Annotated in this window: 44 protein-coding genes and 5 pseudogenes (1 of these 49 cut by a window edge); 25 read left to right on the top strand and 24 right to left on the bottom strand. The window is 69.1% G+C overall.

Annotated features, from left to right (window positions below):
• Positions 1-542 precede the first annotated feature (542 nt).
• The 3 genes from LCH29_RS14980 (at position 543) to LCH29_RS14970 (ending at position 6,369) form a co-directional block, all read left to right on the top strand.
• Positions 543-1,937: a prolyl oligopeptidase family serine peptidase gene (locus LCH29_RS14980; protein ID WP_446462214.1), complete on the top strand. Its 1,395-nt coding sequence runs from the start codon at positions 543-545 to the stop codon at positions 1,935-1,937.
• 281 nt (positions 1,938-2,218) lie between these two features.
• Positions 2,219-4,633, top strand: a complete 2,415-nt coding sequence (locus LCH29_RS14975; protein ID WP_446462213.1) for a beta-glucosidase H — start codon at positions 2,219-2,221, stop codon at positions 4,631-4,633.
• Between the two features lie 131 nt (positions 4,634-4,764).
• A complete protein-coding gene (locus LCH29_RS14970; protein ID WP_446462212.1) occupies positions 4,765-6,369 on the top strand; it encodes a carboxylesterase/lipase family protein in 1,605 nt (534 codons plus the stop codon).
• A gap of 551 nt (positions 6,370-6,920) precedes the next feature.
• Here the strand turns inward: LCH29_RS14970 and LCH29_RS14965 are convergent.
• Positions 6,921-7,166 (bottom strand): hypothetical protein, encoded by a 246-nt coding sequence (locus tag LCH29_RS14965; protein WP_446462211.1) that lies wholly within the window; start codon positions 7,164-7,166, stop codon positions 6,921-6,923.
• A gap of 21 nt (positions 7,167-7,187) precedes the next feature.
• Entirely contained in the window at positions 7,188-7,844 is a 657-nt protein-coding gene (locus LCH29_RS14960) for a TetR/AcrR family transcriptional regulator (protein WP_446462210.1), read from the bottom strand.
• 230 nt (positions 7,845-8,074) lie between these two features.
• Between LCH29_RS14960 and LCH29_RS14955 the strand changes: the two genes are divergently transcribed.
• Entirely contained in the window at positions 8,075-9,115 is a 1,041-nt protein-coding gene (locus LCH29_RS14955) for an LLM class F420-dependent oxidoreductase (RefSeq protein ID WP_446462229.1), read from the top strand.
• A gap of 87 nt (positions 9,116-9,202) precedes the next feature.
• Here LCH29_RS14955 and LCH29_RS14950 read toward each other — a convergent pair whose 3' ends face one another.
• From LCH29_RS14950 to LCH29_RS14895, 12 genes are all read right to left on the bottom strand, one after another.
• Positions 9,203-9,967: a 2-keto-4-pentenoate hydratase gene (locus tag LCH29_RS14950; RefSeq protein ID WP_446462209.1), complete on the bottom strand. Its 765-nt coding sequence runs from the start codon at positions 9,965-9,967 to the stop codon at positions 9,203-9,205.
• Positions 9,964-10,752 (bottom strand): 2-keto-4-pentenoate hydratase, encoded by a 789-nt coding sequence (locus tag LCH29_RS14945; RefSeq protein ID WP_009719465.1) that lies wholly within the window; start codon positions 10,750-10,752, stop codon positions 9,964-9,966. The genes LCH29_RS14950 and LCH29_RS14945 overlap by 4 nt, the downstream gene beginning before the upstream one ends.
• Positions 10,749-11,780 carry a 4-hydroxy-2-oxovalerate aldolase gene (gene dmpG / locus LCH29_RS14940; RefSeq protein WP_446462208.1) on the bottom strand — a complete coding sequence of 344 codons (1,032 nt, stop codon included), beginning with the start codon at positions 11,778-11,780 and terminating at the stop codon, positions 10,749-10,751. Before dmpG ends, LCH29_RS14945 begins: the two co-directional genes overlap by 4 nt.
• Positions 11,777-12,682 carry an acetaldehyde dehydrogenase (acetylating) gene (locus tag LCH29_RS14935; protein WP_446462207.1) on the bottom strand — a complete coding sequence of 302 codons (906 nt, stop codon included), beginning with the start codon at positions 12,680-12,682 and terminating at the stop codon, positions 11,777-11,779. Before LCH29_RS14935 ends, dmpG begins: the two co-directional genes overlap by 4 nt.
• Before the next feature lie 10 nt (positions 12,683-12,692).
• Positions 12,693-13,592, bottom strand: coding sequence for a shikimate dehydrogenase (locus tag LCH29_RS14930; RefSeq protein ID WP_446462206.1), 900 nt, complete (start codon positions 13,590-13,592; stop codon positions 12,693-12,695).
• Positions 13,589-13,753 (bottom strand): hypothetical protein, encoded by a 165-nt coding sequence (locus LCH29_RS14925; RefSeq protein ID WP_446462205.1) that lies wholly within the window; start codon positions 13,751-13,753, stop codon positions 13,589-13,591. Before LCH29_RS14925 ends, LCH29_RS14930 begins: the two co-directional genes overlap by 4 nt.
• Positions 13,750-14,205, bottom strand: coding sequence for a type II 3-dehydroquinate dehydratase (gene aroQ / locus LCH29_RS14920; RefSeq protein WP_446462204.1), 456 nt, complete (start codon positions 14,203-14,205; stop codon positions 13,750-13,752). The genes LCH29_RS14925 and aroQ overlap by 4 nt, the downstream gene beginning before the upstream one ends.
• A gap of 9 nt (positions 14,206-14,214) precedes the next feature.
• A complete protein-coding gene (locus tag LCH29_RS14915; RefSeq protein WP_446462203.1) occupies positions 14,215-15,561 on the bottom strand; it encodes an MFS transporter in 1,347 nt (448 codons plus the stop codon).
• Positions 15,562-15,635: 74 nt separating this feature from the next.
• Complete coding sequence (locus LCH29_RS14910; protein WP_446462202.1) at positions 15,636-16,460, bottom strand: sugar phosphate isomerase/epimerase family protein; 825 nt, start codon at positions 16,458-16,460, stop codon at positions 15,636-15,638.
• Positions 16,457-17,425: a VOC family protein gene (locus LCH29_RS14905; RefSeq protein ID WP_446462201.1), complete on the bottom strand. Its 969-nt coding sequence runs from the start codon at positions 17,423-17,425 to the stop codon at positions 16,457-16,459. Before LCH29_RS14905 ends, LCH29_RS14910 begins: the two co-directional genes overlap by 4 nt.
• Positions 17,422-17,871: a carboxymuconolactone decarboxylase family protein gene (locus tag LCH29_RS14900; protein ID WP_191065391.1), complete on the bottom strand. Its 450-nt coding sequence runs from the start codon at positions 17,869-17,871 to the stop codon at positions 17,422-17,424. The genes LCH29_RS14905 and LCH29_RS14900 overlap by 4 nt, the downstream gene beginning before the upstream one ends.
• A gap of 100 nt (positions 17,872-17,971) precedes the next feature.
• Entirely contained in the window at positions 17,972-18,739 is a 768-nt protein-coding gene (locus LCH29_RS14895) for an IclR family transcriptional regulator (RefSeq protein WP_446462200.1), read from the bottom strand.
• A 193-nt stretch (positions 18,740-18,932) separates the two neighbouring features.
• Here LCH29_RS14895 and LCH29_RS14890 point away from each other — a divergent pair, with 193 nt between their 5' ends.
• Positions 18,933-19,217: a hypothetical protein gene (locus LCH29_RS14890; protein ID WP_446462199.1), complete on the top strand. Its 285-nt coding sequence runs from the start codon at positions 18,933-18,935 to the stop codon at positions 19,215-19,217.
• 116 nt (positions 19,218-19,333) lie between these two features.
• Here the strand turns inward: LCH29_RS14890 and LCH29_RS14885 are convergent.
• Together LCH29_RS14885 and LCH29_RS14880 are read right to left on the bottom strand one after the other, a co-directional pair.
• Positions 19,334-19,480: pseudogene (locus LCH29_RS14885) on the bottom strand (two-component sensor histidine kinase); the annotation flags it as partial.
• 131 nt (positions 19,481-19,611) lie between these two features.
• Positions 19,612-21,081 carry a non-reducing end alpha-L-arabinofuranosidase family hydrolase gene (locus tag LCH29_RS14880; protein WP_446462198.1) on the bottom strand — a complete coding sequence of 490 codons (1,470 nt, stop codon included), beginning with the start codon at positions 21,079-21,081 and terminating at the stop codon, positions 19,612-19,614.
• 792 nt (positions 21,082-21,873) lie between these two features.
• Here LCH29_RS14880 and LCH29_RS14875 point away from each other — a divergent pair.
• The 3 genes from LCH29_RS14875 (at position 21,874) to LCH29_RS14865 (ending at position 27,547) form a co-directional block, all read left to right on the top strand.
• Positions 21,874-23,304, top strand: a complete 1,431-nt coding sequence (locus tag LCH29_RS14875; protein ID WP_446462197.1) for an endo-1,4-beta-xylanase — start codon at positions 21,874-21,876, stop codon at positions 23,302-23,304.
• A gap of 100 nt (positions 23,305-23,404) precedes the next feature.
• On the top strand, positions 23,405-24,718 hold the full coding sequence (locus tag LCH29_RS14870) for an RICIN domain-containing protein (protein ID WP_446462228.1): 1,314 nt from the start codon (positions 23,405-23,407) through the stop codon (positions 24,716-24,718).
• A 1,434-nt stretch (positions 24,719-26,152) separates the two neighbouring features.
• Positions 26,153-27,547 (top strand): NCS1 family nucleobase:cation symporter-1, encoded by a 1,395-nt coding sequence (locus LCH29_RS14865; RefSeq protein ID WP_446462196.1) that lies wholly within the window; start codon positions 26,153-26,155, stop codon positions 27,545-27,547.
• Positions 27,548-27,603: 56 nt separating this feature from the next.
• Here LCH29_RS14865 and LCH29_RS14860 read toward each other — a convergent pair.
• Positions 27,604-27,944 (bottom strand): annotated as a pseudogene (locus tag LCH29_RS14860) (integrase core domain-containing protein); the annotation flags it as partial.
• 497 nt (positions 27,945-28,441) lie between these two features.
• Between LCH29_RS14860 and LCH29_RS14855 the strand changes: the two are divergent.
• The 3 genes from LCH29_RS14855 to LCH29_RS14845 all read left to right on the top strand — a co-directional run bounded on the left by LCH29_RS14855 (position 28,442) and on the right by LCH29_RS14845 (position 34,139).
• Positions 28,442-29,515 carry a serine/threonine protein kinase gene (locus LCH29_RS14855; RefSeq protein WP_446462195.1) on the top strand — a complete coding sequence of 358 codons (1,074 nt, stop codon included), beginning with the start codon at positions 28,442-28,444 and terminating at the stop codon, positions 29,513-29,515.
• Between the two features lie 55 nt (positions 29,516-29,570).
• On the top strand, positions 29,571-31,985 hold the full coding sequence (locus LCH29_RS14850) for a protein kinase domain-containing protein (RefSeq protein WP_446462194.1): 2,415 nt from the start codon (positions 29,571-29,573) through the stop codon (positions 31,983-31,985).
• A gap of 69 nt (positions 31,986-32,054) precedes the next feature.
• Positions 32,055-34,139 (top strand): protein kinase domain-containing protein, encoded by a 2,085-nt coding sequence (locus LCH29_RS14845; protein WP_446462193.1) that lies wholly within the window; start codon positions 32,055-32,057, stop codon positions 34,137-34,139.
• 381 nt (positions 34,140-34,520) lie between these two features.
• On the opposite strand, the gene LCH29_RS14840 is transcribed toward LCH29_RS14845, so the two are convergent.
• The gene (locus LCH29_RS14840; RefSeq protein WP_446462192.1) at positions 34,521-34,733 is read right to left on the bottom strand and encodes a type A2 lantipeptide; all 213 of its coding nucleotides are present in this window, start codon (positions 34,731-34,733) and stop codon (positions 34,521-34,523) included.
• Between the two features lie 513 nt (positions 34,734-35,246).
• Here LCH29_RS14840 and LCH29_RS14835 point away from each other — a divergent pair.
• The 11 genes from LCH29_RS14835 (at position 35,247) to LCH29_RS14785 (ending at position 48,992) form a co-directional block, all read left to right on the top strand.
• Positions 35,247-36,449 (top strand): PP2C family protein-serine/threonine phosphatase, encoded by a 1,203-nt coding sequence (locus tag LCH29_RS14835; protein WP_446462191.1) that lies wholly within the window; start codon positions 35,247-35,249, stop codon positions 36,447-36,449.
• A 4-nt stretch (positions 36,450-36,453) separates the two neighbouring features.
• Positions 36,454-38,841 (top strand): SpoIIE family protein phosphatase, encoded by a 2,388-nt coding sequence (locus LCH29_RS14830; protein ID WP_446462190.1) that lies wholly within the window; start codon positions 36,454-36,456, stop codon positions 38,839-38,841.
• 301 nt (positions 38,842-39,142) lie between these two features.
• Entirely contained in the window at positions 39,143-41,059 is a 1,917-nt protein-coding gene (dnaK, locus tag LCH29_RS14825; protein WP_446462189.1) for a molecular chaperone DnaK, read from the top strand.
• A gap of 10 nt (positions 41,060-41,069) precedes the next feature.
• The gene (gene grpE / locus LCH29_RS14820; RefSeq protein ID WP_446462188.1) at positions 41,070-41,663 is read left to right on the top strand and encodes a nucleotide exchange factor GrpE; all 594 of its coding nucleotides are present in this window, start codon (positions 41,070-41,072) and stop codon (positions 41,661-41,663) included.
• Between the two features lie 6 nt (positions 41,664-41,669).
• Positions 41,670-42,638 (top strand): DnaJ C-terminal domain-containing protein, encoded by a 969-nt coding sequence (locus LCH29_RS14815; RefSeq protein ID WP_446462187.1) that lies wholly within the window; start codon positions 41,670-41,672, stop codon positions 42,636-42,638.
• A complete protein-coding gene (locus LCH29_RS14810) occupies positions 42,635-43,003 on the top strand; it encodes a chaperone modulator CbpM (RefSeq protein ID WP_446462186.1) in 369 nt (122 codons plus the stop codon). The genes LCH29_RS14815 and LCH29_RS14810 overlap by 4 nt, the downstream gene beginning before the upstream one ends.
• On the top strand, positions 42,994-45,657 hold the full coding sequence (gene clpB / locus LCH29_RS14805) for an ATP-dependent chaperone ClpB (protein WP_446462185.1): 2,664 nt from the start codon (positions 42,994-42,996) through the stop codon (positions 45,655-45,657). The genes LCH29_RS14810 and clpB overlap by 10 nt, the downstream gene beginning before the upstream one ends.
• 6 nt (positions 45,658-45,663) lie before the next feature.
• Entirely contained in the window at positions 45,664-46,128 is a 465-nt protein-coding gene (trxA, locus tag LCH29_RS14800) for a thioredoxin (protein WP_446462184.1), read from the top strand.
• A 34-nt stretch (positions 46,129-46,162) separates the two neighbouring features.
• Positions 46,163-47,992, top strand: coding sequence for an FAD-dependent oxidoreductase (locus tag LCH29_RS14795; RefSeq protein ID WP_446462183.1), 1,830 nt, complete (start codon positions 46,163-46,165; stop codon positions 47,990-47,992).
• On the top strand, positions 47,989-48,483 hold the full coding sequence (locus LCH29_RS14790; RefSeq protein WP_446462182.1) for an Hsp20/alpha crystallin family protein: 495 nt from the start codon (positions 47,989-47,991) through the stop codon (positions 48,481-48,483). The genes LCH29_RS14795 and LCH29_RS14790 overlap by 4 nt, the downstream gene beginning before the upstream one ends.
• Before the next feature lie 77 nt (positions 48,484-48,560).
• Complete coding sequence (locus LCH29_RS14785; protein WP_446462227.1) at positions 48,561-48,992, top strand: DUF2267 domain-containing protein; 432 nt, start codon at positions 48,561-48,563, stop codon at positions 48,990-48,992.
• A gap of 49 nt (positions 48,993-49,041) precedes the next feature.
• Here the strand turns inward: LCH29_RS14785 and LCH29_RS14780 are convergent, their stop codons facing one another.
• Positions 49,042-49,491 carry a DUF1931 family protein gene (locus LCH29_RS14780; protein ID WP_446462181.1) on the bottom strand — a complete coding sequence of 150 codons (450 nt, stop codon included), beginning with the start codon at positions 49,489-49,491 and terminating at the stop codon, positions 49,042-49,044.
• A 917-nt stretch (positions 49,492-50,408) separates the two neighbouring features.
• Here LCH29_RS14780 and LCH29_RS14775 point away from each other — a divergent pair.
• Complete coding sequence (locus LCH29_RS14775; RefSeq protein WP_446462180.1) at positions 50,409-53,381, top strand: GH59 galactosidase; 2,973 nt, start codon at positions 50,409-50,411, stop codon at positions 53,379-53,381.
• Between the two features lie 34 nt (positions 53,382-53,415).
• On the opposite strand, the gene LCH29_RS14770 is transcribed toward LCH29_RS14775, so the two are convergent.
• From LCH29_RS14770 to LCH29_RS14760, 3 genes and pseudogenes are all read right to left on the bottom strand, one after another.
• Positions 53,416-53,706 (bottom strand): SDR family NAD(P)-dependent oxidoreductase, encoded by a 291-nt coding sequence (locus tag LCH29_RS14770; protein WP_446462179.1) that lies wholly within the window; start codon positions 53,704-53,706, stop codon positions 53,416-53,418.
• Positions 53,706-54,431, bottom strand: coding sequence for a class I SAM-dependent methyltransferase (locus LCH29_RS14765; protein WP_446462178.1), 726 nt, complete (start codon positions 54,429-54,431; stop codon positions 53,706-53,708). Before LCH29_RS14765 ends, LCH29_RS14770 begins: the two co-directional genes overlap by 1 nt.
• A gap of 317 nt (positions 54,432-54,748) precedes the next feature.
• A pseudogene (locus LCH29_RS14760) lies at positions 54,749-54,994 on the bottom strand (IS5/IS1182 family transposase); the annotation flags it as partial.
• Here LCH29_RS14760 and LCH29_RS14755 point away from each other — a divergent pair.
• Positions 54,990-55,358 (top strand): annotated as a pseudogene (locus tag LCH29_RS14755) (Tn3 family transposase); the annotation flags it as partial. The pseudogenes LCH29_RS14760 and LCH29_RS14755 overlap by 5 nt on opposite strands.
• 40 nt (positions 55,359-55,398) lie before the next feature.
• Here the strand turns inward: LCH29_RS14755 and LCH29_RS14750 are convergent.
• Complete coding sequence (locus LCH29_RS14750; RefSeq protein ID WP_037954874.1) at positions 55,399-56,307, bottom strand: LysR family transcriptional regulator; 909 nt, start codon at positions 56,305-56,307, stop codon at positions 55,399-55,401.
• A 286-nt stretch (positions 56,308-56,593) separates the two neighbouring features.
• Between LCH29_RS14750 and LCH29_RS14745 the strand changes: the two genes are divergently transcribed.
• Positions 56,594-57,553 carry an SDR family NAD(P)-dependent oxidoreductase gene (locus LCH29_RS14745; protein ID WP_446462177.1) on the top strand — a complete coding sequence of 320 codons (960 nt, stop codon included), beginning with the start codon at positions 56,594-56,596 and terminating at the stop codon, positions 57,551-57,553.
• Here the strand turns inward: LCH29_RS14745 and LCH29_RS14740 are convergent.
• A pseudogene (locus LCH29_RS14740) lies at positions 57,532-57,671 on the bottom strand (IS5 family transposase) (it continues 670 nt past the right edge of the window). The gene LCH29_RS14745 and the pseudogene LCH29_RS14740 sit on opposite strands and share 22 nt — an antisense overlap.

Raw genomic sequence — 57,671 nt, 5'->3', positions numbered from 1 at the left:
CTCACCGCGCGCCGGCTGGCTACGCGGCGCGGGACGGAGACCGGCGGCACGCAGCACACGCCGGACGGTGGCGGAGCTGACCTTGTGCCCGAGGCGGCGCAGATCGCCGTGCACGTGTCGGAAGTCCCATCGGGAATTTCGGTACCGAGCCGGATGATCAGGTTGCGGATCTACTCCGGCAGGGGCGGTCGCCCAGTAGACGGCGGCTACTCGGCCCCCGTCGCGCTGCGTCCCGAACCCCGCTCAGGTCGCCCGACTGCTTGCCGCAGTCGAGGTCGAGGCCCGGGCGACGGCCGTGTACGCCGCCAGTTGACGCAAGGTGGTCCACGGCCCACGAGTACAGGGCGCACCTCTTTGAATTGATGCGCTTATCGCATGAACAGATCTCGGTTCGATGCTGGACACGGATCCGTTGGTGCTTCGACACTCTCGCGTAACACCTCGGTCTGTCCCCCAGCCCCGCCCACCGCCGCCGAGGGCCGTCCGCCGGGACCACACAGAGGCGCCTGGTCCGGGTGCCCCACCGACTGAGACGAGGACCCATGAGAGGGATCACCAGACGCACGGTGCTCACCGTCGCGACAGGTGCGGTCACGGTGCCGGCCGTGAGCACGGCGACCGCCGCGGCCGCCGACACCACGACAGCGACATCCGAAGGACGACAGGCGGCCTCCCGACCCAATCCGGTCCTGCGAGCGGACCTCGTCACGCGGGTGACGCCGAGGAACAATTGGCTGGTGACAGCCGTCGCTGTCCAGTACTCGCATCGCATCGACTTACGCGGCGGGGTGATCCCGCCCACCGCCTTCCAGGTGAAGGCCACGGTGGGCAAGCAGACAGCGGCTCGCACGGTGACCCGGGTCTACCCCAACACCGTCGCCGAAGTGGACGACCGATCCGATCCCGGACGGCCGGGGGACCGCCTGATCGTCGAACTCGACCCGAACGACTCCAACGCGCGGGCCGCCGGCACCGATCCCCTTCCGCTCGACCGCGCATACTCCGTCAGACAGGTCGCAGACGTGCGCACCCCGGGGGGTGAACTGGTGCTCAGGGCTGGTCCGTTCGCGAGCCGGAACAACGAGATCCTCACTCCCGTGGTCGACGACTTCGCCGCCGGTTCCTTCACCGACTCCTCGGGCTTCGAACTGGACTTCCGGCTGTACCTGCCCGAGGGATTCGTACGCAATCCTCAGACGCGCACGCGGTACCCGCTCGTCCTCACCCTGCACGGCGGTGGCGAAGTCGCGGACAACAACATGACGCAGCTCACGTCCAACCGGATCGCGGTGACGTTCGCCAAGCCGGAACGACAGCGCCGCAACCCCGCGTTCGTCCTCGCTCCGCAGATCCCCCTGCCCCGTCCCATGGACGGACCCGACGGCACGGACTGGACCGACGCCAAGGTCCAGGCCGCGCTGATCGAACTCATTGACACCTTCGTGAGCGAGCACTCCCGCAACGTGGACACGGACCGGCTCTACGTCGTCGGCCTGTCCTCAGGCGGGCGTGGCATCTACAGCCTGCTGGCGAAGCGACCCGAGGTGTTCGCGGCTGCCCTGCCCACGGCGGGCTGGGGCGACCCGGCCGCCATGGAGAGGATCACGCACATTCCGATGTGGGCCGACCACTCCGTCGACGACCCGGTCGTCCCCTACCGGGAGGGCCGGTTCGGCAACCCCGGTACCTGGACACTGATGAACGCGCTCGAGGCCGCCGGTGCACCGGTCAGCCGCGGAGAGTGGGCCAACGATCTGCCGAAGGCGCAATTCGAGGCCCGGTCGCGGGAGCTCCTACGGCGGGCCCGGGCAGCGCGCAGTCACGTCCTGTTCACGAGTTACACGTCCGGAACGACACCGGTGAACCCACACTTCGCATGGGCCCAGACGTACGAGAACGACGTGGTCATCGACTGGCTCTTCGAACAGTCCCGGTAGCCGGCCGCACGCGGCGGTCACCCGGTCCACCACCGTGGCGGACACGACCCAGTCCGACCTCACGGCCCCGGCACGTCCGGCAGCGTCGGCGCAGTCTCAGCCCCGGCGAGAAATGTTGCTTGCTGTCGTCTCCAGTCAGCCCGATTCGCCCATCTCAATTCCGTCCATTCCGTCCATCAGAGCCTGAATTGTTCAGACTCAAATCGTCGAGTGCTTTCGGTTGGTGAGGAGTCCGCATGGAGTTCAATCGGACATCGGTACGACGTCGCAGGAAAAGCCGGTTGCGCCGCACGGCCCTGATCGCGGGAGCGAGCGCGATGCTCCTTGCCGCGGGCACGGCCGTGGCCCCTGGCGCCTCGGGCGTGGGCGCGGGTGACGCTCGGGGCACCGTCAGCGTGTCTCCCCGCGTCGCTGCCCTCATCGCCCGGATGTCGCTGGACGAGAAGTTGTCCTTCGTCCATGGAGGCACCGACCCCCGTGCCCTCGGCCAGGCCGGATACATCCCCGGGGTTCCCCGCCTCGGCATCCCCGAACTGCGGCTCACCGACGGTCCGGCGGGCGTACGGGTCAACGCGCACGCCACCGCGATGCCGGCGCCGGTCGCGCTCGCCTCGTCCTTCGACGACCGACTGGCCCGTTCGTTCGGCCAGGTCATCGGACGCGACGGCCGTGCGCTCGGCCAGGACGTCCTCCTCTCACCGATGACGAACATCATCCGGGTGCCGTACGCGGGGCGGAACTTCGAGACCTTCAGCGAGGACCCGCTGCTCAGCTCCCGCATGGTGTCCGGCGAGATCAGGGGCGTTCAGAGCCAGGGCCTGATGGCCACCGTCAAGCACTACGCGGAGAACAACCAGGAAGACAACCGCATGGGGGTGAACGTCAACGTCGACGAGCAGACCCTGCGTCAGATCGAGCTGCCCGCCTTCGAGGCCGCCGTCAAGGCCGGCGCCGGTGCGGTGATGTGCTCGTACAACTCGGTGAACGGCAGTCACGGCTGCGGCAGCGACGAACTGCTCAACTCGATCCTCAAAGAGCAGTGGGGCTTCCAAGGCTGGGTCATGTCGGACTGGAGCGCGGCCCATGCGACGACCGACATCGTGAACGGCCTCGACCAGGAGATGCCGAGCGGCGTCTTTCTGGGCGACAAACTGAAGACCGCGATAACGAACGGCACCATTCCGGTCTCGGAGCTCAACGACTCGGTCGCCCGCATCCTGGGCCAGATGGACACATTCGGTCTCCTCGACGGCACCGCGGGCCGGCGGCCCGCACGCGACCCGAAGGGCGGCGCCAAGGTCGCGCAGAAGGTGGCCGAGTCCGGCTCGGTCCTGCTGAAGAACACCGGCAAGGCGCTTCCGCTGACCGGCGAGGACACCAACATCGGACTCATCGGCCCGACCGCGAAGACACCGAAGGTCACCGGCGGCGGGAGCTCCCACGTCGTACCGGACTCCGCGGCCTCGCCGCTGGCCACCATCACGCAGCGGGCCGGCCGGAATGCCACGGTGCGCTACGCGGCCGGCGTCGACAACACCGGTGCCCCCGTTCCCGCGACGTCCCTCAGCCCCGCCCTGCCGGTCGGCTCGGACGGCACGATCACCGTCACCCCGGCCGCCCCCTTGGACTACAGCGGCACCCTCACGGTGCCGGCCGACGGCGACTACTCCTTCGTCTACGACCTTCCCGCCGCGTACGGCGCGCTGAAGATCGACGGCAAGAGCGTCATCACCGGCTTCCTGGGCTCCAGCAGCGCCACGGTGCACCTCACGGCGGGAACGCACCGTTTCGCGGCCAACGCCCAAGCCATCCAGGGCGCACCGGCCAAGATCCGGCTGAACTGGGTCACCCCGCAGGCCGCGAAGGCCGCCCGGGAGCAGGCCGTGGCCCTGGCCCGCCAGGTGAAGACCCCCATCGTCTTCGCCTACGACGACGGTACCGAGGGCGTCGACCGGAAGAACCTCTCCCTGCCGGCCGACCAGAACGGGCTCATCTCCGCCGTCGCCGACGCCAACCCGAACACGATCGTCGTCCTCAACACGGGATCGTCGATCACCATGCCGTGGCTACCCAAGGTCAAGGCGGTGCTCGACACGTACTACCCCGGGGAAAACGGGGCCGAGGCCACCGCCCGCCTGCTCTACGGCGACGTGAACCCGTCGGGCAAGACCACCCAGACGTTCCCCGCGAGCGAGTCCGCCACACCGGTCGCCGGCGACCCGCTCAGGTACCCGGGAGTGAACAACCAGGAGAACTACTCCGAGGGCATCTACGTGGGCTACCGCTGGTACGACAAGGAGAAGGCCGCCCCGCTGTTCCCCTTCGGCCATGGCCTGTCGTACACCTCCTTCGCCTACCGCGACCTCGCGGTTCGGCAGAGTCACGGCGCGTTGACCGTCTCGTTCACGCTGAAGAACACCGGCACCCGCGACGGTGACGAGGTCGCCCAGGTCTACGTCGGCGCGAGCCCGAAGACCACCGCGCCCCAGGCGGTGCGCTCGCTCGGCGGCTACCAGAAGGTGCATCTGCGCGCCGGTCAGTCGAAGACCGTACGCATCCAGGTCGACGCACAGCAGCTGAAGTACTGGAACGCCTCCTCCCACGCCTGGGAGCTCGGCACCGGGCACCGGGAGGTGTGGGTCGGCTCCTCGTCGCGGACGCTCCCCCTGCACGGCGGCGTCAAGGTCACCCGCTGACCGCCCGGCTCGCGACATCGGCCGGGTGACGAGCGGCGCCCGATGCCGGGCCGGCCCCGGCCCGGCTCCTTCCCCCCCCAGGGTGCCGGCCGCACCATGCGGCCGGCACCCGGCCAGAGAGGTCCCCATCCATGACTGCCAGCAGAATCCGTACTGCCCTGGGCGGCGCGTTGGTCATGTCCCTCGCCGTCGTCGGGCTGCTGCCCGCGACGGCGTCCGCGACGGCGCCGACCGCGGTGGCCACCGACAAGGGCGCCGTGCGCGGCGCCACCTCGAAGGGCGTCGAGAGGTTCCTCGGCATCCCCTACGCGGCGGCGCCCACCGGCTCCCTGCGCTGGAAGCCGCCGCGGCCCGCGGCGCGGTGGACCGGCGTCCGGGAGGCGGCCGACTTCGGCAATCCCTGCCCCGTCCTGCCCAGTGGCAACGGACCACGCAGCGAGACCGAGGACTGCCTCGACATCAACGTGTGGCGGCCGTCGGGCGTGCGGGCCGGCGCCCGTCTTCCGGTGCACGTCTTCATCCACGGCGGTGGCCTGACCAACGGCAGCGGCTCGCAGAACGACGAGTCGAAGCTCGTCAAGGAGACGGGTGTCATCGGCGTCTCGCTCAACTACCGACTCGGCGCCTTCGGCTTCCTCGGCCTGCCCGCCCTCACCGAGGAGGGCGGCGAGTCCGGCAACTACGGGTTCATGGACCAGCAGGCCGCTCTGCGCTGGGTGCAGCGCAACATAGCCGCCTTCGGCGGTAACCCCGGTGCGGTCACCATCGACGGCGAGTCCGCGGGCGGCTGGTCCGTCTGCGGTCACCTCGTGTCGCCCGGCTCGCGCGGGCTGTTCGCCCGCGCCATGATCCAGAGCGGCTCCTGTCGCAGCGGGCCGCAGGCCCGGGCAGAGGCCGCCGGGACGGCGTTCGCCCGGCAGGCGGGCTGCGACGGCACGGCTCAGGCGGCCGTCCTCGGCTGTCTGCGGTCGGCTTCGGCGGCTACGCTCCTCGACGCGAGCCGGACCTTCTCGGCCGGCTTCGTGGACGGAACTCCGACGTTCCCGACCGGACTACGCGAGGCGCTGGACCGCGGAAGATTCACCCGCGTGCCCGTGGTCGTCGGCGCCAACCGTGACGAGGGCCGCACCTTCGCCTCGGGCTACATAGGCGCGGGCAAGGAGGCCTACCTCGCCTACGTCCAGAACCTCGCCGGAGCCCGCGCCGACGAGGTCCTCGCCCGCTATCCCTGGCCCGATACGTCCGACCGGTACACCGCGGCGTACCTCATCGGCGGGATCATGACCGACTCGGGGAGTGTCGCGGGGATCGGCGGGTGCGGGCTCCGCTCGCTCGCCCGGACCCTTGAGCGGTACACCCCCACCTATGCGTACGAGTTCGACCACCGGACCGGCCCTGGCCTGACGCAGATCCCCGGCTACGTCTGGGGGGCCGGCCACGCCGCGGAACTCGCCTACATCTGGCCCAGCTTCAACAACGGCACACCCATCGCCCCGCTGTTCAACGCCGACGAGCGCCGACTCGCCCGCGAGATGACGCGGTACTGGGGCGCCTTCACGAAGACCGGCCGGCCGTCCGTCGCCCAGCAGACGGTCTGGCCCGGCTATCACAGGGGCAAGGGTCTGATGTTGTCGCTGCGGGCGGGGGGCAGGAGTGCCCTGATCGACGACGACCGGTACTCGACGGAACACCAGTGCGCGTTCTGGGACACGATGCCGGGCACACAGCACTCCTGAGGAGGCCGGGGACTGGATTCGGAGCATCAGCCACCGCGCCAGTCCCCGACCCTGCTCACCCCCACTGTCAACTCTGCGATCGGCGTAGGACAAACCGACGCTCGTCAGGCGCGGACTCCCTTCACCGGCCGCGCCGGGCGAGCTGGGTCGCCTTCCACGACGCCTGTGCCGCTCGGGAATACGATTCGGTGCTGTGAGCACGGCGACGTCGTCAGCTCAGGCAGCCTGGCGGTACTCGTCGATCAGTCCGCCGAGGACGGGCCGTCGTTCGCGCCAGGAGTTGCCGGTGCCAGGCCAGCAGTGTCGTGGGGGTGACTGCGAATACGGCCCCACCGCAACTGGACCTACGAGCCCCAGACGACGCCCCGGACATCATCCCCCTACCTGCTGGCACCATCAGGCGCCGCCACGTACTCGGTGGACTGCTCAACGGGTACCACACCACGCCACTCCGATTGACTCACCATCGACAGAGAACGCCCAGCTCAGCAGCCTGATCGAAATTGACACCCTTCAGGTACGAACCAGCACTGGCGCAGCCAACCAGGGCATCAGCGATGGGCGGGGGCCACGGCGCCCTGTGCGCGCAGCGCGCTGATCTCGTCCTCGCGGATGCCGAGTTCGATGAGGACGGATTCGGTGTGCTGCCCGAGCGCGGGGATGGCGCCCATCGGCGGGTCGTAGCCGGAGATGACCGGGGGCGGGAGCAGGGCGGGTACGGGACCGTGAGGTGTGTCGATCCGTCGCCACCGGTCGCGGGCGGTCAGATGCGGGTGGGCTATGACGTCGCTCGGCACCGCGACGAAAAGCGGGACGACCTACCGAGCCGGCGCCTCGTCGTGCCCGACCAGTGCGAACGCCAGACGTACGTACCGGTCGCACAGCTCGGTCGTCCCCAGATCGCCGGATGGGTCGTACCACTGGGCGACGGCGTTGCACATCGCCATGACCGCCCGGCGGGCGTCGTCCGGGTGCGGGGTCCGGAAGACTCCGCCGGCCATGCCGTCGTCGATGGCCTTCTGGAAGAGTCCCGAGACGGCGTGCCGCCTCTCGATGATGGGATTGCGGTACTCGGGTTCGAGGTAACGGAGTTCCTGGAGGGTCAGCAGGCTCTCGACCCGCCGCCGGACCCGGTAGTCGACCGTCACCCTGACCAGGGCGGCCAGCCGCGCGGCGGGGTCGTCACCAGCCCGGGCCAGTTCCTTCTCGCAGTGACGGAAGTAGTCGTCGAGCGAGTCCTCGATCAGGGCGTGGAAGAGCTCTGCCTTGCCCGAGTAGTAGTAATACAGGGCGGACAGGCTCATGTCGGCCCGCTTGGCGATGTCACGGATGGAGGCGCCGAAGTAGCCGCGCTCCGCGAAGACGTCCCGTGCGGCGTCCATGATGGCGCTCCGGCCGTTTCCCCGGGGGCCGGGGGGCCCGCTGTCCGCCGCCTTGACGGTCTTGCCCGAGGCTTTGCCGCTCGTCGCATCCATGGTCCCAGCCTTGCAGAACGAACGAACGATCGGCAAAGTCCGCCATGCCGTCCGGAGCCGGGTCCGGTGCACCGCCACCGCCGGCTGCCGGGCGCGGTCCCCGGTGTCGTCCGGCCGACGGAACCCTACCCCTTCGCCAGGTCCGGTTCCGCCCGGAGGCGAGCGGCGCTACGGTGACTAAACGAGCGTTCGATAAAATCGGAGGCGATCTGAGGGTGAGAGCCATGCGCATGCGTATCGGCATGACACTGGGTTACGGCGACGACTTCATCGAGTCCGTCCGTGCGATGCCGGACTTCGAGGCGGCAGGTGTCGAGGTCGCCTTCGTGCCGGAGGCCTATTCGTTCGACGCCGTCAGCAAGTTGGGATATCTGGCAGCCCGGACCGAACGCCTGGAGATCGCCTCCGGGATCCTCCCGGTCTTCACCCGTACGCCGTCACTCCTGGCGATGACCGCCGCCGGGCTGGACCACCTCTCGGGCGGCCGGTTCACGCTGGGGCTCGGAGCGTCGGGACCACAGGTGATCGAGGGGTTCCACGGGGTGCCGTATGACGCGCCGCTCGGCCGCACACGCGAGGTGGTGGAGATCTGCCGCCGGGTGTGGCGGCGGGAAGAAGTGGTACATCCAGGCCCGAAGTACCCGCTGCCACTTCCTGCCGGGCGGGGCACCGGGCTCGGTAAACCCCTGAAGATCATCGATCGGCCGGTCCGCTCCCGCATTCCCATCGTCCTGGCCGCGATCGGACCGAAGAACGTCGAGCTGACCGCCGAACTCGCCGAGGGCTGGCTGCCGGTGTTCTTCCATCCCGGGAAAGCGGCCGACGTGTGGGGAGCGGCCCTGGCCGCGGGGCAGGCCCGGCGTGATCCGGCACTGGGTTCGCTCGACATCACGGTGACCGCTCCTTTGGCCATCGGCGACGACGTGGCACACCTGCTGGACCGCGCTCGGCCCCAGCTGGCCCTCTACATCGGCGGGATGGGAGCCAGGAACAAGAACTTCTACGCTCAGCTTGCCGGCCGGTACGGATACGAGCGGGAAGCGGCACTCGTCCAGGACCTGTATCTGGCAGGAAAGAAGAAGGAAGCCGAGGCCGCCGTCCCCGAAGACCTGTTGAGGGCCATCTCCCTCGTGGGAACGAAGGAAGAGGTCGCCGGACAGCTCGATGCGTTCGCTGCCGCCGGAGTGACGACACTGTGCGTGAGGCCGCTGGCCGACACCCACGCGGAACGTCTCCACGCCGTCGAACGACTGCGCGCCATGCTGGACTGATGTATACAGCCTCAGCGAGGACGACCACCTGCCGCCTGCCGACGTCGTGCTTTCCGAATACTTCATCCGTGCGGGTCATGCGGCAGGTCACCGGCAGCCCAGCTCTACTGAGCCGAGGCGATCGATGGTCGCGGTGACGACATCCCCGGGCCTGACCGGGACGGCAGCGGTGAGTCCGCCGGAGAGCACGATCTGCCCGGCGGCCAGGCCTTCGTCCTCGGCGGCGAGCTGCCGGACGAGCCAGGCGACCGCGGCTGCCGGGTGGCCCAGCGACGCCGCTCCGGAGGCGGTCGCGACCACCTCACCGTTCTTCTCCAGGAGGACACCCACCAGGCGCAGGTCGATCCCGGACGTCGTGACCGGCACCCCGACGACGAACCGGCTCGCCGAGGTGTTGTCCGCGACAACGTCGGCCATGGTGAAGTCGTAGTCCTTGAATCGGGAGTCGAGGACCTCGATACCGACGGCGACCCCCGACGACGCTGCGACGACATCGGCTGCGGTGACGTGCGGGCCTTCGAGGTCCCGACCCAGAGTGAACACGATCTCCGGCTCGCAGCGCGGCTGGATGAGCGCCGAGGTGTCCAGTGGCTCGCCGAGGTCCACAGCCCCCGCGGTCGGCAGGAAGCCGTAGATCGGGCTGTCCACTCCGACCTGGGCTTGCTTGGCACGTGAGGTGACGCCGAGCTTCCAGCCGGCGATCTGTCCGGTCGCGGACCGTAGCTCGCGCTGCACCCGATAGCCGGTGGGGATGTCGAGTTCGGGGAACTCGTCGGTCAGCTTGGCGATGGCGGTACGATCCGCAACGGCCTTGCTCAGCCGGGCGGCCAACTCGCTTACGTTCACGCTCATGCGATCCTCACTGTCACCGGGCCCAGCCGGTCGAACTCGGCCCGGAACACGTCGCCCGGGTTCATGGGAAGGGCCGCGTGCAGCGCGCCCGTCAGAATCAGGTGCCCAGGCTCCAGGGCAACTCCGTGCTCGCCCAGGGTGTTCGCCAGCCACGCGACGACGGCGACCGGGTCTCCCAGCGCGGCGGCGCCGGCGCCGGTGTCGACCAATTCGCCGTTGCGGGTCAGAACCATCCCGACCAGCCGGGGATCCCAGCCGTTGGGACCATCGTCGAGAGGCACGATGCGGCTCGAGGTGGCCATGGCGCCGTTCGACGCCAGGTCGGCGACGGTGTCGGCGAGTTTGATCCGCCAGTCCGCGATCCTGGAGTCGATGATCTCCATCCCGGCCACGGCACCCGCGATGGCGGCCCGGGCCTGGGTGACGGTGACACCCGGGCCCTCGAGCCGGTCGCCCAGAACGAAGACGATCTCGGCCTCGACCTTGGGCGCCACGAACGCGTCGAGCGGGACCGCGTCCCCGTCGCGGTAGGCGGTGGAGGCCAGAACCGGTCCGTAATCGGGAGTGTCGATGCCGAGCGCCTTCTGCATCGGGGCAGCGGTGAGCCCGACTTTGTGCCCCACGACCCGATCGCCGTCGGCGAGCAGGAGTTGCACGAGCTCCTGCTGGACGGCGTAGCCGTCGTCCATGCCGAGACCGGGTTCGGCGTCGGTGAACGGCGGGATCGCGGTACGCGTGCGCCGGGCCTCGTAGAGAGCGTGGGCCTTGGCCGTCGTATCCGTCATGTGGTCTGCTCCTCGGCCAGCCCGATGGCGATGTCGATGATCATGTCCTCCTGGCCGCCGACGTAGCCGCGCTCGCCGCAGCGGCGCAAGATGGCGTGCGCGGGGACCTTGTACCGCTCGGCTGCGCGCTCGGCGTGCAGCAGGAAGCTTGAGTAGACCCCTGCCCAGCCCTGCACGATCGCGTTGCGGTCCATCTTCGGCCACCGGCTCAGGTACGGCCGGACGACCTCTTCGGCAGCGTCGAGCAGCAGCCCGGCGTCGAGCCCGGTCGCGACGCCGAGCCGGTCGAACACCGCCCCGAGCACCTCGGTGGGGGAGTTCCCCGCGCCGGCACCGAGCGCGCACAGTGAGCCGTCGATGTAGCGGACGCCGGCCTCGTGCGCGATCACGGAGTTCGCGACGCCCAAACTCATGTTCTGGTGACCGTGGTAACCGACCCAGGCCTCGTCACCGACCTCGGCGACCAGGGCCTCGAAGCGAGCGCGCGCGTCGTCCATGAGCAGAGCGCCGGCGGAGTCGGTGACGTACGGTGCCTGGCAGCCGGCGTCGACCATGATCCGGGCCTGCTTCGCCAGATTCTCCGGGTCGGTCTTGTGGGCCATCATCAGGAATCCGGCGGTCTCCATGCCCAGCTCCCGGGCTACGGCGAAATGCTGCGGGGAGACGTCGGCCTCGGTGCAGTGGGTGGCCACGCGGACCATCTCGGCGCCGGCGTCGTGGGCACGTTTGAGGTCGTCGACCGTGCCGATGCCGGGGACCAGCAGGACGGCGATCTTCGCCCGGCGGGCCTCCTCGTGGGCGGCGTTGATCAGGCTCATCTCGTCGGTGCCGGAGAAGCCGTAGTTGAATGAGGAGCCGCCGACGCTGTCGCCGTGGCTGACCTCGATCCACTCCACCCCGGCGGCGTCCAGCGCGCGGACCGTGTCGCGGACTTGGGTTTCGGTGAAGCGGTGCGCCACGGCGTGGCTGCCGTCGCGCAAAGTGGTGTCGATGATGCGGACGTCGTCGCGCAGCACGGGGCGGGTCATGCGGAGGCCTCCAGCTTGGCACGGGCCATCAGCTCGCCGATCCGGGCAGCCGCGGCGGTCATGATGTCGAGGTTCCCGGCGAAGGGCGGCAGGTAGTCGCCATTGCCCTTCACCTCGAGGAACACCGCGACCCGGGCGTGCCCACCCCAGGCCTCGGTCGGCTCGTCGAACTGGGGCTCGGCGCGCAGCGTGTAGCCGGGCACGTATTCCTGTACCGCGGCGACCATCTCGTGGATCGAGGCGGTGATCGCTGCTCGGTCGGCGTCGTCACCGATCATGCAGAACACGGTGTCCCGCATGATCATCGGCGGCTCGACCGGGTTGAGGATGATGATCGCCTTGCCGCGGGTCGCGCCACCGACCTCGGCCACGGCCTGCCCGGTGGTGTGCGTGAACTCGTCGATGTTGGCGCGGGTGCCCGCCCCCGCCGAGCGGGAGGCGATGGATGCGACGATCTCCGCATAGGACACCGGTGTGATCCGGGAGACGGCGTGCACGATCGGGATCGTGGCCTGGCCGCCGCAGGTGATCATCGAGACGTTGGGCGACGCGATGTGGTCGGCGCCGTTGACGGCCGGCGAGACCATGGGGCCCAGGTGCGCCGGGGTGAGGTCGACAGCCTGGATGCCCGCTTCCGCGTAGCGCGGGGCGCTGGCGGCGTGGGCCTTGGCCGAGGTTGCCTCGAACACGATCTGCGGGAGCGGGTCCTGCCGGAGCAGCCAGTCCACCCCCTCCGCGCTGGCCTCGATGCCGCGGGCGCGGGCGCGGGCCAGGCCGTCGGACTCGACGATGCCCACGACATACCGGACGTCGATCACCGGGCTGTGGGCGAGCTTCGCCAGCAGGTCGGTACCTATGTTCCCGGGGCCGACGATGGCCGCCGGGATCTTCTGCTGTCCCATGGTGGGACCGTCACATCCTCTCGGTCGGGTGGGGAGAGAGCGCCCCGCTCAGCGGAGCACGGGAGACTTCAGGGGCGACGAGTTCGCGCAGGTGGGCGTACATCCGCGAGGGATCCGGCTCCAAGCCGGTGAACAGCCGGAAGGCATCGGCGGCCTGGTGGGCGTTCATCCGGCCGCCGTCGAGGAAGACCGCGCCCGCCTCGGCGGCGGCCGCGAGCAGAGCGGTGTGGAGCGGCCGGAACACGATCTCGGCGACCCAGAGGTCGGGCCGCAGGCAGCTGCCGGGCACTGCCTGGCCGGGGTGACCAGCCATCCCGACCGGGGTTGCGTGCACGACCCCGTGCGCGTGTCCGAGCAGCGCCGGGAGCTCGGCGAGTCTGCCACCGCGGACCCGGTCCGGGTCGAGGTCGGCGGCGAGGCGCGCCGCCCGGTCCGGGTCGGCGTCGACGACGTCGAGTCGCTCAGTACCCAGGTCGAGCAGCGCGTAGGCTGCCGCGGCGCCCGCCCCGCCCGCGCCGACGAGGACGACACGGTCCAGCGGGGCGCCCGCGAGCCCGTCGACGAGGCCGCGCCGGAAGCCGGTCCAGTCGGTGTTGTGGCCCGCGAAGCCGTCCTCACCGATGACCACGGTGTTCACCGCGCCGATCGCTGCCGCATCAGGGGACAGGGTGTCCAGGTGCGCGAGGACCAGCTGTTTGCAGGGATGGGTGATGTTGAGGCCCCGGTAGCCGGCATCCCTGGCGCGCAGCAGCAGGCCGCCGACATCACCCGGAGAGGCCCCCAGGGCGTGGAGGTCCCACAGGTCGTAGCGCAGCTCAAGGCCGAGCACTGTTGCCTCCCGCTCGTGCATCGCAGGGGACAGCGAGAACCCGATCCCGCTTCCGATCAGACCCGCCAGCAGAGTCGTCACGATGCCCCCTCGGGGTCGGCCGAGACGAGCACGGGCTCGATTGCACGGTCGGGCTCGATGTCGTCGACGCCCACCAGGCCGACACCGGGGATCGCCTGAAGCGCGGCGGCGTGGTTGACGGCGATCCCGGTTCCGATGATGCCGGTCCGCAGCGCGCTCATAGGGCGTCCTTCCGTACGAGGGCACGGTCCAGTGCCTCGACCCCGTAGACGTAGCCCTGGATCCCGGCTCCGACGAAGACTGCCTCGGCGATGTCGGAGACGTAGGAGTGGTGCCGGAACGCCTCGCGCTTGTGCACGTTGGTGATGTGCACCTCGGCGATGAGCAGTTCGGAGGCGAGCAGCGCGTCACGCAACGCCACGGACGTGTGGGTGAACGCGCCCGGGTTGATCACGACGCCGTCCGTGGCCCCGCGCGCCTCGTGGAGCCGGTCGACAAGCGCGCCCTCCCAATTGCTTTGCAGGAAGTCGGCTTCGTATCCGAGCGCCTCGGCGCGTTGTGCGGTGATCCGCTCGACGTCGGCGAGGGTGTCGGCACCGTAGAGGGCGGGCTCACGGGTCCCGAGCATGTTCAGGTTCGGGCCGTTCAGGATCAGCAGGCGGCCGTGCCGCATGGAGGCTCCTCACAAGGTGGTGGTCACGCGGGCTGCGGGGGCCGCTGCGGTCGTCCGCGAGGTGCGTCCCAGCTGTTTCAACGGCACGTGGGCGGTCTCGCGGCCTGCGAAGGCCGCCGCGGCGGCGAGCACGCAGAGCACGGCGAGCAGGATCGCGAGCGGAACCCAGCCGAACGCACCCGTGCCGATCATGAGCGCGGCGATGGGGGGCAGGAAGCCCTGGGGCACGTTGGCGAACTGGGTCGAGACCGCCAAACCGGTGTAGCGGACCCGGGCATCGAACATCTCCGCGTACAGCGACGGCCAGACGCCGTTCGGCGCGGCGTAGCACACCGAGCCCAGCAGGACCGAGGCGAGCACGACGAGTGACCAGTTCGAGGTCGTGATGGCCCAGAAGTAGACGAACACCGACGCGGCGCAGCCCAGGGCGCCCACGGCGAACACCGGGCGGCGGCCGATCTTGTCCGACAGCTTGGCCCACAACGGGATCGTGACGACCTGGCCGATGTTGGAGATCACGATCGTCCACAGCATCGAGGAGCGCGAGATGTTCCACTGCTCCACCGCGTAGCCCAGGCCGAACACGGTCACGGTGGTGGAGATCGTGGCGTAGAGGTGGCAGACGACGATCCGGAGGAACGAGCCCCAGTAGTGGCGAATGAAGACCATCAGCGGGAACTTGACGACCTCCTGGCTCTCCTTCATCTCCTCGAAGGCGGGCGGCTCCTCCAGCGTGCGACGCACGATCATCGCGACGATCACCACGATCGCGCTGGCCCAGAACGGCACCCGCCAGCCCCAGGAATAGAGGGCCTCGGTCGGCAGGGCCGCGACCGGGATGAAGGCCAGTGTCGCCACGACCAGCCCGGCCTGGGTCCCGGAGAGAGTGAAGCTGGTGAAGTAGCCGCGCCTGCCCTCGGGAGAATGTTCGAGGGTCATCGAGCTCGCGCCGCTCTGCTCGCCCGCGGCGGAGAACCCCTGCGCCACGCGGCACAGCACCAGCAGGATCGGTGCCCAGACGCCGATGACGGAGTAGCTGGGCAGGCAGCCGATCAGGAAGGTCGAACCGCCCATGGTGGCCAGCGTGAAGATCAGGACGCGTTTGCGGCCGATCCGGTCGCCGAAGTGGCCGAGGAAGAACGAGCCGATGGGCCGGGCGATGTAGGCGACCGCGAAGGTCGCCAGCGCGGCCAGCGTGCCGGTGGCCGCGCCGGCGTCGGGGAAGAACACATGGCTGAAGACCAGCGCCGACGCCGATCCGTAAATGAAGAAGTCGTAGTACTCGACCATGCTGCCCAGGAAAGACGCGAGCGCGGCCTTCCGGGGTGTTTGGCCCGTTGTCGTCGTATGGGACACGAGACACTTCCTTGTGTCAGGTTCGAGCTGGAATGTGTGACAGATTCACGCCGGGGCGACCGGAGGTCCGCGGATCAGCCGTTGAGAACGGCGGTGGCGGAATCGAAGGCCTGCCGGGCGGCCTCGTCGACCGGCAGGGCGCGGAACCAGGGATCGTTGACCTCGACCGACCAGGGGCCGGTGTAGCCGAGGGTGCGGAGCTCCGCGACCAGCGCGCGGACGGGGAGCTCACCCCTGCCCGGCAGTAACCGGGTCGAACGGGCCTTGTGCAACATGTCCGGGTCGTCCGGGCGGACCCGGGGACCGTCGTTGAGCTGGACGCCGGCGACTTCCCGGGCGTCGATGTCGTGGAGCACGGCGGCGTCGGCACCGGTGGCGAACCAGTGCCAGACGTCGATCATCACCCCCGCGTTCGGCGCCCCGCTGCGCCGGACCACGTCGAGTGCCGCGGGATAGTCGCACAGGGCGCCCCAGGCGAATGCCTCCACCGCCAGGGTGACGCCCAGGGGGGCCAACCGGGCAGCCAGCTCGGCGAGCCGGGCAGCCGCGCGTCCGGGATCGGCCGGTCCGGCGGCGAACTCGCCGGAGGTGACCCGGAGCGGCCCCCAGACGCGCGCAGCCTCAGCGAGCGTGACCTCGGCGTCCGACGGCGCCGCAACCGACTCGGCGAGCGCCCACCCACCGAGGAACTCGGCCTCGGTGACGGCGAGCCCGGCATCGGCGGCCACGGTGCGCACGGCACCGACCCCGCCGTGCGCCGCGAGGTCGGCGAACTGCACACCGATCCCGGTGAATCCCGCCCTCGCGGCGGCGGCGGCCCGTGCGGCGAAAGGAGTGCGCGCGGGATCGGTGAACCCGGCCCCGTGCAGCGTCACGTAGCTCGCGGTCAGCCCGGTCACGCGGGCGCACCTCCGAACGGCGGGGTCGCGTGGGTGTGGAACGACTCCGGCACACCCAGGCCCCATGCGGTGCCGCGGCCCTTCGACTCGGTGTCCCACGTGACGGTCTCGAAGTCCGGCGCGAAGATGTGGATCCCGCCGGTGAACACTTCGACCCGGTTGCCGCCGGGCTCATACACGTAGAGGAAGAAACCTTGCGTGCGCGAGTGCTTGGCGGGACCGAACTCGATGAACACGTCGTTCTCGAGGAAGACATCGGCGGCGCGGATCACATCCGAGGTCTCGGGCACGGCGTAGGCCAGGTGGTGCAGCCGTCCGGTGGTGGGGGCGGGTTCTTTCGTGAGCGCAAGGTCGTGGGCCTTCGTCATGACCGACAGCCAAGCGCCGACCTCGTCGCCCCCGGCGGGGACGAGCCGCTCACGCAGCTTGAACCCGAGGACCTCCTGCTGGAAGTCGCTCGCCTCGGCGACGTCCGGCACCAGCAGGTTGATGTGGTCGATGCGCGCAGCAGCGGCGCCCTTGGGGGCGAAGCGCTGCGGCTGGTTCGGAAGAGCCGGCGCCTCGCCGGGCGGCGGCACGTACTTCTCGGTCTCGAAGTACACCTCCTGGAGGTGCCCGCCGACGCCGGTGTAGCGGTAGGCCTTGCCGTGGCCGAAGTCGCCGTCATGCCAGGTGCCCTCGACGCCGTGCTTCTCCAGCGCTGCGACGCGTCGCTCAAGGGCCTGCGGGCTGGTCGCCCGCCACGCCACGTGGCCCAGGCCGGCCTCGGGGGCGCCCGTCAGAGTGAGTGAGGTCAGGACGTCGTCGTTCCAGGCACGCAGGTGCGCCCGACCGGGGTCCTCGCCGACGAGGGTCAGTCCGTAGACCTCGGTGAAGAACGCGACGGACTCCTCGAGCCGGGGCGTGCGCAGCTCGGCGTGGCCGAGCTGGGCGATGTCGTAGATCGGCTCCGGGCGGCTGCTCATCGCACCGTGCCTTCCTCAGCGATGGCCTTGGCTTCCAGCTCGGCGACACCCTCCAGGATGGACGGCGCGTGATTGGCGATCGAGACCCCACCGAAGAGGTAGGCGAGGTTGATCGCAGCCTGCAGCTCTTCCCAGCTCGCCCCGGCCCGCCGGGCCGCATGTCCGTGGATCTTCGCCGCGTCCCGCAGCTGCACCGCCAGCACCGCGAAAAGGATCAGCTGGACGGTCTTCTGATCCAGCACATCGGTGTAGGTGACGAGGTTGCGGACCTTCTCCTGCGCGAGCAGCAGCTCTGGGTTCGTCCGGCCCAGGCTGTCGAAACGGGCCTGGATGCGCGGTGGCACGAAGCCCGCCATCTCGCGGTACGTCTGCAGGTAATGGTCGATCTCGTGCTGCTGCTCCGTGGTGGGGACCGCGCCCTCGGTGTCCGGTGTACTGCCAGTCATGGGTGACCTTCCCGTTTCGGTGGCAGAGGTCACAGTCGTGGCTGCGGCAGGTGCGGCGAAAGCCTGCGTTCCCATTGAGTGGGAGTGCAGGGCGGAAAAGTCAGGGATGGGAGCGAATCTGCTGGTCACGTAGCGAGCGGGAAATGGAGATGGCGGCGGTGCGCACGGCGGGCGCCAGCCGTTCCGGGCGTCCACCAGTGGTGTGCAGGACGACATCGAGTGCCGCGACAACCGCTCCCGAGGCGTCTCGAATGGGCGCGGCGACCGACAGTGACCCGAGTGTGAGCTCCTCGTAGGCGAAGGCGACGTCCGTCCCGCGTACGTCGTCGAGGACCCGGACGAGCCGGCCGGGTTCGACGATGGTGTGTCGGGTGAAGCGCGCCAGTGGCCCCGCCAGCACATTGGCCTGCACCTCTTTGGGCGCATGAGCCAGCAGCACCTTGCCGACCCCGGTGGCGTGCAGCGGCAGGCGCCCGCCGCGGCGCGACTTCACCAGCAGCGCACCGGCCCCGGAGATCTTCTCTATGTAGAGCGCCTGACTGTCCTGACAGACGGCGAGATGAACGTTCTCCTTGGTCCCCTCGAACAGGTCCTGCATGACCGAGAGGGCGACGTCGCGCAGCGACTCGCCGCGAGGGGCGAGCGATCCGAGCTCCCACATGCGTAGCCCGACCCGGTAGCCGGCACCGTCACAGCGCTCCAGTCCGCCCCACGCGACGAGCTCGGTGGCCAGCCGGTGCGCCGTCGACAGGGGCAGCCCGGTGCGGGCGCTGAGCTCGTTGAGGGTGAGCTCAGGGGAGTCAGGGCCGAAGGCGTCGAAAAGCGCGACGACCTTGCTCGTTACTGAGCGCCCCGGACTCTCGGCCATGGTCCCTCCGTTCTCCGCATGAACCCGGACATCTCCAGAGACGCCGTTCGCTGGACAGACCCGAGTCACCCGCAGCTCTCGCCATAAGGCGGGTGTTCCAGCTGCGAGCAGCCCGGCGGGTCCATTGGAATGCTGCGGTGACGCTGGTGTCCAGAGTCTCGCTCAAGACTGGGATGGGCAGGGTGTCGCCGGCATGGCCGAGCCCGAGCGCGAGTGCATCCGGGAGAGGTCTGTGGAAGGCCAGGCCTTCGCTCGCGAGCGCGTCCGCCACGACGGGCGCCCCAAGGCCGACGACGACATGGCCGACTACGTCCGCAGCCTGCGGGCCATCGGCGTGGCCGTACCACACATGACCCGGAAGCTGGTGATCACCTCGGGCAAGAACATGGGTCGGCACCCCTCGGTCGCCACCGTCTACCGCATCGCAGGCGCGGGTTCTTCCAGGCACGGGGAGTCCCGGTGCTGTCCGACCGTGTGACGGCAGTGATCGACGCGGCTGCATCGGTGCCGGTGGGCGGCCCCGATCCGGCATGTGCCGAAGAGCCGGGACGCTGCAGAGCAGCCTGACCAGGGCTGTGGAAACAGCCTGAGCGGTCAGTCCGTGTGCCTCGGGATCCGCAGGCGAACGTCATATCCGCCCTGGACGGTGGGGCCGGACTCCAAGGTGCCGTTCAGGAGTTCGGTGCGTTCCTTGAGGCCGATCAGGCCCTGGTGGGAGCCGGGGTGAGGAGGGGAGGGCCGCCCGGCGCAGTGCGGCGTTGCGGGGTCGGCCTGCACGGTGCCGACCCCTTGCCGCGTGACCCGGGCGGGCTCGGCCTTCCGCCGAGCCCGCCACGCCGGCTCCATACCGGAGCCGGACTCGTGTCACGCCGTCAGCGCCGCAGCGTCAGCAGACCCGGACGGTAGGGCAGGAGGCCGTAGTCGCCGCCGGAGTTGGGGCTGCGCCCTTGGTAGAGCAACTGCAGATGGCAGGGGTCGACGGTCATGGTCTGGTCGGGGCCGGTACGGATCAGTTCGCCATGGCTGATGTCGTTGGTCCAAGTGGCGCCACTGTTGGCCTTGCCGGCGAAGGGATTGCTCTCGGACGCGGCCTGGGGTGTCCATGAGCCGTTCAGACTGGTGGCCGTGAACGAGCGGAAGTAGCGGTGGCCCTGCGAGCCGATCGCCTCGACGATCATGAGGTAGCGGTTCTGGCCCTGTAGCTTGTAGACCTGCGGGGCTTCGAACAGGTTGTTCGTCGTATCGCTCATGATCACTGTCGAGGTCGTGCCGAAGCTGCCCGGGAAGTTCCCGATCGGCATACTGGCCCGGTAGATCTTGCCGTTGTCACCGGCGAAGAACAGGTACATGTTCGTCCCGTCACCGATGAGCGTCTGGTCGATGGGTCCTGTTCCGGAGCCGGGGATGCTTCCGGAGAAGAGCACCTGCTGGGATGACCAGCCATTCGGGTTGGTGGGGTCGCTCGACGTCCGGTAGGAGAAGGCGGTCCCGCCCCACTGGTAGGCGAGCACCCAGATGTTCTTCGGCGCGAAGTAGAAGAGCGTGGGCGCGACGGTGGAAGCTGACATCGTGTTCTGGCTGGCCGATGCCATCTCCGACCAATTGGTGAACAGGCCGAAGTTCATCGAACCCCAACGCGTCCCCGTGTCGTGCGTCGTCGCGTAGACGAGTTGCCTGCCGTTGTAGGGGACGACGGTGAAGTCCTTGAGTGAGACCCACCCCGGCTTGGGCTGCGCCAGCGCGCCCGTTGATGTCCAGCGGTATGTCGACGGAAGATCGCACGGGCCGGAGGTGTCGCCGCCGACCTTGACGAGCTGCCACTGCTGGTTGGTGCCGCCCCAGTCGTCGTACTGGACGGTGTTCGCGTTGTCGGCGGTGGAGGCGCCCTGTACTTCGAGGGCCTTGTTGCTGTGGCGCGAGATGAACCGCACGTAGCCATCCGAGCTGTCGGCCAGCCGCCACTGCTGGTTGGTGCCGTTCAGGTCGGCCCACTGGACGATCGGGCCGCCGTTCGCGGTGGACCAGTTGTAGACGTCCAGCACCTTGCCCGAGTGGCGGGACTTGATGCGGTAGTAGCCGTCCCCGGAGTCGACGAACTGCCACTGCTGGTGCTTCTGATCGTTCCTGGTCCACTGGGTGATGCGGGCGCCGTCGTCGGTCGCCATGTTGTAGACATCCAGGGCCTTGCCGCTGTTGCGGTTGACCAGCACATACGAGGCGTTGGGGTCTACGGTCGCCGCGCCGGCGGGCTGGGCACCGAGGAAGGTGGCCACGAGCAGCAAGGGCGCAAGGACGGCGAGTAAGCGTCTTGGACGGACCAGGGACGGGGGGCGAAACCACATCAGAGGGCCTCCTTTGGGGGCGGGGGTGAGGTGACCCCGATGAACCGCGGACCGGACGTGCCGGGGAGCAGATCAATCTCGGAACGTTTCGAAGAATTTCCGGAAGCTTTGACGCCACAAGCTAGGAATGTGGGGCCCTCTGGTCAAGGCCTGTCGCCGATCTGTCCACAAACAGCGCCTCCCCTTTGGGCTTGGCAAGCTGTCGCGCCGACCGGCAGCGCTTCGGAGTCTGCGATGCGGCTCGCCACTCCAAGGCGTCCACGCGGAGGAGGGAAGTCGAGCAAGCGGCGTCCGCACACTCGTCCCGTCCCCCGCTCCGGCCCCAGCCCTACGGCATCCGCCGACGGCGGCGCCGGGGGTTCGCCGTCCGGCTCACCGGATTCCGGAAAGTTTCGGGCGAGGAACGGAAACTTCTTCTGCGGTGAGTATTGACGATCCATCGTCAATCCCTCAATCTCCCTGCCTGAGAACCCGCCATAGTTCGAGATATCGAACCACATGGGTCCTGAGCAATCTGTGCTGCACGGCAGATCCACGCACAGCTGAACGACAGATCCGCGCACCAGAGCACCTGCGCCACCTCGTTTCGTTCCGGTGAGGTTCGCACCAGCGCCCCTGGCTCTTCGCGCAGTTGGAGAGGTACGCGACGCCGCGTGGCGGTCCCCCGGCTGAGCCGCGATGGAGTAGCCCCATGCCTGTGTCGAAACACCGCCGCCGCCCGCCGCGTGGGAGCGGACGACGCATTCCCCCGCGCTTCAGTCCTTCCGTGATTTCTACCTTGGAGGCATAGTCATGGGCTCGTACGCCCTTCCCAGACCCGCTATCCGCCGGAAGATCCGCGGCCTGCTGTTAGCGCTGGTCGTCGGCGTCCTCGGTGCGGTCGCCGCACTGGTCGCGCCGCCGACCGCACACGCCGCGGAGAACACGCTCGGCGCCGCGGCGGCGCAGAGCGGCCGCTACTTCGGCACCGCCATCGCCTCGGGCAGGCTGGGCGACTCGGCGTACACGACGATCGCGGGCCGTGAGTTCAACTCGGTGACGGCCGAGAACGAGATGAAGATCGACGCCACCGAACCGCAGCGAGGTCAGTTCAACTTCACCGCCGGTGACCGCGTTTACAACTGGGCGGTGCAGAACGGCAAGCAGGTGCGCGGCCACACCCTGGCCTGGCACTCCCAGCAGCCCGGCTGGATGCAGAGCCTCAGCGGCAGCACGCTGCGCCAGGCGATGATCGACCACATCAAGGGCGTGATGGCCCACTACAAGGGCAAGATCGCCCAGTGGGACGTCGTGAACGAGGCCTTCGCCGACGGCAGTTCAGGAGCCCGGCGCGACTCCAACCTGCAACGCACCGGCAACGACTGGATCGAGGTCGCCTTCCGCACCGCGCGCGCCGCCGACCCGGCCGCCAAGCTCTGCTACAACGACTACAACGTCGAGAACTGGACCTGGGCCAAAACCCAGGCCATGTACGCCATGGTCCGAGACTTCAAGCAGCGCGGCGTGCCGATCGACTGCGTCGGCTTCCAGTCGCACTTCAACAGCGGCAGCCCCTACAACAGCAACTTCCGCACCACCCTGCAGAACTTCGCCGCCCTCGGCGTCGACGTGGCCATCACCGAACTCGACATCCAGGGCGCCTCGGCCACGACCTACGCCAACGTGACCAACGACTGCCTGGCCGTCCCGCGCTGCCTCGGCATCACCGTCTGGGGTGTGCGCGACACCGACTCCTGGCGACCGGAGCACACGCCGCTGCTGTTCAACGGCAACGGCAGCAAGAAGCCCGCGTACACCGCCGTCCTCAACGCACTCAACGGCGGATCCCCTACGCCCCCTTCGGATTCCGGACCGATCAAGGGCGTCGGCTCGGGCCGGTGTCTGGACGTGCCCGACAGCAGTACCACCGACGGCACCCGGCTCCACCTGTGGGACTGCCACAACGGCACCAACCAGCAGTGGACGTACACCACCGCCGGCGAGCTCAGGGCCTACGGCAACAAGTGCCTGGACGCCGCCGGCACCGGCAACGGCACCAAAGTCCAGATCTACAGCTGCTGGGGCGGCGACAACCAGAAATGGCGCCTCAACTCGGACGGATCCATCGTCGGTGTCCAGTCCGGCCTCTGCCTCGACGCCGTCGCAGGCGGCACCGCCAACGGCACCCTGATCCAGCTCTACTCCTGCTCGAATGGCAGCAACCAACGCTGGACCCGCACCTGATGGGACCTGCCACAAGCGAAAGGGTGAATCGATGAAGACCTACGGTGCGGCTTCCCACGCCCCTCTACGAAGACATCGCTGGTGGTCCCGGGTCGCCGCCGTGGTAGCGGCGACGCTCGCGATCGGCATGCTCGCCGCGGTGAATCCGGCGCCCGCCGAGGCGGCGACGGTGGACACCCATGCGTGGTATGTCCTGGTCAATCGCAACAGCGGCAAGGCGCTGGACGTCTCTGGCGCGTCCACCGCCGACGGCGCGCGGGTCAGCCAGTGGACGCGCAACGACGGAGCCAACCAGCAGTGGCAGTTCGTGGACTCCGGCGACGGCTTCTACCGCCTCAAGGCCCGGCATGCGGACAAGGTTCTCGACGTGGCCGGCGCCTCGACCGCGGACGGTGCCGCGATCCAGCAGTGGGCCGACCACGGCGGGGCCAACCAGCAGTTCCGCCTGGCCGACTCCGACGCGGGCCACGTCCGCCTGATCAACCGCAACAGCGGCAAGGCGGTGGAGGTGCAGGGCGCCTCAACCGCCGACGGCGGCAACGTCGTCCAGTACACCGACTGGGGCGGCGCCAACCAGCAGTGGCAGATGATCAAGCTGTCGTCCGATGGCGGTGGCGGTGGCGGCGGCGGATGCGGCAGCGCACCGACTCTGGCGAGCGGTACGTACACGATCCAGAGCGGCGGCAAGAGCCGCAGCTTCATCCTCAGGGTTCCCGCCAACTACGACAACAGCCACCGCTACCGGCTGATCTTCGCGTTCCACTGGCGGGGCGGAACCGCCGGCGAGGTCGCCTCGGGCGGCACGAGCGGGAGCGCCTGGTCCTACTACGGCCAACAGGAGCAGTCGAACAACAGCGCCATCCTGGTCGCCCCCCAGGGCCTCGGCAACGGCTGGGCCAACTCGGGCGGTGAGGACGTCACCTTCGTCGACGACATGATCCGGCGGATCGAGGGCGGCCTCTGTGTCAACCCGGCACAGCGCTTCGCCACGGGATTCAGCTGGGGCGGCGGTATGAGCTACGCACTCGCATGCAGCCGGGCGAACGTCTTCAGGGCCGTCGCGGTCATATCCGGTGCTGAGATCAGCGGCTGCAGTGGCGGCACCCAGCCCATCGCCTACTTCGGAATCCACGGGGTCAGCGACTCCGTCCTCAACATCGCGCAAGGACGGTCCCTGCGCGACAGGTTCGTCCGCAACAACGGCTGCGCCGCCCAGAGCCCGCGCGAGCCCGCGCCGGGCAGCCGAACGCACATCACCACCACCTACTCGGGCTGCCGTGCCGGATACCCGGTCCAGTGGGCCGCGTTCGACGGAGGCCACGCACCGGGTCCGGTCGACGGCTCCGGCGGCGACAACGGCGCCGCCACCTGGACCAAAGCAGAGATCTGGAGGTTCTTCGCACAGTTCCAGTGACACGCCCGCACCACGGAGTGGAGCCAGGAGCAATCCTGGCTCCACTCCCGTCGACGTCTATCGCACCGCTGCGAGATCCCAGCAAACCTGCGCGCGCGTTCCTCCGCGCGCAGGCCCACACCACCGCCGCTTCCGACGCCGTCTTCACCGGCAACGGCGCAGCGGTCATCCCGACGCACTGAGAGCACCCGACGACGACCCGAACGTCATCCCCGAGTTCCCTGACCAGATGAGCACTCCTCCGAAGAAGCCGAAGGGCGACGCGCCGCTCGGCGAGCAGTACGTCTGGCGGGAGATGCGCCGACGGCAGTCCTCGGAGCGGATCTGTGTCGAGCACGCCAACGCCGAATGGAACGGCAGTGGTGCCCGCTCCATCGCTACACCGGCCCACGCGAGGACTACGCCGCCAGCCACCAGGCGATCGCTTCGTTGGTTTCGGACCGTTCGGCTCGCCGACCGACCCGCCGCAAGCCGAGCATCGAGCTCGTGCTCGCCCGGCAGGCCGCCTGCTGATCAACCACTGGCCGACCCGCCAGGCCAGCACGCCCAAACCTCAATCGCGGACCAAGCCGTAACCGTGAAACTCGTCCCACCTTTGCCCGAGAAAACACCCAGACTCTGCCGAAGTCCTCCGGCAGTGGGCGCTAGGTGAAGGCACACGGTGTAGTCGTCGTCAAAAGTCAGATGCACATCCCCCATATGCGGAAGCTTGCCACGGCGGACCGCTGCCGTCGCGTGATGGTGCAGATCCGGAGGGCGCGGACTGAAAAGAGTCCGTGCCCGGACCTGGCCTGGGGCTGCTTTTGCCAGTTATAGCCATTTACCTACCTGTACATCCCTGGGGATTCCGCTGCGCTCGGGTCGCGACTGCCTCCAAGTGGTCCGGAGCTTGCTAGTGCCGCGTCAGCCAGGGTTCACCCCGCTCGCCGACCGAGTAGGCCCACTACGAGGCCGATCCGGCGCCTTGCATCTGACCGCACCAGGACGCCTCGCTACCGGGCAAACCTTGACTGACGCGGCACTAGCCCGCACGGTCAGTTGCGGCAGCCACCTCGTCGGCACCGCTACCGCGTCATAGTCGAACAGTATCGCGGCGTTGGCCGTCGATTTCCGTTTTGTCGACGAAAACTGTGAAGCGTCGGGGAGTCCTCTTCGGTTACGATCCCCTACCAGGAGCGCCGGGAGTATTGACCTTCGTTCGTGCGTGGTGGTCGAATCCGATCTCTGAATTCGCAGCCCGTACATCATTATCTTCCCAGGCAACCCTGCCTCCTTCCGGGAGAGTTCGTGAGTTACGACGAGTCCTCGACCGATGTGCCAGCCTCGTTCCACAACGTTGTTCGCCCTGCCGGTCACGCACCGTCCGCAACGGATGGTGATCCTTTCGCTGTCACCCATCCCGACCCCACGCTGTACAACGACGACCTTGCCCCATTGCCGTACGAGAAACGTAAGTGGGGCGCATTCGAGATTTTCAATGTCTGGTCGAGCGACCTCCACAGTCTCTTCGGCTACACCCTGGCCGCCACGCTGTTCACGACCTCCGGCCTGAACGGCTGGTGGACGTTCGCGGGCGTCATCCTCGCCGGGGTGATCGTGATGCTGCTGGTGAACCTGACGGGGAAGGCCAGCGTCAAGTACGGCATCCCTTACCCGGTCATGGCCCGGGTGAGCATGGGCGTGCGCGGTGCACAGTTCCCCACACTGATGCGGGCCGTCGTCGCCATCTTCTGGTACGGCGTGCAGACCTACTTCGCCTCCACAGCGATCACGCTGCTGATCACCGCGCTCACCGGGTACTCGGATCCGGAGGACGGGGGCTTCCTCGGCCTGAGCTCTGTCGCCTGGATCTCCTATTTCATCGTGGTGGTGTTCCAGCTGGGACTCTTCCTCCGGGGGATCGACTGGATAACCCGCTACCTCAACTGGGCCGGTCCCGCGGTGTACCTGGTCATGGTGGCGCTGGTGGCGGTGATCTGGGTCCATGCGGGGAACCGGCTGCTGCCTGAGGTCGGCAACGTCTTCGCCGGGGACGGTGATGATGGCGGCGCACCGGTCTCGGCGTTCGTGAGCGTGGTCGGCACGATGGTGGCCTACTTCGCCGCAGTGATCATTAACTACGGTGACTTCTCCCGGTTCGTCAGGACCGAGCGGCAGATGAAGCGGGGGAACCTCTGGGGGCTGCCGGTCAGTCTCGCGTTCTTCTCGTTTCTGGCACTGGTCATCACCGCGGGCACGGCAGTCCTGTACGGGAAGCCGCTGACCGACCCCACCGACATCGTGGAGCGGGTCGACAACACCTGGCTGACGGTCGTCGCGGCGCTGACCTTCTTCGCCGCCACGGTCGGGATCAACCTGGTCGCGAACTTCATCCCGCCCGCCTACGACCTGTCCAACACGAACCCCGACATCATCACCGCCCGCGGCGGCGGGATCATCACGGCGACGGCCGCGTTCGTCGTCGGTGCGCTATGGGTCCCGGTCATCAGCCACCTGGGAATCGCGAAGTTCGTGGATACCCTGAGCGCCCTGCTCGCCCCGTACTACGGGATCCTGGTGATCGACTACTTCCTGATCCGGAAGCAGCAGCTCAACGTAGAGCACCTGTTCTCGGCCGAACCCGGTACCGACTACTACTACAGCAAGGGGTGGAACCTCCGGGCACTGGCCGCGTTCGGGCTCGCCGCGATCTTCTCCGTCGCCACCGTATGGGCGCCCGAGTTGAAGGGCCTGACCGGGTACGCGTGGATCTTCGGCGCGGCTCTCGGTGCCGCGCTGCACTATCTGCTCATGCGCGGAGGCGCCCGGGCGGAGCCGGCGGTGCGTTGACGCTACGGGCGCCCCTGACCGGTGGACAGGGGCGCCCGGCGCCCGACATCTGGTCGTCAGCGGCCCTCCGGCGCAGCTCGACCAGCACGCCCTGTGGACGCAACGGCGTGCAGGAGGCCGCCGAGGCGATCGCGGGATGGACATCGAGATGGGTGAGCTGGTCCGGGGCGGTGATCGGTTCGGGTAGGGGGTGGAGTGGCGCGGCACGTGCGAGAGTGCGGTGAGTTCTGTGCTCGTTGTAGAACGGTCTCGTATTCGCGCAACGCGTGGAGGAGATGGGTCTGGTTCCAGATGAGGGTGCGGTCGAAAGCTCGGTTCTGCATGACCGCACCCAACGCTCCATGATCGCGTTCATGCACGGCATCCGGACGCCGGTCTGGACGACCTCGACGCCCGCGCTCGTACCACTGGTCCCGATGCTGGTGCGGCAAACACGCCGGCATCGCTCCCTGCCCGGCCCGTTGCGGGGGTACGCCCTCGCGGCTGTCTTCCTCGGTGCCGACTACGTCATGTGGAGCGTGAGCATCCTGGACGTCGGCGCGGCCGTCTCCACGGTGCTGATCAATGTGCAGGTCATCGCGTCTCCCCTGACGGCCCCGGTTTTTCAGTGGCACCCTGATCCCCCGCCGTTTCCTTTTCACCAGCACCGGTACGAGGGGCGCTTCTGGGCATCGCCGCGGTCTCGTCTACGTGGTGTATCCCCACATCGCGACCGGTATGCGTCTCCACCGCCTCGGCGGCCCCACCGTAATCCAACTGGCGGGCTGCGCCGTGGTGATCGGCTCGGTGTGGTCCGCCGACCGGTCCAGGGGGCGGTCGGCCGGCAGCTGGCCGCGGCCCCCTCCCTGCCCGGGGGCACGGCCGGGGATTAGGCTTTCCGCTCTCGGCTACACCATGGGGGAGCGAATGGAGCCGCTGCGGCAGGACGACCCGGGACAGCTCGGTGTCTACAGACCCATCGGCCGGATCGACGCGGCGGACAGCGGAGTTCCCGTACCGGTGCGGCGTTTCATCGCGCGCACGCCAGGTGGCGACCATACGGTCCTCCTCAGCTCGCCCCGGCTGGAGTTCGCCCGGGAGGGTGAGCACGGGCAGCGGTTCGGGGCCGAGGCCGAGCAGGCCCGGCGCTTGAGCGGTCACAGCCCCACCCTGGAGCAGATCGTGGAGGTCTCCTGGGGCACCGGCGGCCAACCGCCGTGGTGCGTCTCGCCCTATTCGCCGGCGCTGCCGCTACCCGGAGCGCTGGCCGCGCAGGGCGGAGGCCTCGGTGAGCGTACGGTGCGCGGGCTCGGCCTGGCGCTGGCCGAGGCCCTCGCCGCGCTGCACGAGCAGGGATTCGCCCACGCCGGTGTGGCGCCCGGCACCGTCCTGCTGGGCGCGGACGGACCGAGGCTCACCGGGTTCGGATGCGTACGGTCCCTCGCTCCGGAGGGCGGGGAGCGTGTGGCCGTGCCCGGTCTGCCGCCGGAGGCGCTGCCGCCCGAGCAGCTTTCGGGTGGACGGCCGCGTCCGCCCGGCGATGTGTTCGGGCTCGGCGCGGTGCTCTCGTACGCGGCGACCGGGCGCCTGGCACCGGATGCGTCAGGACTGCCCGAGGGGCTGCGCGAGGCGGTCAGTGCATGTCTGGCCCCCGACCCGGCACACAGACCGCGCGCCGCGGCCGTACGGGATGCGCTGGCCGCCGGCTTCGTCCCTCCCGCCCCGGCCCTTCCGCCTTCTTCCGCGCCGGGCTGGGCACCGGCCACGGTGATGGATGGCGGGGCCGGGGCGTTCGGCCCCGGCTGGTTGCCGGGCCGGGTGATCGCGGCGCTCGTCCGGCAGTCCGGGCGGGCCCTGGGCGCTCAGGGCCCTCCGGGCGCGGCCGGGGCTGTGCGAGCAGCCGGTGCCGACACTGTCACCAGCGAGTCCGGCGTGCCCCTGGCACCCGGCGCTCCCGCCCTTCACCCGGGAGCCTCCCCGAGGCCGTGACCGCCGCACCTCCACCGCCCCTCCGCCGATCCCCTCCCCGTGGACTGACGACCCGATGATCTCTTCGCCCACCCCCTTGGGATTCCCGCTCGCCTACGACGATCCGCAGGTGCTCGGCCCGTACCGGCTGATCGCCAGAATCGGCGGTGGGGGTATGGGCACTGTTTACCTCGGACGGGACGAGGGCGGCCGTACCGTGGCGATCAAGAGCATGCACGCGCGGATCGCCGCCGACCCCGAGTTCCGTATCCGCTTCCGTCTGGAGACGGACGCGGCGCGTGTCATCGGGGGCCGGCACGGGGCCGAGGTCATCGACGCCGATCCGCTCGCGCCCACGCCGTGGCTGGCGACCGAGTATCTGCTCGGCCCGCCGCTGGACGAGGCCGTCGAGCAGGGCGGGCCGCTGCCCGAGGTGTCCGTCCGGGCGATCGGTGCCGCACTGTGCGAGGCGCTGGGGCAGTTGCACAGCTGCGACGTCGTGCACCGCGACCTCAAGCCGTCCAACATCCTCCTCACCGCCTTCGGTCCGAAGGTCATCGACTTCGGCATCGCACGCGCGATCGGCGACGACCGGCTGACGCGTACGGGAACCGCGGCCGGAACTCCCGCTTATATGTCCCCCGAGCAGGCGACGGGCGGCGAGCACACCGCGGCCGGCGATGTGTTCGCACTCGCGGGGGTGCTGGTCTTCGCGACGACCGGGCGCGGCCCGTTCGGCGGCGGCCACGCGGCGGACCTGCTCTACCGGGTGCGGTACGGGGAGCCGGACCTCACCGGCGTTCCGGACGCGCTGCGGCCCGTGCTGGAACAGTGCCTGCTGAAGGAGGCGCGGCACCGGCCGGGTACGGCGGAGCTGCGCGCCCAACTGCACGACGGCGGCGGAGAGTTCGCGGACCACCTGCCGGACGGGGTGCTGGCCCGGATCGCGTGGCGCGCCGGCGCGGTATGGCAGATCACCCCGCGGCGAGAGCCTCCGCCGCCGGGTGGATTCGCGTACCACGACGGGGCGGGCTCGGGTTCCGGCTCGGGCGAGGCATCGTCCTGGTCGCCGTACGGACCGCAGCCGCCCTCACGGCGCAGGATGCTGGCGATGGTGGGCGGTTCCGCCGTCGGGGTGGCCGCCGCCGTGGCCGGGGGTGCCTGGGCCTGGTCCACCATCGGCCCGGGCGGCGAGCAGGGCCCCGCCGCATCACCGTCGCGCGGGCCGGGTGGCGCGCCGCGGCCCGTGTGGAAGGCCCCGACCCTGAGCGTCAACGACAACTACGACCTGCCGCCGATCGCGGTGGGCGGCCTGATCCTGAGTATGAACACGAAGGGGCTCGTGGCGTTCGACGCGAAGAGCGGCGAACGACGCTGGGGCAATCCGGACATCCATACGAAGCAGATCAGCATCGACGGGCAGCGGATCTACGCGATCCTCCCCGAGTCCCGGGAGCCGAGGCGGGAAGGCCGGAAAATGGACCGGGACGGGGGCAGCGGCAAGGGGCTGACGATCTGCACGCTCGACCCGGGTTCGGGCGCCGTACAGAACACTCTCGGCACCCTCCCCGACTTCGACGGCAGGGAGATCAAGGGGGAGTTCGACGACGTCGACCCCACCGTCCAGCCGCTCCGGGCGGCCGGAAACGTGCTCTATCTGGCGGCGAGAACACGTAAGACGAACGCCGCGTTCAAGGAGGCGACGGCCGGCTGGAACGTCGTCGCCTTCGATCTGCGAGCGGGCCGGGAGCTGTGGCGCGAACCGCTCGAGAACTACCAGTTCGGGGGGATGAACCGCCAGACCACCGGCTGTTTGACGACGTGCAGGGGAAACCGGCTGCTGCTGACCACCGTCGACGACAGGGACGGCGCCGACGCACTCGACTCGTTCGTGACGCTCACCAGAGCCGCCCGCACGGGCGACGAGCTGTGGGACGGCGCGCGGGTCCCGTTGGGCAGGCACGACGATCGCGGTGCCTCGCTTCAGCCCCTCCCCACGGACAGCACACACGTCTATTTCGGCGCCCGGCAGGTGGTCGCGCATCGCCTCTCCGACGGGGGCAGGGCCTGGGCCTACGTCAACTCCCGGCTCGACCAGGAGGACGAGATCAACGGGGTGCCGCGGGCGTTCTACGGCCCGCCGGCCCTGCGGGACGGCGTGGTGTACGCGACGGAGAGCGGGCACGGCCTCATCGCGCTGGACGCCTCGGACGGCCGGCTGCTGTGGCGGCAGAAGGGGCGGCCCGAAAACGGCCGCCACCCCTCCCTCGCCTGCGTGCCGCTCGTCGGCGAGAAGTACGTCTACGTCACATGTGTCGAGAAGGCAGGCCGCACGCACCTCGACGCGGTCAACCGCACCACCCACCGCTCCGACTGGACCTTCACGTTGAGCGGCCCTGAGGGCGCGGGCATCAACCCCGTCCTGGACGAGGACTCGGGACGGATCGTCGGCTCCACCATCGAGGGCACCTACGCCATCCCGCTGGAATGATCTCCGGAGTGAGCAGACGGGACCTACGGCAGACAGCGCTCGGCAGCGACGGCAGGAGAAACACACCTCATGAACCCCCTCGGCTACGGTGACCCGCTCCGCATCGGCCCCTACCGCCTGATCGGCGTCCTCGGGGAAGGGGGCATGGGGAAGGTGTACCTCGGACGCGACAGCTCAGGCCATACGGCCGCCGTCAAGGTGCTGCGGACCGAACTCGCCCACGACACACAGATGGCGCAGCGCTTCCTGCGGGAGGCGGAGGCCGCGCAGGCCGTGAAGAGCAAGGGCGTGGCGCGCGTACTGACGGTGCAGACCGAGAGCGGACGGCCGTTCATCGCCACCGAGTTCCTGGCCGGGCCCACGCTCGATACGGCGGTCCAGCGCTACGGAGCGCTCCAGGAGCCGTACGTACGGGCGCTCGGGGCAGCGCTCGCCCGCACGCTCGGCGACATCCACACCACGGGCCTGGTGCACCGCGACCTCAAACCGTCCAACATCGTGCTGACGTCCACCGGACCGCGGGTCATCGACTTCGGCATCGCGCGGCCCGAGCACGGGCTGACCCTGACCACCACGGGACAGATACCCGTCACCCCGGGCTACGGTGCGCCCGAGCAGGTGCTCGGGCAGCGCACGGGTCCGCCCGGTGACGTCTTCGCGCTGGGCGCGGTGCTCGTCTTCGCGTCGACCGGGACACCCGCGTACCAGGGCGGGCATGTGGCCGCCGTGCAGTACGAGGTGGTGCACGGGCAGCCCCGGCTGGACACGGTCCCGCCCGGGCTGCGGCAGCTCATCGAGCCATGCCTGGCGAAGGACCCCGCGCTGCGTCCCCTCCCCGCACACATCACCGCGGCCATGGCTCCTCCGCGTGGTGCGGCCAAGCTGTGGAAGCAGGGCCCGGTGGCCACGGAGATCGGCCAGTCCGAGGAGTGGGTACGCCAGTTGGCGACCTTCCCCGACCTGGCCCCCCGCACGAGCACCACGGCGACGGGCCGCCCGTCCCGCAGACGCTTCATCACCGGGCTGGCCGCGGCCGGAACCGTGCTCGCAGCGGCGGGCGGAGGCGGTGCCTGGTGGATGCTGCGCGACGAGGCGGTTCCGCGTGAGCACCCTTGGGACGCGGACCCGCTCGCCGAGGGTGACTACGAGAAGGGGAAGGCGCCCGACCCGCTGTGGGGCCCGAAGGAGACCCCGGAAACCGACCGCGTCGACATGCTCACCATCCGGGACCTGGTCGTCCTGGACACCAGGATGCCCGACCTCCTGGCCTACTCGGTCACCACCGGGAAGCGGAAGTGGACGGCGAAGAGCGTCGGGGAGGCGTTCTACTCCCCGTCGCTCGACCTCATCCTGGCCCATAGCACAGACGTCCTCTACGGAATCTCACCCAGGACCGGGGACAAGCTGTGGGACTACGACCTGGGCATTGTGAGCCCGATCGCGCTGGATGAGGACGTGTACTACTACAACGATCTCTCGAGTAATTGGGCAACCGGGGACCCCGGCAACGTCATGGCCCTCCGCCTCACCAAGAGCGGCGTGAAGCCGCTGTGGCGTAAGCGCATGCCGTTCGTCTTCGATGCCGACGACATCGACGGCGCCGCGGGCGGTGGCCGCCTGGTGCTGACGGCGGGAAAGTACGGAGCGGTCGCCATGGACGCGGCGGATGGCGGCAAGGTCTGGACGGTGCCCGCGAAGTCCGGCAGCGCGTGGACCCCGCACATCTCCGGCGGCACCCTGTATCTCGGCGGCCAGTCGCTGCGCAGCTTCCGGCTCAGCGACGGTGACCGCGGCTGGTCCACGCCCGCCTCGACCAACAGTGGCCTGTCCATGGGAGCGGTCGACGGCGATCGTCTCTACGCCTTCGCCAACAACGAACTGCGGTGCCACAGCGCCAAGGACGGCTCCGAGATCTGGGTGCGTGAGCTGAACTACACCGTCTCCGGAAAGCCCGTCGTCTCGGGCAACACCGTCTGGGTCTCGTCCGACCACGGCTCCGAGGGGGTCAAGGCCTTCCGTAAGGACACTGGGGAACCGCTGTGGACGTTCCACGACAAGGGAGGGGACACGAAGGGCGGCTGGTCGATGGCGGGGGCGGGCAACCGCGTGTTCACGGTGCGCGACCGGAAGCTGACCGCGATGCCGGTCGTCTGACGGCCGTTGGGTGTCTTGTGCGCAAACCCGTGTGCGTGGCGGTCACACCGTTAGCGCGGGCGACTGGCCAATGGAGCGTAGGACGCGGGCGGCGGGAGCAGCGCAGGCGTGCGGCCTGAGGAGGTCCGGCGCGGACGGGGCCTTGCCTGGTCCGCGCCGGGGGCGGATCCGCAAGCACGGGGAAATCGTTGTGGATCCGCCTTACCGATGCACCCTCCACAGCGGCACCAGCGCACCGAACGCGGAACAGTGACCGACGTCGCCGGCCACTGTGAGGCCCACGCAAACAGCCGCGAGGCGGCCTGCGTATGACGAAACCCTCTCGGCGACAGTGTGGCCGAGGGTCTTCAGGCCTCGAGGATGTTCAGCCTTTGCGGCTGATCAGACGGCGTTGACGCTGAGGCCTGCCTGGCCGCTCTGCAGGTCCGCCGCACCGTCCACCGTGATGCTGTGACCGGCCAGCTCTGCGCCGCCGATGCCCTCCAGGTGGCCCGGGTAGCTGCCCTGCAGGGCCAGACCGGCCGCGCCGGCGGCAACGCCGTCCAGGTCGGCGTCGGATATCTCGCGGGTCTCGATCTGGGCGTTGTAGCTCATAATGCACGCTTCCTTCGTCAGTGATCTCTTGTGTGAGACGACCGGAACCACAACCGCGGTCCGGGACCGGCGCGGACTCCGGTACAAGGAGGGCTCTCCGCCCGTACAGAGAAAGAGATCCACGGACATGGCGAGCCCGCGGATCCGACTCGCCGATAGTCAGCCGCCTCACTCCGACTGCGCCACGCGTCCCCCACATGTCACACCCGCAACGAGCCCGGTGACGTATGCCACGTCTCTGTCAGGATGGTGGGCCTGGTGAATGAGGCGGCGACGCATGACGAGCGGCTGCGGGACCTGGAAGCGGAAGCGTTCCGCGCCGGGCGGACGCTTGCGGAGCACAGCGAGCGCCATCGGTGTGCTCAGCTGGATGAGGCGGAGAGACAGGTGGCCCGTGCGGAGCGCGGGGCTGCGCCCGGCCGCCGACGGAGGACGGCTGGGCCGCCCCCGCGGGGCGGCCGGGACGGTGGCCGCGGACGACGCCGGAAGAGAGCCCGCCGTACAGTTGCTCGTATGGTGGACGCGGATGTGTCGACCTCGGCCGGGGCCGCCGAACAGCTGCTCGAGGAGCTGGTCAGCGCCACCCAGCAGGCCTCCCCTGCGGAGTTCCCGGAGGTCCTGAACCGCTATGCCGGGGCCATGGGTCTGGGCCGTGCCGTCGTCCATCTGATCGATCTCCAGCAGAGGCTGCTGCTGCCGCTGGCCGAGGACGAGACGGAACTCCCGGTGGACGCCTCCCCCGGAGGATGGGCGTACCGCACCGACTCCCTGCGGGTGGAGGAGGACGGTTCAGGCGGGCTGGTCGTATGGCTGCCGCTGGCCAACGGGGCCGAGCGGCTGGGAGTCCTGCGACTGCGGATGGAGTCCCTGGACGGGCTGCGGCTGTGGCGCTCGCGGGCTCTGGCCTCGCTCCTCGGCTTGGTGATCACCTCCAAGCGCACCTACATCGACACGTTCGCGCAGCGCACCCGGACCCGGCCCATGCAGCTGTCCACGGAGATGGTGCGGGCCTTTCTGCCACCACGTTCGATCGGCACCGGCCGGGTGATCTCCACCGCGGTCCTGGAGCCCGCGTACGAGCTGGGAGGCGATGCCTTCGACCATTCGTTCACCGAGGACGTGCTGCACGCCACGATCCTCGACGCCATGGGCCACGATCTGGCGTCCGGCCTCGCCACCTCCGTGGCAATGGCGGGGTCACGCAACGCCCGGCGCACGGGCGCCGACCTGGCCTCGCTCGTCGGCGCCGTGGACTCGGCGCTGTCGGCCTGGCTCCCGGATCAGTTCTGCACCGGCATCTTCACCCAGTTGCACATGCCCACGGGGGTGCTGCGCTGGTCCAACTGCGGCCATCCGTCCCCCTTGCTCATCCGCCGCCACCGGCTGCTGGAGAAGGAACTGGAGCGGCCTTCCGAGCCTCCGCTGGGAATGCCCGCCAGCCTGGCCGTCAGTCCCCGGCAGATACACGAGGCGGCCCTGGAACCCGGTGACCGGATTCTGCTGTACACCGACGGTGTCGTGGAATCGCGCAACGAGGGAGGCGAACAATTCGGCCTGGACCGCTTCACCGACTACATCATCCGGTCGACGGCCGCCGGGCAGAACGCCACGGAGGTGCTTCGCCTGCTTATTCACGCCATCCTCGACCACCGGCGCGACGAACTCAGCGACGACGCCACGATTCTGATGATCGAATGGCGACCGCCGGAACCGTAAGACGATGTCATCCGCGGTGAACGAGGCTCTCGACACGGTGTACCTGGCCACGGCCGCGATGGATGCGCACGGCGTCGTGACCGGGTGGAGCGAGGGCGCCCAGCAGCTGCTCGGCTACCGGCCCGAGGAGATCGTGGGGCGAGCGGTGACCGAGCTGTGGGCCGGGGAGACCGCCGCCGAGGCGGTCGGGCGCTGCCTGGCCGGCCGGTCGAGGTGGAGCGGACGGGTGGTGCTGTGCCACCGTGACGGCCATCGCGTTGAGGCGGAGGCACTGGCGCACCGCGTGGTGGCGGACGGCGGTGCCACCGGGTGGCTCCTGGTGTCCGCCGTCGCGCGGGAACCGCGTTCGCCCGAGGCCGACGCGGCTGTGAGGGCGTTCGCCCAGGCCCCGTGCGTGCTCGCGGTCTTCGGCACGGACCTGCGGCTGGTGCGGGCGAACGCCGAAATGGAGGCGGCGGCCGCCCTCACCGAGGATCGGATGCGCGGTATGCGCCTGGTCGAGCTCCTGTCGCACCCGGAGAGCGAGAAGACCGAGGAGGGCATGCGTCGCGTGCTGGAGAGCGGAGAACGGCAGGTCCTGGAGGCTTATCTGCGGGTGCCGGGGGAGAGCCGCGAGCACGCCTGGACGATCTCGCTCGCGCCGCTCAAGGACCGGACGGGCCGTGTGTACGGCGTGTGTTTCGCCGCGTACGACACGACCCGCCGGCACCAGGCCCAGGGGCGGTTGCTGCTGCTGAACGAGGCGGGGAAGCGTATCGGCTCCACCCTGGACATCGCGCATGTGGCCCATGAACTGGCCGACGTGGCCGTCCCCCGGGTCGCCGATTTCGTCGGCGTCGACCTGCTCACCTTTCTCGACCGGGGTGAGGAACCCCCCTCGGGCCCGTTGTCCGGTCCCATCACCATGCGCCGCGCCGCCCACCGCTCCGTCCTCCCCGGAACCCCGGAGGCCGTGGTCGACGTGGGCGCACTGGACACCCACCCGGAGTCCTCACCGTCGGGCGAATGCCTGGCCGAGGGCCGGGCCATCCTCTACCGGGTGACCGACGGGCTCATGGTCCGGTGGGACGCCCTCGACCCGGTACGGGCCGCCCGGATCCGGGAGTACGGGATCCACTCGGAGCTGGTGGTGCCTATGCGCGCCCGCGGTGTCACTCTGGGCGTGGTGTTCTTCGCGCGCCACCGGACGCCGGTGCCCTTCGACGAGGACGATCTGCTGCTGGCCGAGGAGATCACGGCCCGAGCGGCCGTATGCGTGGACAATGCACGCCGCTACGAGCGCGAGCGCATGACGGCCAGGGCTCTGCAGCGCAATCTGCTGCCGCGGCGCCTGCCCGACCTGGCCGCGATGGAGGTCACCTCACGCTATCTGCCCTCGGAAACCTGGGCCGGCGTGGGCGGTGACTGGTTCGACGTGATCCCGCTCTCCGGCGCTCGCGCCGCCCTGGTGGTCGGCGATACCGCGGGCCGCGGCGTCCAGGCGTCCGCCACCATGGGGCGGCTGCGCAGTGCCATCCGCACCCTGGCCGATATCGATCTGCCGCCCGGCGAGCTGCTCACCCACCTCGACGATCTCGTGACCCGGCTGGTGGCCGAGGACGATCCCGAACCCCCCGGGGTCACCGGCGCCACCTGCCTGTACGCGGTCTACGACCCGGTCTCCCGCCACTGCACGCTCGCCAGCGCCGGCCACCCCCCGCCCGTCGTGGTCACCCCGGACGGCGCCGCCGACATCCTCGACGTCCCCAACGGCCCACCCCTCGGCCTCGGCACCCTGCCCTTCGAGGCGGTCGAGACCGAACTGTCCGGGGGCAGTGTCCTCGCCCTCTACACCGACGGTCTGGTCCAGGGCCGCGACCGCGCGATCGACGAGGGGCTGGGGGCGCTGTGCGAGGCCCTGGCCCAGCCGGGCCCGTCCCTGGACGCCCTCGGTGACACCGTCCTGCGGACTCTGCTCCCCGCCCGCCCCGAAGACGATGTCGCCCTGCTCCTCGCCCGTGCCCGGGCCCTCGGCCCCGACCGGGTCGCCACCTGGGAGATCCCTCCGGAACCCGCTGTCGTCTCCCGGGTCCGGCGGGAGGTCACCGCCCAGCTGATGGACTGGGGATTGGAGAACCTGGTCCTCACCACCGAGCTGGTCGTCAGCGAACTGGTCACCAATGCGATCCGCTACGGTCACCCTCCCATCCGGCTGCGCCTGATCCGCGACCGCGCGCTCATCTGCGAGGTCCGCGACGCCAGCAGCACGGCACCGCATCTGCGCCGGGCCCGCGCGCTCGACGAGGGTGGCCGGGGGCTCTTCCTGGTGGCCCAACTCGTCCAGCGCTGGGGCACTCGCCCGGAGGTCCATGGCAAGACCATCTGGGCCGAGCAGGATCTCTCCGACGACTGAGCGGGGCCCGGGAGCTCCGCCCCGACCCGCCGCCACCGCACCGCGGCCGCACGGACATGACCTGTATACGAACGACCACGGAACGTCGCGGTCGAGGGGAACCCCGACCCGGGGATCGCCCGGATCGCGCCCGCTCGTACCTGTCCTCGGCGGTGGACTGGGGCGCCGAACTTAGACCCCACAGGCGCAGGCGTTCATTGCCCCGCTTTGCCACTCTTGCGGCGTAGATCCCGTGAATCCGGCCCCGTCGCCCGACCGAGCACCGGGGCGAAGATCGTGGCCGCCTCGGAAGGGAGTTGCCATGGCCAAGGCAGTCGGTATCGACCTGGGCACCACCAACTCGGTCATCGCCGCGTGGGAAGGCGGTGAAGCCTCGGTCGTCCCCAATGCCGAAGGCAGCCGCACCACCCCGTCCGTCGTGGCGTTCACCGACACCGGTGAGCGGCTGGTGGGTCAGCTGGCCCGGCGCCAGGCGATCCTCAACCCCAAGGGAACCATCTACTCGGCCAAGCGCTTCATCGGCCGCAAGTTCGACGAGGTGTCGGACGAGGCCAAGGCGGTCGCCTATGACGTCGTCGAGGGCGACCATGGCCTCGCGCGCTTCAAGGTGCGCGACAAGCTGCATTCGCCGGAGGAGATCAGCGCTCTGGTGCTGCGCAAGCTCGCCGACGACGCCGGGAAGCAGATGGGCGAGCGGGTGACCGAGGCGGTCATCACGGTGCCCGCGTACTTCAACGACGCCCAGCGCAGCGCCACCAAGGACGCCGGTGAGATCGCGGGGCTGGAGGTGCTGCGGATCATCAACGAGCCGACCGCGGCGGCCCTCGCCTACGGCATGGACAAGAAGCAGCACGAGACGGTGCTCGTCTTCGACCTCGGCGGCGGCACCTTCGACGTGTCCATCCTGGACGTCGGGGACGGCGTGGTGGAGGTGCGCTCCACCGCAGGCGACAGCCATCTCGGTGGCGACGACCTCGACCGCCGCCTGGTCGACTACCTTGCCGACAAGTTCCAGCAGGACACCGGCATCGATCTGCGCCGGGACCCGCAGGCGCTGCAACGGCTCTTCGAGGCTGCGGAGAAGGCCAAGGTGGAGCTGAGCTCGGTGACCCAGACGCAGGCCAATCTGCCGTTCATCACCGCCGATGCCTCCGGGCCCAAGCACCTGACCGAAACGATCATGCGGTCCACGTTCGAGCAGATCACCTCCGACCTGGTGGAGCGTTGCCTCGGCCCGGTCCAGCAGGCCATGGGGGACGCCAAGGTCAGCGAGAACGATATCGACGAGGTCATCCTCGTCGGTGGCTCCACCCGGATGCCGGCCGTCCAGACACTGGTGCGCCGGCTGACCGGCGGCAAGGAGCCCAATATGAGCGTGAACCCCGACGAGGTCGTGGCGCTGGGCGCCGCGATCCAGGCCGGGGTGCTCAAGGGTGAGGTCAAGGATGTGCTGCTGCTGGACGTCACCCCGCTCTCACTGGGCGTCGAGACCCGCGGTGGCGTCATGACGAAGATCATCGACCGGAACACCACCATTCCGGTGCGCCGCACCGAGACCTTCTCCACGGCCGAGGACAACCAGCAGGCCGTCGACATCGTGATCCTCCAGGGCGAGCGCGAGCGGGCCGCCGACAACCGGGTGCTCGGCCGCTTCCAGCTGACCGGTATCCGCCCGGCGCCGCGTGGCGAACCGCAGGTCGAGGTCACCTTCGACATCGACGCCAACGGCATCCTCAACGTCACCGCCCGCGACCGGGACACCGGCAAGGAGCAGTCCGTCGTGATCAGCGAGACCGGAAACCTCGACCGCGGCGAGGTCGAGCGCATGGTCCAGGAGGCCGAGCGCAACCGTGGCGAGGACCAGGCGCTGCGCGAGGCCGTGGACGCGCGCAACGAACTGGACGCCGTCGCCTACCAGGTCGAGAAGCGGTTGCAGGAACTGGGCGACGCCGCGCCCTCGCACGAGAAGTCGCGTGCCGAGATGCTGGTGACCGAGGCCCGCCAGGCCGTCAAGGACGAGGCCGGCGTGGACCAGGTCAGGCCGCGGATCTCCGAGCTCCAGCAGGTCTACGCCGGGCTTCAGGCCCACGGCGCGGAGGCCGCCGCGGGCGCGGGCGCGGCAGGCGGCGAGGCCGGCGGACCGCAGGGCGCCGGGCCGGGGCAAGCCGGTGAGGGCGTCGACGAAGACGTGATCGACGCCGAGTTCGACAAGGGCTGAGGCGGCAAACGTGTCCCACCAACCCCAGGAGCGCGAACCGGTGCCGGAGGGCGCCGCACCGGAGCCCGGGCAGGATCTGCCCGCTCCCGAGCGGGAGCAGGCGCAGCCGCCCCAGGAGCCCGGCCCGGACGCGGCCGGGGGACCCGCCCCGCCCACCGGCGAACGGGCCGAGCACGAGGCGGCCCTGGCGGAGCTCGAGGACAAGTGGAAGCGGGCCCTGGCCGATCTGGACAATCTGCGCAAGCGCCACACCAGGGAGCTGGAGCGGGAGCGGGCCGCCGAGCGGGCCCGCACCGCCTCGGCGCTGCTGCCCGTCATCGACAACCTCGAACTCGCCCTCTCCCATGCCGGATCCGACCCCGACGCGATCGTGGAGGGCGTCAAGGCCGTGCACGACCAAGCCGTGGACGCCCTCGCCCGGCTCGGCTACGAGCGGGAGGCCGAGACCGGTGTGCCGTTCGACCCGACCCGGCACGAGGTGGTGGGCGTGATCGAGGACCCCGACGCGGAACCGGGGACGGTGGTCCAGGTGCTGCGCCCCGGCTACGGGAAGGCCGACAAACAGCTGAGGCCGGTAGCCGTCGCCGTCGCCAAACGGGAGTGACCTGCCATGGCCCGGGACTTCTACGACGTACTCGGGGTTTCCCGGGGCGCGAGCCAGGACGAGATCCAGCAGGCGTTCCGCAAGCTGGCCCGCAAGTACCACCCGGATGTGAACAAGGACCCCCGGGCCGAGGAGCGCTTCAAGGAGCTCAACGAGGCGTACGCCGCGCTCTCCGACCCGAAGGCCCGTGCCCGCTATGACCGGTTCGGCGAGGACTACCGCAAGATTCCCGAGGACTGGGAGGAGCGGGTCGGGGCCGGTGTCGGCGGCGGAGGCGGCGGATTCCGCGGTTGGACGACCTCCGGGGCCGGGGACCGGGTCCGCTTCGTCCGTGGCTTCGGCGACGACGTCGGGGGTGGCGGAGTCGACTTCGAGGACCTGTTCGGCTCCTTCTTCGGCGGCGGCATGGGGGGCCGGGGCGGAGGCCGCGTGGACATCCCCGGCGCCGACCAGGAGGCCGAACTGCCGCTCACCGTCGAGGACGCGTACCGCGGCGGCCGCCGCACCGTCACCCTGGCCGGGCCGACGGGGCAGCGCAGCTTCGAGGTCGACGTCCCGCCCGGCGTCGTGGACGGCCAGCGCATCCGGCTGGCCGGACAGGGCGGCCACGGCACGGGTGACGCCCCGGCGGGCGACCTGTATCTGCGGGTACGGATCCAGCCGCACCCGCGGTTCCGGCTGGACGGCCGTAACGTCCATGTCCACCTCCCGGTGGCTCCCTGGGAGGCCGCGCTGGGCGCGACCGTCCCCGTGCCCACCCCCGGCGGCACCGCCAAGGTGACGGTTCCCCCCGGCACCTCCAGCGGCCGCAAGCTGCGACTGCGCGGCGAGGGCATGCCCAACCCCGGCGGTCCGAACGGCCACCTCTACGCAGAGATCCGCATCATGGTGCCGCCCGAACTCACCGACCGCGAGCGGGAGCTGTTCGAAGCGCTCGCCGCCACCTCCTCCTTCGATCCCAGGAGTGAGCGATGAGCACGCACGCGAACACGACGCGGACGGACACGAGGTACGCACCCGTCCCGTCCATCCACTACGACCTGGTGCCCGCCCGCAGGCTCTCCCTGGAAACCGTGGCCCGTCGCACCGGGCTCCATCCCGACCTGGTGGCGAGGTTCGTCGCCCTCGGCCTCATCGACGCCGAGCGTGATCACGCGGGGCGACTGGTGTTCGCCCCCTCCGCCCCGGCGGTGGTGGGCCGCATCGAGCGCCTGCACGCCGGAATGTGTCTGAACTACGCCTCCATCGGTCTGGTACTCGATCTGCTCGACCGCATTGACCGGCTCGAAGACGCACTGCGCCGCAGCGGCGCGAGGAGTGATCTACCGCCATGGACATGAACCGTCTCACCGAGAAGTCCCAGGAAGCCCTCCAGAACGCCCAGACCTCTGCGATGCGGTTCGGGCACACCGAAGTCGACGGCGAGCACCTGCTGTTCGCACTCCTCGACCAGCCGGAGGGTCTGATCCCGCGACTGGTCACCCAGGTGGGCGCCGATCCCGAGGCGATGCGCTCGATGCTGGAGGCCGAGCTGGCGCGCAAGCCCAAGGTCACCGGCCCCGGGGCCGCCCCCGGACAGGTCTTCGTCACCCAGCGCCTCTCCCAGCTGCTGGACACCGCCGAGCAGGAGGCCAAGCGGCTCAAGGACGAGTACGTTTCGGTCGAACACCTCGTCCTCGCGTTCACCGACGAGGGGTCCGGCACCGCGGCCGGACGCGTGCTCAAGGAGCACGGCATCACCAAGGACGCGTTCCTGCACGCCCTCACGCAGGTCCGCGGCAGCCAGCGGGTCACCTCCGCCAACCCGGAAGTGGCGTACGAGGCGCTGGAGAAGTACGGCCGCGACCTGGTCCTGGAGGCCCGCTCCGGCAAGCTGGACCCGGTCATCGGCCGGGACGCCGAGATCCGCCGGGTGATCCAGATCCTCAGCCGCAAGTCGAAGAACAACCCGGTGCTCATCGGCGACCCCGGTGTCGGCAAGACCGCCATCGTCGAGGGCCTGGCGCAGCGCATCGTACGCGGTGATGTGCCCGAAGGGCTGCGCGACAAGACCGTGTTCGCCCTCGACATGGGCTCCCTGGTCGCCGGCGCCAAGTACCGCGGCGAGTTCGAGGAACGGCTCAAGGCCGTACTCGCCGAGGTCAAGGCCGCCCAGGGCAGGATCCTGCTCTTCATCGACGAGCTGCACACCGTGGTCGGCGCCGGGGCGGCCGAGGGCGCCATGGACGCGGGGAACATGCTCAAGCCGATGCTGGCCCGCGGCGAGCTGCACATGATCGGCGCGACCACCCTCGACGAGTACCGCAAGCACATCGAGAAGGACGCCGCGCTGGAGCGCCGCTTCCAGACGGTGATGGTGGACGAGCCCGGCGTGGAGGACACCATCTCCATCCTGCGGGGCCTGCGCGAGCGGCTGGAGGTCTTCCACGGCGTCAAGATCCAGGACACCGCCCTGGTCGCCGCCTCCACCATGAGCCACCGCTACATCAGCGACCGGTTCCTGCCCGACAAGGCCATCGACCTGGTCGACGAGGCCTGTGCCCGGCTGCGTACCGAGATCGACTCCATGCCCGCCGAGCTGGACGAGATCACCCGCCGGGTCACCCGACTGGAGATCGAGGAGGCCGCGCTCTCCAAGGAGACCGACCCGGCCAGCCGGCAGCGGCTGGAGGAACTGCGCAAGGAGCTCGCCGACCTGCGGGCCGAGGCCGACGCCAAGCGCGCCCAGTGGGAGGCCGAGCGGCAGTCCATCCGCCGGGTGCAGGAGCTGCGCAAGGAACTGGAGGAGGTACGCCGCGAGGCCGAGGAGGCCGAACGCACCTACGACCTCAACCGCGCCGCCGAACTGCGCTACGGCAAGCTCCAGGAGCTGGAGCGCAAGCTGGCCGCCGAGGAGGAGCAGCTGGCCGCCAAGCAGGGCGAACACCGGCTGCTGCGCGAGGTCGTCACCGAGGACGAGATCAGCGACATCGTCTCCGCCTGGACCGGAATCCCGGTCTCCCGCCTCAAGGAGGGCGAACGGGAGAAGCTGCTGCGCCTGGATGAGATCCTCCAGGAGCGGGTCATCGGCCAGGACGAGGCGGTCAAGCTGGTCTCCGACGCCATCATCCGCGCCCGCTCGGGCATCCGGGACCCGCGCCGGCCGATCGGCTCGTTCATCTTCCTCGGCCCCACCGGCGTGGGGAAGACCGAGCTGGCCAAGACGCTGGCCGCCGCGCTCTTCGACACCGAGGAGAACATGGTCCGCCTGGATATGAGCGAGTACCAGGAGCGGCACACCGTCAGTCGGCTGGTCGGCGCCCCGCCGGGGTACGTCGGCTACGAGGAGGGCGGCCAGCTCACCGAGGCGGTGCGGCGCAAACCGTACTCGGTCGTGCTCCTGGACGAGATCGAGAAGGCGCACACCGACGTCTTCAACACCCTGCTACAGGTCCTCGACGACGGCAGGATCACCGACGCCCAGGGGCGTGTGGTGGACTTCCGCAACACCGTCATCATCATGACCTCCAACATCGGTTCCGTGCACCTGCTGGACGGCGTCACCTCCCAGGGCGAGCTCAAGCCGGACGCCCGGGGCCTGGTGATGAGTGAGCTGCGCGGGCACTTCCGCCCCGAGTTCCTCAACCGGGTCGATGACATCGTGCTGTTCAAGCCGCTCGGCGAGCCCCAGATCGAGCGGATCGTGGAGCTCCAGTTCGACGAGTTGCGCAAGCGGCTGGCCGAGCGCCTGATCGCCGTCGAACTCACCACGGAAGCCCGGAAGGTCGTCGCCCACGAGGGCTACGACCCGGTCTACGGTGCCCGGCCGCTACGCCGCTTCATCTCCCACGAGGTCGAGACCCTCATCGGACGCGCCCTGTTGAAGGGCGACGTCCGGGAGGGCACCACCGTCAAGGTCGATGCCCAGCACGGCGAACTGGTGGTCACCTACGAACAGCCGTCGGGCGAGCACGTCGAGGAACGAGCCCGGCAGGAAGTCGGAGAGGCAGCGTGACCGGCCATGCCAAACCCGACGATCAAAGCCCGGACCATCAAGTGCCCCACCTGCGGACGCGTGAACAAGATCCCCGCGGCGGCCGAGGGCGCCCCCCGGTGCGGCAACTGCACGTCGCCGCTGCCGTGGATCGTGGACGCGGACGAGAACGACTTCGCCGAGGTCGCCGAGAAGGCGACGCCCCTCGTCGTCGTGGATCTGTGGGCGATGTGGTGCGGGCCCTGCCGGATGGTCAGCCCCGCACTTGAGCGGGTCGCCACGGAGCTGGCGGGCAAGGTCAAACTCGTCAAGGTCGACATCGACAGCAATCCGCACCTCGCCCAGCGGTTCGAGGTGCAGGCCGTGCCGACCCTGCTCATCCTGGACAAGGGGGAGCCGGTCGCCCGCCGCGCGGGTGCCGCCCCGGCGGGCACCCTGCGCTCGTGGGTCGAGCAGGTGATGGCGGGTCGGCAGGACAGCGAGAGAGGGTGACGTCCATGGCCATCGAACCCGAGGCGCCGGCGTGATGGCAGGCGACGACCGGCCCCACGACGCCGCTCCCGACGAGGCGGTGGCGTTCGAGACCCCGGATCTGTACGGCGCCTACCCCCGGCTGTCGCAAGCCCAGATCGCGTTCCTCGCCGAACACGGGGAGCGCTTTCGGACCGAGCCGGGCCAGGTGCTGGTCCGGGAGGGGGAGCAGTGCGCGGAGTTCCTGGTCATCCTCAGCGGCTCCATCGAGATCGTAGAGGCCCACGGCACCCCCGAGGAGCGGGTCCTGAGGGTGCACGGGCCGGGGCGCTTCCTCGGCGAGCTGGGGCTCCTCCAGGGGCAGGTGGCCTTCTACACCGCCCGGGCCCGTGATCCCGGAGAAGTGCTGTCCCTTCCGATCGACTGGCTGCGGGCGCTGGTCGCCCGCGATCCGATCCTCGGCGACCTCATCCTCCGTGCCTATCTGGGCCGCCGCGCGCTGCTCGTCGGCGCCGGCGCGGGCTTCCGCATCATCGGCTCGCGCTACTCGCCCGACACCCGGCGGCTGCGCGAGTTCGCGGCCCGCAACCGGCTGCCGCACCGCTGGATCGATCTGGAGTCGGACGAGGAGGCCGAGGCTTTGCTACGCCGGTTCTCCGTCCCCCCGGAGGAGACACCGATCGTCATCTGGCGCGATCAGCAGGTGCTGCGCAACCCCAGCAACGCCGAACTGGCGCGGCTCATCGGTCTCTCCCCTCCGTCCGCCGAGGAGACCCGCAGCGATCTGATCATCATCGGCTCCGGACCCGCCGGGCTGGCGGCCGCCGTCTATGGCGCGTCCGAGGGACTGACCACGGCCCTCCTGGATGCGATCGCCGCGGGCGGCCAGGCGAGCACGTCGTCCCTCATCGAGAACTACTTCGGCTTTCCGGCCGGGATCTCCGGTTCCGACCTCGCCGAACGGGGCGAGCTCCAGGCGCGCAAGTTCGGGGCCCAGGTGTGGGTTCCCGCGGAAGCGACTGCGCTCAAGCCCGAGGACGACGGCTCCTACCGCGTCACCTTCGCCGACGGCGGCGATGTGGTGAGCCATACCGTCGTGCTGGCAACGGGGGCCCGGTACCGCAGGCTCGAAGTGCCCGGCATCGAACGGGTGGAGGGGGCGAGCGTCTTCTATGCGGCGACCGTGTACGAGGCGCAGCAGTGCAGGGCGGATCCGGTAGCTGTGGTCGGCGGCGGTAACTCCGCGGGCCAGGCCGTCCTCTTCCTCGCGCAGCGCGTCCCGCGCGTCCATCTGCTGATCCGGGGCCCGGACCTCGGCGCCAAGATGTCCCGTTACCTCGTCGACCAGATCGAACGCCATCCACGGGTGCAGGTGCTGCTGAACACCGAGGTGCGCGAGGTGGAGGGCGACGATGTCCTGCGGGCCATCGTGGTGGACAACAACCGCACGGGGGAGCGCCGCAAGCTGGTCGTACGCGCGATGTTCGTCTTCATCGGCACCCAGCCCCGCACGGCGTGGCTCGGCGACGTGGTCGCCTTGGACGACCGTGGTTTCGTGCGCACCGGCGCCCCGGCGCAGGCCCGCGCGAGTGGCACTGTCTGGGAGGGCCAGGGCCGTGCCTGTCTGGGGCTGGAGACCAGCCTGCCCGGGGTCTTCGCCGCGGGCGACGTACGCAGCGGCTCGGTCAAGCGGGTGGCCTCCGCCGCCGGTGAAGGGGCGATGGCCATCCATCAGGTCCATGAGCACCTCGGCCACACCACCGTCGACGTCGCGCGCCACCCCGATGACACAGAAGCTCCGTCCGGCCGGTTCGCCGAGCCGGGCGGTGGCCACACAACAGATCCGCTACCCACCAACCGACACGACCGGAGGGACGGACGATGAATATGCCGGTTCGCCGACAGCGAGGCCAAGGAACGGTGGAGCGTCCCAGGGGCTGGGCGCGCAATCCACTTCTGGAATTCGACGACCTGATCAACCAGATGGGCGGTCTGCTCGAATCCACGGTCGGAAGCGCGGCTCCCGCCGTAGCGGCGTGGACGCCGTCCGCCGATGTGATCGAAGCCGACGACGCCTATCACCTGGAACTCGAGCTCCCCGGCGTGGACCGCAAGGACGTCGACATCGAGATCAATGGTCAGGAGCTGGCCGTAACGGGGGAGATCAAGGAACGGGAGCGCAAAGGCATCATGCGGCACAGCGGTCGCCGTACCGGTCGCTTCGAGTACCGGTTGCTGCTTCCGAGCGAAGTGAACACCGAAGGCGTCACGGCGAGCATGTCCAGCGGCGTGCTCACGGTCACCGTCCCCAAGGCGGCGACCGCCAAGCCCCGTCACATCGAGATAACCGAGAGCAGCGAACGCCAAGGCGGCTGAGACCGCCGGGATCCGGCTCTCTCCCGCGGCGGCCCCGCTGCGCCGGGTGCCGCCGCGGGCATCGGAAGGACTCCATGATGGTTGCGACAGGCTTTTCCTCGTTCGACACCATGGTCGACAAGGCCAACCATGTCCTGAAGGAGATCGAGCAGGCCTACGGGTGGCCCAAGGAGCGCCGGAAGCAGTCGTACGCCGCTCTGCGCGCGGTCCTGCACCACCTGCGGGACCGGCTGTCGGTCGATGAGGCCGTGCAGTTCGGAGCGCAGCTTCCGACCTTGCTGCGCGGCGTCTACTACGACGGGTGGAAACCCGCGGAGACGCCCGTGAAATTCAACAGCGAGGAATTCTTCCGGCGGGTCCGGCACGACTTTCCGTACGCGATCGAGGGCGACACCGAGCAATTGGTGCGTACGGTCCTGCATGTCCTCGAGAACCATGTCAGCGAGGGTGAGTGGAAGGACCTCAAGGCGCGCATGCCCGCCTCGATGTCCGCGGTCATACCCTCCTAGCCGGTCCGGCGGTCACCGCAGCGCTCCCGGCATTTTCACAACCCCGGCGTCACAGCAGGAGATCGAAGAGTGGCCAGACCGTCTCCCAGTGCTTGGTCTGCGGGTTCTTCAGGTCCGGGTAGATGATCTTGAACGCCTTGGCGAGCGCCAGGCTGAGCCCGCCGACGATTTCCGGCAACCTCGCCTCCGTCGCGTCGTCGGGTGCCCGGTCCAGCGGCGGGTGCCTGACGAGCTGATCGAGGATGGGCTTCAACTCGATCTCGTGGTCGAGGTCACGGAAGCGGTGGATGTTCTCCTGTAGCCCCTTGGTGATCGGCAGATCCCTCGGCAGGATCACGTCCCGGGCGTTGGCCTTCGCGACCGCCTCGGCGATGAGCAGCAGATCGTAGACTTTGGCGTCCACGAAGTCGCTGTAGCGCTTGAGGTCGTTCTTGTCGACATCAAGTCCCGCCGCCACCCGGAAGAACCGCTCGAACCTGGGCACGGACATCACCGTCATGGTCACCAACCTCCAGTCGTCCGGCGCGCCGGATGCGCGAGCGCATGGGCCCCAGGAACCGATCGCACGGCCCGGCCTGCTGCCGACAGGTCGGTGACCGCGCCAGGTCATGCTATGGGCGCGGCTCCCACCGCGGCGGGCGACACTCGGGAGCGCCGTGAGCAGCACTCGGTCAGGCCAGTGACGTCACGGAGGCGGCGGACAAGCGGCGGCTGTTCGGGCATGCCTCAGGTGGCCGGGCGCCACGGTGGGGCACACTGATCGCCGTCCATCCGGACGGCGGCGGCGCCTACGCGGTGGCGCGCCTCCTGCGCCTCCTCCGCCTCGCGCGACGTCAGACCCCCGGGGGCGGACCTGTTCCTGCTGTGCCCGGTCGTAGGTCTCCTGCCAGGCGGCACGTGCCTCCCTGCTCGCCAGTAGTGCCTTGCGCATGTCGGCGCGATGTTCCCGGGTCGGTTCGGCGTAACTGCGGAGCACCGCGGCTGCCTGGCCGCCCATGCCGAGCAGGAAGACGACGTGCCGGTGGCGAGCGCGACCCAGCCGCCAGGCGGACGGCGTGCGGCCCTCGGCCATGTGCTGGTCTGGAACGAGGCCCATGCTCGACACCACATCAGGCGCGGGCGCAACGCCCTCCGCGGCGACTACGCCGGACTCGTCTCCTCGGGGTCTGATGACGACCAGCGGCGCGATGCAGTTGATACCGATATTGCCCAGAAGTCGGCAGTAGCCTGCGACAGCCACCTCGGCGTCCAAGCGCTTTCCAACCGTGAGCGTGCCCAGCCTCAGTCACCGTGAGTGCACAGGGATTGACGTAGAAATCGCTTACTGCGTACGGTCCTTCCGGAATTACGGACATCTTTCGGTATTTCGAACGTCTGGCGTCGGTGCGCGCTACGAGAAGAAGGAGTCGAGGCGGGATGGGCACACAGCGAAGACTCGGCTGGATGTCGCTTATCGCGGCAACCACCATGGCACTCGCGGCCGGAGTGATCACCGCCCCCGCCGGCCACGCTGCGGACGATCCGGTAGAGGTCGTGGTCAACGGGGACGACGTTCGCGCCGACAACGTGAACGGTTTGACCTACAAGGGTCTCGGCGTGCTCAGCTGCAACAGCACGAGCAACCTCCTGATGGACTACAAGGCGGAGCACCCCGGCCGGTACTGGCAGCTCATCCGAGTGCTGTTCGGTGGAAAGAACCCCCTGATCAACCATGTCAAGATCGAGATGGGCTCGGACACGAACACGTCGACCGGTTCCGATCCGGCGACCATGCGCACGGCGGACGAACTCGCCGACGCGTCGCGTTCCCCGGGCTTCCAACTGGCAGCGGACGCCAAGAAGGCCAACCCGAAGCTCAAGGTCTCGATTCTCCGCTGGGTCATGCCCCAATGGGTTCAGAATGAATGGAACAAGGGCACCGGCGCCGACGAGATGTACAAGTGGTACAAGGAGACGATCCTCGACGCCTACGAGAAATACGGGTACATGGTCGACTACGTCGACCCGGACACGAACGAGACACGGGATCCGAACGAGGCCTTCATCAAGTGGTACAAGAACGCGATTCTGACCGACACGGACTTCGCTGATACCCGCTACGGCATCCCGGCGGCGAAGCGCGAGAAGGCCGGGAAGGCCTACCACAACATCAAGATCATCGCCGCCGACGAGAACAACACCCTGAATATCGGGCCGTCCATGCTCAGCGATGCGGAACTCTTCGGCATCGTCGACGCGGTCGGCTACCACTACACCACCGAGGACCGGCACGACAGGGCCGCCGGCAGCGACACCGATCTGCCGTACACCAGGCTGGCGACCGGTGAGAACAAGTACGACGAGGACAAGGAAGTCTGGTACAGCGAGGGAACCGCCTCCTTCGGCTACACCGACTACCGCGTCAACAACACCGAGGGCGCGAACGGAACGAGCACCGGCATCGGCGGCGTCCAAAGCGCCCTCGATCTCGCGAACCGCTCTGTCAAGAGCTACGCCAACTCGAAGCGGACGCACTACATCTTCCAGCCCGCGATCGGCTCCTTCTACGAAGGCGCGCAGTACAGCCACAAGGAACTCGTCAGCGCGCGTGACCCGTGGTCGGGCTACCTCCACTACGACGCGGCCCTCTATGTGATGCAGCACTTCACCCAGTTCGCGAGGACCGGCTGGGAGAACGAGACGAACACGGCGGGCATCTGGCGCACCGTGCCGGAGGCCAGTTACAGCGGGGTGAGCGGCACCGTCGACCTCGACGGCTCCAACGGGGCGCCCAGTTATATGACGCTCTCGGATCCCCGTAAGAAGGATTTTTCGACGATCGTCGTCAACGACAGCGACCAGCCCAAGACCTACCGGATCAAAGCCGAGAACATGCGACTCGGTTCCGACCCGACCATGGAGATCTGGGAAACCCGCGGGCCGGACGCGGGCCGGTCCTACGACGCGAACTTCAAGCGCCTCGTCGAGGAGATCCGGCCCGGCGGTGACGGGCATTACACCTACACGGTCAAGCCGCGGTCGATCGTGACCTTGACGACGCTCGACAAGAGCCACGACAAGGCGACGAAGCAACGCCTGCCCGAGTCCCGGGACCGTACGGTGCTGGACACCGACGCGACCGGCAAGAAGCACAACACCCGCGACAACGTCCTGTACGCCGACGACTTCGGGTACGAGGAGGAGGGCGAGGTCCAGGTCGGCACCGGCAACGGCGCGCACAAGGCGTCCCAGCCCTACCTGAGGTCGCGCGGCAATCAGCCCCGCTACATGGTCGACCAGACCGGCGCCTGGGAGGTCGGTGAGGACGCCGGCGGCAACAATGTCCTGTACCAGTACATGGACCAGTCCATGAAGGACACCGGCGCCTGGAACCGCAACACCCCGAACACGACGGTCGGCGACTTTCGCTGGGAGAACTACCGGGCCACGGTCGACGTCTCGTTCCCGGACCCGGACGGCGGACTCGCCGCCCTGGGCGTCCGTCAGCAGAAGGGCATGGCGATCAGCGACGCCGCCTACAACGTGCGCATCGGACCGACCGGCGCCTGGACGTTCTACGAATACGGCACGGCCGTCGCGTCGGGAACGGTCGCGGCATCCGACAGCTACCGCCTCGCCATCGAGGCGAAGGGCGCGACGATCACGACCTACATCGACGGCAAAGCCGTCTCCACGTACCAGGACCCGACTCCGCAGACCGAAGGCCGCGTCAAGCTCGGAACCGACTTCCACAAGACGGCGTTCGACAACCTGGAGGTCGAGAAGATCGACGGGTACACGCCCTACGCCCGCGCACAGCTCGACAACATGGACAGCTCGGTCACCTACGACGGGACGTGGAACAGGAACGCCGCCCTCGGCGACGCGATGGACTGGTACCGGTCGACGTCGACCAGCACGACCGCCGGCGCGTCGTTCACCGTCCCGTTCACCGGCACGGGCATCGATGTCATCGGCGGCAACAACGGCACCGCGGTCCTCGACGTCTACGTCGACGGAAAGCTGATCGCACGGGACGCGAAGACGACCGCGACCGACAAGCGCCTCGCGACGTACGCGCTCCGCGGTCTGCCCGACGGCGCGCACACGGCGAGGTTCGTCCTCAAGTCCCCAAAGATCGTTCTCGACGCGTTCAACGCCATCTCCGGGGACGTGGACAGTACTGTGGACACGACACCGATCCGGGGCGCCCTGGAGAAGATCGGACGTCCGGCGCGGGCGGACTACACGGCCGACTCCTGGACCCTGTTCGACTCCGCGTCGTCGGCGGCGAAGGCTCCCGTGGCAGGGCAGAAGGGCCTTGACGTCATCGGCGTCGAGCAGATCACGGACAGGCTCGAAGAGGCTCACGACCGGCTGGTGCGCAAGGACGGCACCGCCGCCCAGTAGGCGCCCTGGACCCGCAGGCCCAGGGCGTTCACCGTCAATGATCAAGGGGCCGTATCGGATTCCTCCATACGGCCCCTTGCATGGGCGATCGGCGTTCCACCCCGGTCGTGATGTCGGCGACGACCGCGTCCAAGGCCTGTTGGTCCCGTCCGACGGCGCAGACCGCGGCGCCCTGGGCGGCGAAGGCCCGCGCCGTATGCGGGCCGATGCCGCGTGATCCGCCGGTGACGACGAGGGTCTTGCCTTGCAGGTCGGGGTAGTTGCTGAGCTGAACTTCTATGCGCTGCGGGAGTTCTGGCGGTTTTACAACACTCATCGGCCACATCAGGGTGCTGTCCTCGGGCAGGGACAGAACGCGTTAAAGTCCGCGAAAGAAGGTTCGAACGAGGGCTCGGGTAAGCGATATGCCTTGCACCGGGCCCCTTGTTTACCCTGAGGTCCGACGCCGATCGTCTCGCCGGAGAAGGCGTCGGGGATCACCGTCCATCCCAAGTTCCGCTCGTAGTACTGCACGGCCGTGTGCACAGACGGCCACCAGTCGTCGTCGATGACAATCAGGCCACCGGGGCGGACGATCTTGCGCAAGTAGTAGAGATCGACGAAGACTTCGTGGAACCGGTGACTGCCATCCACGAATGCCGCGTCGGCGACGAAGCCTTCGGTGAGGAGCCGCGGGAGCGCGATCGACGAAGGAGTGAGCATGAGCGTCGCGATCGAGTCCAGTCCCGCAGAGCGCAGCAGATCCCAGCCGGCGTTGGAGTACTCGCGGTCTTGAAACGGGTCGATGATGAGGTGCCGGGGGAGCGGACGGTTGACGGTCGCCAGGGCCTCACCGATGGCGAGGGCTGAGCTGGCGTAGGCGAGACCGACCTCGACAACCTTCTCGGCCCCTTCGGAGACCATCAGATCGCGCAGCTGGTCGCAATGCTTCTCGGGCACCGTGACGGTCTCGAAGTCTCCCTCTTGGTCTCGCGTCCGCGGCGGCCCCTCCTGCGCGAGTCGGCGACGCACCTCACGCACCCGCGTCGCACGGTCATCCGTGTACGTCATGTCGGCTACTCCTCGGCGGTAAGGCAGCACCTCACCCTCACCATAGGAGGGGAGACGAACCTGCGGGGCGTTCGTCTCCGGAAACTGCGGTGACGACGGGGTCATGCGGCCCTGCCCTTGCCGAACACGAACACGATCGCCGCCAACACCTCGCGGTCGCCATGGCGTCGACGACCGCCACCCTGAGGCCGTACCGGAGCCGGCGGAACCACCCGCTCGAACAGCTCCCACAACTCATCCGGCGCGAGACGCTCAACAAATTCCCACGACGCCAGACTAATCAACAAGCCAAATGAGATGTCGTCTAAGAAGCCATTTCACTTGGCTAGCCTGCGGTGACATATGAGGATCGCGGCGATGACGGTGAAGGCGAGGAAGTGTTCCGGCGTGCGCTCGTAACGGCGGTGAAGGCGACGGCAGCCGGACAGTAAGGACATAGTCCGCTCCACGACCCATTGGTGTCGGCCCAGACGCGGCGACGGCTCGATGTCCTTGCGGGCGAGGCGGTGCCGGATGCCACGGGAAGCAAGCCATCGTCGAAGGTGCCGGTAGTCGTAGCCCTGGGAGCAGCTGCTGGCCGGCCAGGCGTGGCAGCAGACAAGGCCGACCGTGCTTGCCTTGCTGAACCTGCCCAGGGAGGCGGGCGGGCATCCGGCCGCGCTGCTGGAGGGCACCTACCGGGAGGTCGTCGCCCGGGTCCCGGACAACGCGCAGATCGCCTTCGACGACGACGGCCGCCTGCACTTCGCCCTCCCGGAGCCGGAACCCGAACCGGCCTCCCTGCTGGAGTTGCGGGCCGCAGTGAACGCGATGCTGCCGAGGGTGGACCTGCCCGAGGAGCTGCTGGAAGCGTTCTCCTGGACCGGCGCCGAACAGGCGTTCCTTCCAGCTCCCCGACCTGCTGGCGGCCTACGGCCCCTCCAGGACAAGGACAAGCACGCGGCCGACGACTGGTGAGGCCCTTGGCTCAGAGGGCGGTATGCGGGGCGAGGAGGCTGGTGCCGCACCAGTTCTGCTGATGGAGGTGGTCGAGCACGGCTGCCTCCGCCGAACCTGGGTGGCGGCGTGTACCGACGATGACGGGTTCGGTCAGGGAAGGCAGGAACGGGCGGGCTAGCTGTTCGAAGCTTTCGGGCACGGCCGATGCCGGAACCACGGTGACGCCCAAGCCCTGGGCTGCCAGTCGCACGGCGGTGGAGATCTGTGACGCTCGGGCCACCGTGGGCGGGCTGATGCCCGCGTCGGCGAGCAGGCGGGCGAGGTATTCGTCGAGCAGGCTGGCGCGGCGGAAGCGCACCCATCCCTGTGTCGCAAGGTCTGCCATGCGCAGGGCCCTGTCGCTGGCGAGGAGCGGGTGTCCCTCGGGCAGGACGGCGACGTAGGTCTCCTCGCCCAGGGGGTGGATGTCGAATGTGCAGCCGGTGGGGATGCGGTGGACGAGGACCATGTCGAGCGTTCCCTGGCGGGCCAGCCGTTCCATATCCGCTGGATCGGGCTCCTCGTGGAGAATGACCTGGAGTTTCGGGTGGCGGTGGCGGAGCCGGCCCAGTGCCAGAGGGAGTTGTCGTGCTCCCAGGCCCATGTGGACGGCGATGATGAGTTCACCGGCCAGTTCCCCGGAGGCGGCACGGGCAGCCAGGACGGCTCTGCGGGACGCAGTGGTCGCGATCTCTGCCTCGGCGAGGAAGGCGCGTCCGGCCATGGTCACTGTGACCCCGCCCGATGTCCGAGTGAACAGCTGCACACCGAGGTGCTTTTCCAGAGCGCCGATCTGCTGCGACAAGGACGGCTGCGTGACGCGCAGACGCTCGGCAGCCGCTGTCATGGAGCCTTCTTCGGCCACAGCCAGAGCGTATTCGTATTGCCGCAGGTTCATCCGCTTCCACTCTCCAGCGACATAGACAATGCCAATCTCAAGTATGCGACGACACTATTTGTCTCTATGTCTCGCGGATCCTACCGTGGTGCATGTCCGGTGGATGGCCGCCGCCGAAAGCGGTGGCCATCAGGGTGGGAGCCGGTACGGGCGCGCCTGTGAGGGGCCCGTGGCGGCAAGGCCGCCCGGCGGGTTCTGTTCGACAACGCATCGTCTAGATCCCGGGCGGTTGCCCCGGAGGCCCACGTCACCCGGACGCTCACCAACGTGGACGGGAGTGGCAATCATGGCAGATCAGACAGGTGTTGGACGCGGCGACGGGGTATCGCCGAAGAACGCCGATTCGAGACTGGCGGGAAAGGTCGCGCTCGTGACGGGTGCTTCCAAGGGCATCGGGGCGGGCATCGCGCGGGAATTCGCTGCGGCCGGAGCGTCGGTCGTGGTCAACTACGCCTCCAGCGCCGCCGGTGCCGAGCGGGTGGTGCAGGATATCCAGGTGCGAGGGGGGACCGCGATCGCCGTGCAGGGCGACGTGTCGGTGCCTGCGGATGTTGAGCGCCTCTTCGCCAGGACCGTGGAGGCGTACGGCCGGTTCGACATCCTCGTCAACAATGCCGGTGTCTATCACCCACAGCCGCTGGAGACCGTCACGCAGCGGGAGATCGACCATCAGCTTTCCGTCAACGTGACCGGACCGATCCGTACGATCCAGGAAGCCCTTAAGTACTTCGGGGCCGACGGCGGGTCGATCATCAACATCGGATCGCTGGACAGCGCCCGCGCGGTGCCGGGGATGTCGGTGTACGCCGCGACGAAGGGCGCCGTCGATGCCTTGACGCGAGTCCTGGCCGCCGAGCTCGGCCCTCGCGGGATCCGAGTGAACACCCTGGCCCCTGGCGGTGTGGAGACGGAAGGTATCCACGCGGCCGGCTTCATCGGCAGTGACGCCGAGACGGACATGATCGGGCGCACCCCCCCTGGGGCGTATCGGTCAGCCCAAGGATCTGGCGCGGGCGGCGGTCTTCTTCGCCTCCGACGACGCCGCATGGGTCACCGGAGAGCGCCTTACCGCCTCTGGCGGCCTGCGAGCCTGACACACCCTGACAACGCCGGAGTCTGCAGACCCGCTCCGCGGGATCCTCATGGGGACGCTGCTTTCGATCATCAACCGCTACATCGACCGCACAGGACCTGTGACCGCGTTAGAGGTGCTGAGAGGTCATGTCACTTGGCCAGTCTGCGGTGACATATGAGGGTCGCGGCGATGGCGGTGAAGGCGAGGAAGTGTTCCGGCGTGCGTTCGTAGCGGCGGTGCAGGCGTCGGCAGCCGGACAGCCAGGACACGGTCGGTTCCACGACCCAGC

The organism is Streptomyces sp. BRA346, assembly GCF_052851135.1.
Note: the sequence above shows the minus strand (reverse complement) of the source record. Positions and strands in the feature narration are given on the sequence as shown.

Bases quoted from the DNA above. Each gene is read 5' to 3' on its own strand.
- LCH29_RS14980 (WP_446462214.1), top strand. From the start codon at position 543: ATGAGAGGGATCACCAGACGCACGGTGCTCACCGTCGCGACAGGTGCG.
- LCH29_RS14970 (WP_446462212.1), top strand. From the start codon at position 4,765: ATGACTGCCAGCAGAATCCGTACTGCCCTGGGCGGCGCGTTGGTCATG.
- LCH29_RS14960 (WP_446462210.1), bottom strand. From the start codon at position 7,844: ATGGATGCGACGAGCGGCAAAGCCTCGGGCAAGACCGTCAAGGCGGCG.
- LCH29_RS14955 (WP_446462229.1), top strand. From the start codon at position 8,075: ATGCGTATCGGCATGACACTGGGTTACGGCGACGACTTCATCGAGTCC.
- LCH29_RS14950 (WP_446462209.1), bottom strand. From the start codon at position 9,967: ATGAGCGTGAACGTAAGCGAGTTGGCCGCCCGGCTGAGCAAGGCCGTT.
- LCH29_RS14945 (WP_009719465.1), bottom strand. From the start codon at position 10,752: ATGACGGATACGACGGCCAAGGCCCACGCTCTCTACGAGGCCCGGCGC.
- dmpG (WP_446462208.1), bottom strand. From the start codon at position 11,780: ATGACCCGCCCCGTGCTGCGCGACGACGTCCGCATCATCGACACCACT.
- LCH29_RS14935 (WP_446462207.1), bottom strand. From the start codon at position 12,682: ATGGGACAGCAGAAGATCCCGGCGGCCATCGTCGGCCCCGGGAACATA.
- LCH29_RS14925 (WP_446462205.1), bottom strand. From the start codon at position 13,753: ATGAGCGCGCTGCGGACCGGCATCATCGGAACCGGGATCGCCGTCAAC.
- aroQ (WP_446462204.1), bottom strand. From the start codon at position 14,205: ATGCGGCACGGCCGCCTGCTGATCCTGAACGGCCCGAACCTGAACATG.
- LCH29_RS14905 (WP_446462201.1), bottom strand. From the start codon at position 17,425: ATGAGCAGCCGCCCGGAGCCGATCTACGACATCGCCCAGCTCGGCCAC.
- LCH29_RS14900 (WP_191065391.1), bottom strand. From the start codon at position 17,871: ATGACTGGCAGTACACCGGACACCGAGGGCGCGGTCCCCACCACGGAG.
- LCH29_RS14895 (WP_446462200.1), bottom strand. From the start codon at position 18,739: ATGGCCGAGAGTCCGGGGCGCTCAGTAACGAGCAAGGTCGTCGCGCTT.
- LCH29_RS14890 (WP_446462199.1), top strand. From the start codon at position 18,933: ATGGCCGAGCCCGAGCGCGAGTGCATCCGGGAGAGGTCTGTGGAAGGC.
- LCH29_RS14880 (WP_446462198.1), bottom strand. From the start codon at position 21,081: ATGTGGTTTCGCCCCCCGTCCCTGGTCCGTCCAAGACGCTTACTCGCC.
- LCH29_RS14875 (WP_446462197.1), top strand. From the start codon at position 21,874: ATGGGCTCGTACGCCCTTCCCAGACCCGCTATCCGCCGGAAGATCCGC.
- LCH29_RS14855 (WP_446462195.1), top strand. From the start codon at position 28,442: ATGGGGGAGCGAATGGAGCCGCTGCGGCAGGACGACCCGGGACAGCTC.
- LCH29_RS14850 (WP_446462194.1), top strand. From the start codon at position 29,571: ATGATCTCTTCGCCCACCCCCTTGGGATTCCCGCTCGCCTACGACGAT.
- LCH29_RS14845 (WP_446462193.1), top strand. From the start codon at position 32,055: ATGAACCCCCTCGGCTACGGTGACCCGCTCCGCATCGGCCCCTACCGC.
- LCH29_RS14840 (WP_446462192.1), bottom strand. From the start codon at position 34,733: ATGAGCTACAACGCCCAGATCGAGACCCGCGAGATATCCGACGCCGAC.
- LCH29_RS14835 (WP_446462191.1), top strand. From the start codon at position 35,247: ATGGTGGACGCGGATGTGTCGACCTCGGCCGGGGCCGCCGAACAGCTG.
- LCH29_RS14830 (WP_446462190.1), top strand. From the start codon at position 36,454: ATGTCATCCGCGGTGAACGAGGCTCTCGACACGGTGTACCTGGCCACG.
- dnaK (WP_446462189.1), top strand. From the start codon at position 39,143: ATGGCCAAGGCAGTCGGTATCGACCTGGGCACCACCAACTCGGTCATC.
- LCH29_RS14815 (WP_446462187.1), top strand. From the start codon at position 41,670: ATGGCCCGGGACTTCTACGACGTACTCGGGGTTTCCCGGGGCGCGAGC.
- LCH29_RS14810 (WP_446462186.1), top strand. From the start codon at position 42,635: ATGAGCACGCACGCGAACACGACGCGGACGGACACGAGGTACGCACCC.
- clpB (WP_446462185.1), top strand. From the start codon at position 42,994: ATGGACATGAACCGTCTCACCGAGAAGTCCCAGGAAGCCCTCCAGAAC.
- trxA (WP_446462184.1), top strand. From the start codon at position 45,664: ATGCCAAACCCGACGATCAAAGCCCGGACCATCAAGTGCCCCACCTGC.
- LCH29_RS14795 (WP_446462183.1), top strand. From the start codon at position 46,163: ATGGCAGGCGACGACCGGCCCCACGACGCCGCTCCCGACGAGGCGGTG.
- LCH29_RS14790 (WP_446462182.1), top strand. From the start codon at position 47,989: ATGAATATGCCGGTTCGCCGACAGCGAGGCCAAGGAACGGTGGAGCGT.
- LCH29_RS14785 (WP_446462227.1), top strand. From the start codon at position 48,561: ATGGTTGCGACAGGCTTTTCCTCGTTCGACACCATGGTCGACAAGGCC.
- LCH29_RS14780 (WP_446462181.1), bottom strand. From the start codon at position 49,491: ATGACGGTGATGTCCGTGCCCAGGTTCGAGCGGTTCTTCCGGGTGGCG.
- LCH29_RS14775 (WP_446462180.1), top strand. From the start codon at position 50,409: ATGGGCACACAGCGAAGACTCGGCTGGATGTCGCTTATCGCGGCAACC.
- LCH29_RS14770 (WP_446462179.1), bottom strand. From the start codon at position 53,706: ATGTGGCCGATGAGTGTTGTAAAACCGCCAGAACTCCCGCAGCGCATA.
- LCH29_RS14765 (WP_446462178.1), bottom strand. From the start codon at position 54,431: ATGACGTACACGGATGACCGTGCGACGCGGGTGCGTGAGGTGCGTCGC.
- LCH29_RS14750 (WP_037954874.1), bottom strand. From the start codon at position 56,307: ATGAACCTGCGGCAATACGAATACGCTCTGGCTGTGGCCGAAGAAGGC.
- LCH29_RS14745 (WP_446462177.1), top strand. From the start codon at position 56,594: ATGGCAGATCAGACAGGTGTTGGACGCGGCGACGGGGTATCGCCGAAG.